This window comes from Amycolatopsis sp. NPDC059027, from assembly GCF_042739735.1.
In the GTDB taxonomy this organism is placed as follows: domain Bacteria; phylum Actinomycetota; class Actinomycetes; order Mycobacteriales; family Pseudonocardiaceae; genus Amycolatopsis.
Window position 1 is genome coordinate 12,942 of the sequence record NZ_JBHYIK010000018.1, and the last position, 54,937, is coordinate 67,878.

Annotated in this window: 57 protein-coding genes (1 of these 57 running past the window's edge); 26 read left to right on the forward strand and 31 right to left on the reverse strand. The window is 69.2% G+C overall.

Annotated elements, in window-relative coordinates; translation table 11 throughout:
- Positions 1-89: 89 nt before the first annotated feature.
- Both ACFWY9_RS14670 and ACFWY9_RS14675 read right to left on the reverse strand, forming a co-directional pair.
- On the reverse strand, positions 90-1,787 hold the full coding sequence (locus ACFWY9_RS14670) for a GMC oxidoreductase (RefSeq protein ID WP_378330957.1): 1,698 nt from the start codon (positions 1,785-1,787) through the stop codon (positions 90-92).
- Positions 1,784-3,274, reverse strand: a complete 1,491-nt coding sequence (locus ACFWY9_RS14675; protein WP_378330958.1) for a flavin-containing monooxygenase — start codon at positions 3,272-3,274, stop codon at positions 1,784-1,786. The genes ACFWY9_RS14670 and ACFWY9_RS14675 overlap by 4 nt, the downstream gene beginning before the upstream one ends.
- A gap of 195 nt (positions 3,275-3,469) precedes the next feature.
- Here ACFWY9_RS14675 and ACFWY9_RS14680 point away from each other — a divergent pair, with 195 nt between their 5' ends.
- Complete coding sequence (locus tag ACFWY9_RS14680) at positions 3,470-4,231, forward strand: hypothetical protein (protein ID WP_378330959.1); 762 nt, start codon at positions 3,470-3,472, stop codon at positions 4,229-4,231.
- A 25-nt stretch (positions 4,232-4,256) separates the two neighbouring features.
- Here ACFWY9_RS14680 and ACFWY9_RS14685 read toward each other — a convergent pair whose 3' ends face one another.
- Positions 4,257-5,369 carry a winged helix DNA-binding domain-containing protein gene (locus ACFWY9_RS14685; RefSeq protein WP_378330960.1) on the reverse strand — a complete coding sequence of 371 codons (1,113 nt, stop codon included), beginning with the start codon at positions 5,367-5,369 and terminating at the stop codon, positions 4,257-4,259.
- Between the two features lie 85 nt (positions 5,370-5,454).
- Here ACFWY9_RS14685 and ACFWY9_RS14690 point away from each other — a divergent pair, with 85 nt between their 5' ends.
- The gene (locus ACFWY9_RS14690) at positions 5,455-6,540 is read left to right on the forward strand and encodes an AraC family transcriptional regulator (RefSeq protein ID WP_378330961.1); all 1,086 of its coding nucleotides are present in this window, start codon (positions 5,455-5,457) and stop codon (positions 6,538-6,540) included.
- Here the strand turns inward: ACFWY9_RS14690 and ACFWY9_RS14695 are convergent.
- On the reverse strand, positions 6,437-7,105 hold the full coding sequence (locus ACFWY9_RS14695; RefSeq protein ID WP_378330962.1) for a TetR/AcrR family transcriptional regulator: 669 nt from the start codon (positions 7,103-7,105) through the stop codon (positions 6,437-6,439). The genes ACFWY9_RS14690 and ACFWY9_RS14695 overlap by 104 nt on opposite strands.
- A gap of 199 nt (positions 7,106-7,304) precedes the next feature.
- Here ACFWY9_RS14695 and ACFWY9_RS14700 point away from each other — a divergent pair, with 199 nt between their 5' ends.
- Positions 7,305-7,598, forward strand: a complete 294-nt coding sequence (locus ACFWY9_RS14700) for a hypothetical protein (RefSeq protein WP_378330963.1) — start codon at positions 7,305-7,307, stop codon at positions 7,596-7,598.
- Positions 7,599-7,600: 2 nt separating this feature from the next.
- Here ACFWY9_RS14700 and ACFWY9_RS14705 read toward each other — a convergent pair whose 3' ends face one another.
- From ACFWY9_RS14705 to ACFWY9_RS14740, 8 genes are all read right to left on the reverse strand, one after another.
- A complete protein-coding gene (locus tag ACFWY9_RS14705; RefSeq protein ID WP_378330964.1) occupies positions 7,601-8,191 on the reverse strand; it encodes a TetR/AcrR family transcriptional regulator in 591 nt (196 codons plus the stop codon).
- Entirely contained in the window at positions 8,188-9,477 is a 1,290-nt protein-coding gene (gene paaK, locus ACFWY9_RS14710; RefSeq protein ID WP_378330965.1) for a phenylacetate--CoA ligase PaaK, read from the reverse strand. Before paaK ends, ACFWY9_RS14705 begins: the two co-directional genes overlap by 4 nt.
- Complete coding sequence (gene paaI, locus ACFWY9_RS14715; RefSeq protein ID WP_378330991.1) at positions 9,477-9,869, reverse strand: hydroxyphenylacetyl-CoA thioesterase PaaI; 393 nt, start codon at positions 9,867-9,869, stop codon at positions 9,477-9,479. Before paaI ends, paaK begins: the two co-directional genes overlap by 1 nt.
- Positions 9,870-10,063: 194 nt before the next feature.
- Entirely contained in the window at positions 10,064-10,351 is a 288-nt protein-coding gene (locus tag ACFWY9_RS14720; RefSeq protein WP_378330966.1) for a hypothetical protein, read from the reverse strand.
- 65 nt (positions 10,352-10,416) lie between these two features.
- A complete protein-coding gene (locus ACFWY9_RS14725) occupies positions 10,417-10,929 on the reverse strand; it encodes a DUF6879 family protein (protein WP_378330967.1) in 513 nt (170 codons plus the stop codon).
- Positions 10,930-10,952: 23 nt separating this feature from the next.
- Positions 10,953-11,807, reverse strand: coding sequence for a helix-turn-helix domain-containing protein (locus ACFWY9_RS14730; protein ID WP_378330992.1), 855 nt, complete (start codon positions 11,805-11,807; stop codon positions 10,953-10,955).
- Positions 11,776-12,288: a DUF6879 family protein gene (locus ACFWY9_RS14735; RefSeq protein ID WP_378330968.1), complete on the reverse strand. Its 513-nt coding sequence runs from the start codon at positions 12,286-12,288 to the stop codon at positions 11,776-11,778. Before ACFWY9_RS14735 ends, ACFWY9_RS14730 begins: the two co-directional genes overlap by 32 nt.
- Positions 12,288-12,488 carry a hypothetical protein gene (locus tag ACFWY9_RS14740; RefSeq protein WP_378330969.1) on the reverse strand — a complete coding sequence of 67 codons (201 nt, stop codon included), beginning with the start codon at positions 12,486-12,488 and terminating at the stop codon, positions 12,288-12,290. The genes ACFWY9_RS14735 and ACFWY9_RS14740 overlap by 1 nt, the downstream gene beginning before the upstream one ends.
- A 239-nt stretch (positions 12,489-12,727) precedes the next feature.
- Here ACFWY9_RS14740 and paaZ point away from each other — a divergent pair, with 239 nt between their 5' ends.
- The 6 genes from paaZ to paaE are packed head-to-tail and all read left to right on the forward strand — an operon-like array spanning position 12,728 to position 18,467.
- Positions 12,728-14,755 (forward strand): phenylacetic acid degradation bifunctional protein PaaZ, encoded by a 2,028-nt coding sequence (paaZ, locus tag ACFWY9_RS14745; RefSeq protein WP_378330970.1) that lies wholly within the window; start codon positions 12,728-12,730, stop codon positions 14,753-14,755.
- A complete protein-coding gene (gene paaA / locus ACFWY9_RS14750; RefSeq protein ID WP_378330971.1) occupies positions 14,752-15,711 on the forward strand; it encodes a 1,2-phenylacetyl-CoA epoxidase subunit PaaA in 960 nt (319 codons plus the stop codon). Before paaZ ends, paaA begins: the two co-directional genes overlap by 4 nt.
- Entirely contained in the window at positions 15,708-15,992 is a 285-nt protein-coding gene (gene paaB, locus ACFWY9_RS14755; protein ID WP_378330972.1) for a 1,2-phenylacetyl-CoA epoxidase subunit PaaB, read from the forward strand. The genes paaA and paaB overlap by 4 nt, the downstream gene beginning before the upstream one ends.
- Before the next feature lie 13 nt (positions 15,993-16,005).
- A complete protein-coding gene (gene paaC, locus ACFWY9_RS14760) occupies positions 16,006-16,902 on the forward strand; it encodes a 1,2-phenylacetyl-CoA epoxidase subunit PaaC (RefSeq protein ID WP_378330973.1) in 897 nt (298 codons plus the stop codon).
- Positions 16,896-17,387, forward strand: a complete 492-nt coding sequence (paaD, locus tag ACFWY9_RS14765) for a 1,2-phenylacetyl-CoA epoxidase subunit PaaD (RefSeq protein ID WP_378330974.1) — start codon at positions 16,896-16,898, stop codon at positions 17,385-17,387. Before paaC ends, paaD begins: the two co-directional genes overlap by 7 nt.
- Positions 17,388-18,467, forward strand: a complete 1,080-nt coding sequence (gene paaE, locus ACFWY9_RS14770) for a 1,2-phenylacetyl-CoA epoxidase subunit PaaE (RefSeq protein ID WP_378330975.1) — start codon at positions 17,388-17,390, stop codon at positions 18,465-18,467.
- Positions 18,468-19,107: 640 nt separating this feature from the next.
- On the opposite strand, the gene ACFWY9_RS14775 is transcribed toward paaE, so the two are convergent.
- Positions 19,108-20,367 carry a DUF222 domain-containing protein gene (locus ACFWY9_RS14775; RefSeq protein ID WP_378330976.1) on the reverse strand — a complete coding sequence of 420 codons (1,260 nt, stop codon included), beginning with the start codon at positions 20,365-20,367 and terminating at the stop codon, positions 19,108-19,110.
- Between the two features lie 286 nt (positions 20,368-20,653).
- Between ACFWY9_RS14775 and ACFWY9_RS14780 the strand changes: the two genes are divergently transcribed.
- A complete protein-coding gene (locus ACFWY9_RS14780; protein ID WP_378330977.1) occupies positions 20,654-21,322 on the forward strand; it encodes a class I SAM-dependent methyltransferase in 669 nt (222 codons plus the stop codon).
- A 50-nt stretch (positions 21,323-21,372) separates the two neighbouring features.
- Here ACFWY9_RS14780 and ACFWY9_RS14785 read toward each other — a convergent pair whose 3' ends face one another.
- From ACFWY9_RS14785 to ccrA, 5 genes are all read right to left on the reverse strand, one after another.
- Positions 21,373-22,770 carry an FAD-binding oxidoreductase gene (locus tag ACFWY9_RS14785; protein ID WP_378330978.1) on the reverse strand — a complete coding sequence of 466 codons (1,398 nt, stop codon included), beginning with the start codon at positions 22,768-22,770 and terminating at the stop codon, positions 21,373-21,375.
- Positions 22,771-22,934: 164 nt separating this feature from the next.
- The gene (locus ACFWY9_RS14790; protein ID WP_378330979.1) at positions 22,935-24,095 is read right to left on the reverse strand and encodes an adenylate/guanylate cyclase domain-containing protein; all 1,161 of its coding nucleotides are present in this window, start codon (positions 24,093-24,095) and stop codon (positions 22,935-22,937) included.
- Positions 24,092-24,541 (reverse strand): universal stress protein, encoded by a 450-nt coding sequence (locus tag ACFWY9_RS14795; RefSeq protein ID WP_378330980.1) that lies wholly within the window; start codon positions 24,539-24,541, stop codon positions 24,092-24,094. Before ACFWY9_RS14795 ends, ACFWY9_RS14790 begins: the two co-directional genes overlap by 4 nt.
- A gap of 102 nt (positions 24,542-24,643) precedes the next feature.
- Positions 24,644-25,828 carry a chromosome segregation protein gene (locus tag ACFWY9_RS14800; RefSeq protein WP_378330981.1) on the reverse strand — a complete coding sequence of 395 codons (1,185 nt, stop codon included), beginning with the start codon at positions 25,826-25,828 and terminating at the stop codon, positions 24,644-24,646.
- Positions 25,829-25,998: 170 nt separating this feature from the next.
- Positions 25,999-27,339, reverse strand: coding sequence for a crotonyl-CoA carboxylase/reductase (ccrA, locus tag ACFWY9_RS14805; protein WP_378330982.1), 1,341 nt, complete (start codon positions 27,337-27,339; stop codon positions 25,999-26,001).
- 202 nt (positions 27,340-27,541) lie between these two features.
- Here ccrA and ACFWY9_RS14810 point away from each other — a divergent pair, with 202 nt between their 5' ends.
- The gene (locus tag ACFWY9_RS14810) at positions 27,542-27,910 is read left to right on the forward strand and encodes an SPW repeat protein (RefSeq protein ID WP_378330983.1); all 369 of its coding nucleotides are present in this window, start codon (positions 27,542-27,544) and stop codon (positions 27,908-27,910) included.
- Positions 27,911-27,929: 19 nt separating this feature from the next.
- Positions 27,930-28,505, forward strand: coding sequence for a TetR/AcrR family transcriptional regulator (locus ACFWY9_RS14815; RefSeq protein ID WP_378330984.1), 576 nt, complete (start codon positions 27,930-27,932; stop codon positions 28,503-28,505).
- Here the strand turns inward: ACFWY9_RS14815 and mce are convergent.
- Complete coding sequence (mce, locus tag ACFWY9_RS14820) at positions 28,502-28,954, reverse strand: methylmalonyl-CoA epimerase (protein ID WP_378330985.1); 453 nt, start codon at positions 28,952-28,954, stop codon at positions 28,502-28,504. The two genes, ACFWY9_RS14815 and mce, sit on opposite strands and share 4 nt — an antisense overlap.
- A 139-nt stretch (positions 28,955-29,093) precedes the next feature.
- Here mce and ACFWY9_RS14825 point away from each other — a divergent pair, with 139 nt between their 5' ends.
- The 3 genes from ACFWY9_RS14825 to ACFWY9_RS14835 all read left to right on the forward strand — a co-directional run bounded on the left by ACFWY9_RS14825 (position 29,094) and on the right by ACFWY9_RS14835 (position 32,076).
- Positions 29,094-30,281: an acetyl-CoA C-acetyltransferase gene (locus ACFWY9_RS14825; RefSeq protein ID WP_378330986.1), complete on the forward strand. Its 1,188-nt coding sequence runs from the start codon at positions 29,094-29,096 to the stop codon at positions 30,279-30,281.
- Positions 30,281-31,258 carry a methylmalonyl Co-A mutase-associated GTPase MeaB gene (meaB, locus tag ACFWY9_RS14830; protein WP_378330987.1) on the forward strand — a complete coding sequence of 326 codons (978 nt, stop codon included), beginning with the start codon at positions 30,281-30,283 and terminating at the stop codon, positions 31,256-31,258. The genes ACFWY9_RS14825 and meaB overlap by 1 nt, the downstream gene beginning before the upstream one ends.
- Positions 31,259-31,383: 125 nt before the next feature.
- Positions 31,384-32,076: a peptidylprolyl isomerase gene (locus tag ACFWY9_RS14835; protein ID WP_378330993.1), complete on the forward strand. Its 693-nt coding sequence runs from the start codon at positions 31,384-31,386 to the stop codon at positions 32,074-32,076.
- 15 nt (positions 32,077-32,091) lie between these two features.
- On the opposite strand, the gene ACFWY9_RS14840 is transcribed toward ACFWY9_RS14835, so the two are convergent.
- Positions 32,092-33,474 (reverse strand): PLP-dependent aminotransferase family protein, encoded by a 1,383-nt coding sequence (locus ACFWY9_RS14840; protein WP_378330988.1) that lies wholly within the window; start codon positions 33,472-33,474, stop codon positions 32,092-32,094.
- Between the two features lie 45 nt (positions 33,475-33,519).
- Here ACFWY9_RS14840 and ACFWY9_RS14845 point away from each other — a divergent pair, with 45 nt between their 5' ends.
- Together ACFWY9_RS14845 and ACFWY9_RS14850 are read left to right on the forward strand one after the other, a co-directional pair.
- On the forward strand, positions 33,520-33,984 hold the full coding sequence (locus ACFWY9_RS14845) for a carboxymuconolactone decarboxylase family protein (protein WP_378330989.1): 465 nt from the start codon (positions 33,520-33,522) through the stop codon (positions 33,982-33,984).
- On the forward strand, positions 33,981-34,724 hold the full coding sequence (locus ACFWY9_RS14850; protein WP_378330990.1) for an isocitrate lyase/phosphoenolpyruvate mutase family protein: 744 nt from the start codon (positions 33,981-33,983) through the stop codon (positions 34,722-34,724). Before ACFWY9_RS14845 ends, ACFWY9_RS14850 begins: the two co-directional genes overlap by 4 nt.
- 135 nt (positions 34,725-34,859) lie before the next feature.
- On the opposite strand, the gene ACFWY9_RS14855 is transcribed toward ACFWY9_RS14850, so the two are convergent.
- The 6 genes from ACFWY9_RS14855 to ACFWY9_RS14880 form a co-directional block, all read right to left on the reverse strand.
- The gene (locus ACFWY9_RS14855) at positions 34,860-36,494 is read right to left on the reverse strand and encodes a cation acetate symporter (RefSeq protein ID WP_378331093.1); all 1,635 of its coding nucleotides are present in this window, start codon (positions 36,492-36,494) and stop codon (positions 34,860-34,862) included.
- Positions 36,491-36,847 (reverse strand): DUF485 domain-containing protein, encoded by a 357-nt coding sequence (locus ACFWY9_RS14860; RefSeq protein ID WP_378331094.1) that lies wholly within the window; start codon positions 36,845-36,847, stop codon positions 36,491-36,493. Before ACFWY9_RS14860 ends, ACFWY9_RS14855 begins: the two co-directional genes overlap by 4 nt.
- A 70-nt stretch (positions 36,848-36,917) precedes the next feature.
- Positions 36,918-38,645, reverse strand: a complete 1,728-nt coding sequence (locus ACFWY9_RS14865) for a cation acetate symporter (RefSeq protein ID WP_378331095.1) — start codon at positions 38,643-38,645, stop codon at positions 36,918-36,920.
- Positions 38,646-38,659: 14 nt separating this feature from the next.
- Entirely contained in the window at positions 38,660-39,010 is a 351-nt protein-coding gene (locus tag ACFWY9_RS14870; RefSeq protein ID WP_378331096.1) for a hypothetical protein, read from the reverse strand.
- Positions 39,007-39,756: a LytR/AlgR family response regulator transcription factor gene (locus tag ACFWY9_RS14875; protein WP_378331097.1), complete on the reverse strand. Its 750-nt coding sequence runs from the start codon at positions 39,754-39,756 to the stop codon at positions 39,007-39,009. The genes ACFWY9_RS14870 and ACFWY9_RS14875 overlap by 4 nt, the downstream gene beginning before the upstream one ends.
- Positions 39,753-40,790 carry a sensor histidine kinase gene (locus ACFWY9_RS14880; protein WP_378339096.1) on the reverse strand — a complete coding sequence of 346 codons (1,038 nt, stop codon included), beginning with the start codon at positions 40,788-40,790 and terminating at the stop codon, positions 39,753-39,755. Before ACFWY9_RS14880 ends, ACFWY9_RS14875 begins: the two co-directional genes overlap by 4 nt.
- 163 nt (positions 40,791-40,953) lie before the next feature.
- Here ACFWY9_RS14880 and ACFWY9_RS14885 point away from each other — a divergent pair, with 163 nt between their 5' ends.
- Positions 40,954-41,439 carry a pyridoxamine 5'-phosphate oxidase family protein gene (locus tag ACFWY9_RS14885; RefSeq protein ID WP_378331098.1) on the forward strand — a complete coding sequence of 162 codons (486 nt, stop codon included), beginning with the start codon at positions 40,954-40,956 and terminating at the stop codon, positions 41,437-41,439.
- 82 nt (positions 41,440-41,521) lie between these two features.
- Here the strand turns inward: ACFWY9_RS14885 and ACFWY9_RS14890 are convergent, their stop codons facing one another.
- From ACFWY9_RS14890 to ACFWY9_RS14910, 5 genes are read right to left on the reverse strand one after another with little or no spacing between them, the layout of a single operon-like run.
- Positions 41,522-42,514, reverse strand: a complete 993-nt coding sequence (locus ACFWY9_RS14890) for an ABC transporter substrate-binding protein (protein WP_378331099.1) — start codon at positions 42,512-42,514, stop codon at positions 41,522-41,524.
- A gap of 31 nt (positions 42,515-42,545) precedes the next feature.
- On the reverse strand, positions 42,546-43,604 hold the full coding sequence (locus ACFWY9_RS14895; protein WP_378339057.1) for an ABC transporter permease: 1,059 nt from the start codon (positions 43,602-43,604) through the stop codon (positions 42,546-42,548).
- The gene (locus tag ACFWY9_RS14900) at positions 43,601-44,365 is read right to left on the reverse strand and encodes an ATP-binding cassette domain-containing protein (protein WP_378339058.1); all 765 of its coding nucleotides are present in this window, start codon (positions 44,363-44,365) and stop codon (positions 43,601-43,603) included. The genes ACFWY9_RS14895 and ACFWY9_RS14900 overlap by 4 nt, the downstream gene beginning before the upstream one ends.
- Positions 44,362-45,420 carry a class I mannose-6-phosphate isomerase gene (locus tag ACFWY9_RS14905; RefSeq protein ID WP_378339059.1) on the reverse strand — a complete coding sequence of 353 codons (1,059 nt, stop codon included), beginning with the start codon at positions 45,418-45,420 and terminating at the stop codon, positions 44,362-44,364. The genes ACFWY9_RS14900 and ACFWY9_RS14905 overlap by 4 nt, the downstream gene beginning before the upstream one ends.
- Positions 45,417-46,403, reverse strand: a complete 987-nt coding sequence (locus ACFWY9_RS14910; protein WP_378331103.1) for a LacI family DNA-binding transcriptional regulator — start codon at positions 46,401-46,403, stop codon at positions 45,417-45,419. The genes ACFWY9_RS14905 and ACFWY9_RS14910 overlap by 4 nt, the downstream gene beginning before the upstream one ends.
- Positions 46,404-46,722: 319 nt before the next feature.
- Here ACFWY9_RS14910 and ACFWY9_RS14915 point away from each other — a divergent pair, with 319 nt between their 5' ends.
- The 8 genes from ACFWY9_RS14915 to ACFWY9_RS14950 all read left to right on the forward strand — a co-directional run.
- Positions 46,723-49,962: a GH92 family glycosyl hydrolase gene (locus tag ACFWY9_RS14915; protein ID WP_378331104.1), complete on the forward strand. Its 3,240-nt coding sequence runs from the start codon at positions 46,723-46,725 to the stop codon at positions 49,960-49,962.
- Between the two features lie 159 nt (positions 49,963-50,121).
- A complete protein-coding gene (locus ACFWY9_RS14920; protein ID WP_378331105.1) occupies positions 50,122-50,550 on the forward strand; it encodes a hypothetical protein in 429 nt (142 codons plus the stop codon).
- A gap of 32 nt (positions 50,551-50,582) precedes the next feature.
- A complete protein-coding gene (locus tag ACFWY9_RS14925) occupies positions 50,583-51,173 on the forward strand; it encodes a phage tail protein (RefSeq protein ID WP_378331106.1) in 591 nt (196 codons plus the stop codon).
- Positions 51,174-51,192: 19 nt separating this feature from the next.
- Entirely contained in the window at positions 51,193-51,501 is a 309-nt protein-coding gene (locus ACFWY9_RS14930; RefSeq protein WP_378331107.1) for a hypothetical protein, read from the forward strand.
- A gap of 17 nt (positions 51,502-51,518) precedes the next feature.
- The gene (locus tag ACFWY9_RS14935; RefSeq protein WP_378331108.1) at positions 51,519-51,869 is read left to right on the forward strand and encodes a hypothetical protein; all 351 of its coding nucleotides are present in this window, start codon (positions 51,519-51,521) and stop codon (positions 51,867-51,869) included.
- Between the two features lie 4 nt (positions 51,870-51,873).
- Positions 51,874-53,514, forward strand: coding sequence for a hypothetical protein (locus ACFWY9_RS14940; protein ID WP_378331109.1), 1,641 nt, complete (start codon positions 51,874-51,876; stop codon positions 53,512-53,514).
- Complete coding sequence (locus ACFWY9_RS14945) at positions 53,496-54,365, forward strand: phage distal tail protein (protein WP_378331110.1); 870 nt, start codon at positions 53,496-53,498, stop codon at positions 54,363-54,365. The genes ACFWY9_RS14940 and ACFWY9_RS14945 overlap by 19 nt, the downstream gene beginning before the upstream one ends.
- Positions 54,366-54,380: 15 nt before the next feature.
- Positions 54,381-54,937, forward strand: partial view of a hypothetical protein gene (locus ACFWY9_RS14950; protein ID WP_378331111.1) — the 5' portion only. It continues 388 nt past the right edge of the window; only the first 557 of its 945 coding nucleotides appear in the window; its start codon is at positions 54,381-54,383; the stop codon falls past the right edge of the window.

A 54,937-nucleotide genomic window follows, 5' to 3' on the forward strand; every position in this document is an offset into this window, starting at 1 on the left:
CCCCAACCCCGCCGGCCCCCCGCCGGGTCAATCGCCTTTCGGGCCACCTTCGGGGCGTCGCCCGCCGTTTGGGTGGCCTTAACGGCAGGTCAGGAAGCGGGGGTGACGGGCAGACGGAGGGCACCGGGGGCGTCGTGCGGGACGACGGGGTTCTTCGGGGCGATCGGGGTGAGCCGCCGGTAGGCGGAGCCGAGCGGTGGGCGTGGGTCGGGCTCGCCTTTGTTGGGCCACAAGGACATCGCGCGCTCGGCCTGCGCCGTGATCGTCAGCGACGGGTTCACGCCGAGGTTCGCCGAGATCGCCGAACCGTCCGCGATGTGCAGCCCCGGATGCCCGAACAGCCGCTGGTACGGATCGACGACACCGCTGCCGGCCGAGTCGCCGATCGCGCAGCCGCCGATGAAATGCCCGGTGACCGGGATGTTCGCCAGCTCCGTCCACGCGCCCTGCGGCAGGCCGTCGATCTTCTCCGCGACCCGTCGCGCGATCTCGTGCCCGGCCGGGATCCACTCCGGGTTCGGCTCGCCCTCGCCCTGTTTCGTGCTCATGTGGCGGCCGAACAGGCCCCGTTTCGTATACGTGGTCACGGAGTTGTTCAGCGTCTGCATCACCAGCAGCCCGACCGTCCGCTCCGACCAGTGCCGCGGGTTGTGCAGCCGGACGACGTCCCGCCATTGTTTCCGGAGCTGACGCAGGCCGAGCACCCAGCGCCGTTTGCCGGTCTCGGCGTCGACGAGCACGGTGGTCAGCAGGCTCATGAAGTTGCTGCCCTTGCCGTAGCGCACCGGCTCGACGTGGGTCACCGCGTCCGGATGGATCGACGACGTGATCGCGACGCCACGGGTGAAGTCGTTGTCCTTGCGAAGCGACTTCGCCGCCAGCACGGCCTCGGAGTTCGTGCGCGCCAGCAAACCCAAACGCTCCGACACCTTCGGCAGCACTCCGGTGTCCCGCAGTCGATGCAGAAGCCGTTGTGTACCAAGGGAAGCGGCCGCGAATACGACCTGCTCGGCGGTGAACGTCCGCTGCTGCTTGCGGACCCACCGGCCGGTGCGTTCGGTGTCGACCGCGTACCCGCCGTCGATCGGCCGCGCGGATATCGCCGTGGTCAGCGGATGCACCTTGGCCCCGGCGCGTTCGGCCAGGTAGAGGTAGTTCTTGACGGTCGTGTTCTTCGCCCCGACGCGGCAGCCGGTCATGCATTCGCCGCACAGCGTGCAGGTGTGCCGCGAGGGCCCGGCGCCGCCGAAGAACGGATCGGGCACCTCACCGGGTTTCGTGCCCGCCTCGCCGAAATACACGCCGACTGGCGTGCGATGGTAGGTGTGGCCGATGCCCATGTCGTCCGCGACCTCGCGCAGCACCCGGTCGGCCGGGGTCGTCGCGGGGTTCTCGACGACGCCGAGCATGCGCTTGGCCTGGTCGTAGTACGGCGCCAGCTCGGACTTCCAGTCGGTGATGTGCGCCCACTGCGGGTCGCGGTAGAAGGCGTCGGGCGGCTCGTAGAGCGTGTTGGCATAGACGAGCGAACCGCCGCCGACGCCGGAGCCGCTCATCACGAACGTGTTCTTGAGCAACGTCAGCCGCTGGATGCCGAAACAGCCGAATCTGGGCGCCCACAAGTACTTCCGGACCCGCCACGAGGTCTTCGCGAACTCGTGGTCGGCGAACCGGCGGCCGGTCTCCAGCACGCCGACGCGGTAGCCCTTCTCGGTCAGCCGCAACGCGGTGACGCTGCCGCCGAACCCCGAGCCGATGACCAGGACGTCGTAATCGAAGGCGTTCATCGGGAGCTCACCATCCGGTAGTCGGCCGCGTCGAAGCGGCGGGTGCGGCGGTCGTACTCGGTGACCAGGCCGGGCCAGTTCGTCGTGACCCGCCCGTCGGCCTGGCGGTACCAGCTCGTGCAGTCCGACCAGACGCTGTGCCCGAGCCGCCGCTGGACTTCCTTGTCGTACTGCTCCTCGACCTCGGGCCGGACGTCCACATAGGACATATCGGGCCGGGCGAGGTGCTCGACGGCCTGGCGGATGTACCGGGCCTGCCGCTCGATCATGTAGATGATGGAACCCGCGCCGAGGTTGGTGTTCGGTCCGTAGACGCAGAAGAGGTTCGGGAACCCGGGCACCGTCATGCCCAGATACGCGCGCGCCCCACCGGCCCACTCGTCCTGCAACGACCGGCCGCCGAGCCCGAGCACCTTGAGCCTGCCCAGGAAATCGGTCGCCGCGAACCCGGTTCCGTAGATGAGAACGTCCGCCTCGTGCTCGACGCCGTCCGCGGTCCGCACCCCGCGCGGGGTGACCTCGGCGATTTTGTCGGTGCTGACTGTTACGTTCGGCTGTGCGAGAGTCGGGAGGTAGTCGTTGGTGAAGAGAATCCGTTTGCAACCCAGGGGATAGGAAGGGGTGATCTTCTTGCGCAGCAAGGGATCCTTGATGTAGCGGCGGCGCAGCTGGGCCGTGCGCAGCTCGAAGATCTTGGCCAGCACGGGATGCCGTGTCATCCCGTAGGTCGCGTACTCGGCGAGCAGGAAGATGCGCAGCCTGCCGAACAGCTGCGTGGGTGGCACGTGCTCGAAAAGCCACTTCTGCCAGCGGCGGTAGGTCGTGTCGTGCTTGGCCATGATGTACGGCGGCGTCCGCTGGAAGATCGTGAGCCTGCCCGCCTGGCGTTGCACCGTGGGCACGAACTGGATCGCGCTCGCGCCGGTCCCGATCACGAGCACGCGCTTGCCGCGCAGATCGCAGTCGTGGTCCCACTGCGCGGAGTGGAAACTCGTGCCCTCGAACGTGTCGCGCCCCGGGATGTCCGGCCACGCGGGCCGGGAAAGCTGCCCGACGGCGGGCACGAACACGTCGGCCTCATACGTCTCGCCGCCGCTCGTTTCGACGCGCCACTTGCCCCGCGCCTCGTCGAACGCCGCGCCGGTGACCTCGGTGCCGTACCGGATATGCGGTCCGAGCCCGTACTTGGCGATGACGCGCTTGAGGTACGCGTGGATGTCGGGCTGCTGCGAGTAACGCTGTGGCCAGTGCGGGTTGGGCTCGTAGGAGAAGGAGTACAGCGGCGACGGGATGTCGCAGGCCGCGCCAGGGTAGGTGTTCTCCCGCCAGACACCGCCGGGCTCACTCGCGCTCTCGAGCACCGTGAAGTTGCCGAACCCCGCGCGCTTGAGCTCGACCGCCGTCCCGACCCCGCCGAACCCGGTGCCCACGATCACCACCGACGGTCCCGCCGCCGTCGTCCTCTTCGACTCCGCCGCACTGCTCATTCCAGGGAAGCTACCCAGCTCACGCCTGGTCCGGTAGGACACGACCGGTCACCCGATCGAGATTTCCGGCCAGCTTTGCGGTACCCCGGCGCGTCGGCCAGATGCGTGTGCGGCGAAGTGGCGCACGAGGTGCGCGAGTACTCTTGGCTTACTTTTAGTCACTTTCTGTAGTTATCGGAAATGCTAGGGTCACCTGTGGCGATGGTGGACTGGGGAACAGTGCCAGCTTGGGTATCCGCCGGATCGTTTCTGCTCGGATACATCGTGTTCGTTCGTGATCGCCGGGAACGACAGCGGCGGCAGGTCGAGAAAGTCGGCTTGTGGGCTGACGATTTCGGCCTCGATCCCCTGGGGGGTAATACCACACCGATGTTCTTGGTCAAGAACGACAGCGGACTGCCCATCCAGATCGTCGAGCTCCGGTATGTCATAGCCGCGACGGTCGAACGGTGGAACCTTGAATCGATGGTGCCGGTGGCGAGGTCATGGAACTACCGGTCCTCGATCTGGGTGTTCAAGAACGTCGGCATCATAGAACCCGGCCTTGGCGAAGCTGTGAAGCTGGCGGGAACTCCCGTCTTGCGCAACGACCTGCTTCTGGAGCTCCTCGCGATCGTGCCACGGAGTAATGACTGGGGTGGATACTCACACACGTTCGATATAAATCGGTGGCGTGTGGACGTGGTTCGTGTCGTGTTCGAAGACAATTCCGGTCGCCGCTGGTATTTCAACACCACCAGCGGCAAGGGGGTGCGGCCTTATCGTCGCCGAAACTTCTACGTGGATTTGCTGTCCGACCCGAATCGAGGAGCCGATCACTGGCACACGCCTCGGTCCCGCTTGGTCGCCCGGCTGGTCTACGCCGCCCGCCGCAAGGTGCCGAAGGATTACGGCGGTGAACTGCGCCAGATGAGACGTGTGGATGAGCAGAAGAATGATCCTGAGGAGTCCGCCTGACAACCTCCCGTCCTACTATCCATTCTCAGGACACGGGGTCGAAGCGGATCTCGTGGGATTCCGCATTCGGTTCGGCCCAGCGCAGCAGCCGGGCGGCCGCGCTCTCCAACGCAGAGGCGTCCCGCTTCGGCAGCCGTTCGAACGGCGTCACGGTCAGCGCCGCGACGCGCCGCGCGGTCTTGATCTCCCAGAAGCCGCGGACGTACCCACCGGTCAGCACGGTGCCCTTGACCAGGCCGTTCTGCGTGATGACGCGTTTCCGGTACTCGTCGCTGATCATCCGCGTCCGTGCCGCGTACGAAAGCAGGGTCTGGTCGAACGGGCCCAGGAGACGTGGCGGAGCGGGCGTGTCGTCGGGCGGCAGCGGTGCGTCGGGCAGGTCGAACAGCTCGCGGCCGTCCGGATCGCGGAACACCCGCAGCCGCGAACGCATGTCGTCGACGACCTCGCCGAGCCGGGTGACGCCCGCCCACGTCTGCGCGTCCGCGACCGTCGCCGGGCCGAACGCCGCCAGGTAGCGCTCGACCAGTCGCGCAGCGGACGGCCGCGCGTCGAGCGGCGCGCCCAGCCAGTCGTCGGCGGTCTGGTACGTCGGCTGCCCGGATTTGCCCCACAGGCCGCGCGGCGGGATCTGCACCAGCGGCAGCAGGCCGCGCGCGATGTGGGTGAGCGACGACGTCGGAACGCCGGGCCAGCGTTCTTCGAGTGCGGCACCGAGTTCGGCGCTCGAATGCGGCCGCGCGGCGAGCAGCTTCCTGGCGAAGGCCGCGACCTCGGCGTGGTCGAGCTCCGCGATACCCCTGGCGTGCTGGGTGTTCGAGAGCAGATCCCGGTCCATGATCACCTGCACCAGCGGTCGCCACGCGAGCGCGTCCGCGGCCGTGACCAGGTGCACCGTGCCGCGCATCAGCACCATCCGGACCACCTCCCGCGAGGTCAGCAGGCCGGAAAGCTCCTCCTGCCGGAAGCCGTGCAGCCGCGCCCACAGCGCGTAGTACGGCGGCGACGGTGCCTGCGCCTGCAACCCGGCGAGATGCTCGACGGCCTCCAGCGCGGACATCTTCGCCCGGCGCAGCAGCAGCTGCCGTTCCAGCGTCGCGCGGTTGAGGGCCCGGTGGCTCAGTGTCTTCCCCAGCATGAGCGCCACCCTAACCGCGATACCGGACAACTCGGGTCCTAGATCGGGATGGCGTCGTGCCGCGGTCTGATCCATAATTCCGGCCATGGCAGAGCTGGCGGCCCCGGCCGTGGCGGACTGGGACTTCCCGCGCGGCACCGCGAGCATCCTGCTGATGACCCGGTTCGCCGAGGACCACGGCGTTCCGCCCGCCCGGCTGCTGGCCGGCACGTCGCTGGACCCGGCCCAGCTGACCGACCACGGTCTCCAGATCGACGCGCGTCAGGAGCTGGCGGTCGTCCGCGCGCTGATCGGCGAACTCGGCGACGCCGACGACCTCGCGCTCGAACTCGCCCGCCGCTACCGCGTCACCACGTTCGGCATCTTCGGCTTCGCCTGTATCAGCAGTCCGACGCTGCGGGACGCGGTGTTGTTCGCCCTGCGGTTCCTCGACCTCAGCTTCACGTTCTGCATCCCGCACGTCAGCGTCGGCGCCGGCGAGATCAGCCTCACCATGGACGATTCCCGCGTCCCCGCCGACGTCGCTCGCTTCCTCGTGCTGCGCGACCACGGCGCGATCCACACGGTGATGCGGGACCTTCTGCCCGAGATCACGTTGAAAGCGCTGGAGTGCCGCCATTCCGGGTCATCCACTGTGGATTCCTATGTGGACACTTTCGGTGTCCGGCCGAGCTTCTCCCGTGAAACGCACCGAGCTGTGCTCGACGCGCGCTACCTGACGTACCCGCTACCGCAGGCCAACGAGCAGACGGTCGCGTTGTGTGCCGCGCAGTGCGAGGCGCTGGTGGCCAGGAAACGCCATCGCTCCGGGATTTCCCAGCTGGTCCGCGAACGGCTGGTGCGGCTCGGCGGTGTCGACGCGGGCATGGACGAGATCGCCCGCCAGCTCACGGTCAGTCCCCGGACGCTGCGCCGGCGGCTCGCCGAGGCGGGCACCGGCTACCGCGTGCTCGTCGACGAGGTCCGGCAGACGCTGGCCGAGGAGATGCTCGACACCGGCGCGCTGTCGGTGGAGGACGTCGCGTTGCGCCTCGGGTACGCCGAGGCGTCCAGTTTCATCTACGCGTTCAAGCGCTGGACGGGGATGACCCCGGCGGCGTACGCGCGCCGGAACGCGCCGCGAGGACCGCTGGGTAGGTCACCTTCAGCAGGCTCAGGATCGTCTCGGTGACGAACGTGCGCAGCGTCGCCCGGTCGAGCGTGCCCCGCACGAGCCATTCCCGCGAGGCCGCCCGCAGCATTTCGCCGCAGGACCGGATCATCGCGCGCAGCTGCTCGCGGCCTTCGGTGACGTCGGACATCAGCGCGGCTTCGAGCACCCGGTCGGCGGCGATCTCGTCGCCCTCCAGGATGATCTGCTCGATCTCGGCGTCGCGCCCGGCAGCGATCACGGTGAGCCAGGCGTCGCGATTGCGCTCGATCACGTCGATCCAGCGATCGACGCCGATCGCGAGCCGCTCCTCCATCGAGGCGTCCGGCAGGGCCTCGGCGACCGGCGCGGGCACGATCATCATCTGCCGCACGACTTCCAGGTACAGCTCGCGCTTGCCGCCGAAGTAGTGGTTGATCAGCGGCCTGGCCACGCCCGCCGCCTCCGCGATGTCCGAAGTGGACACCGAATCGTAGCTGCCCGCGCCGAACAGCCGCCGCGCGACGGCCAGGATCTCGGCCCGGCGTTCGGCGGGCTCCAGCCGTCGTCTCCTGGCGCCGGACGGCGCCTTCGTGCCGGTGGTCATCCTCCCAGCCTCACCCGCCGCCGGTGCCGTGTCAACAAGTTGTTGACCCGTTGTCAAGAGCCTCCGGAAACAATCGCCGCCGAGTGTTCCATAACCGGCCGTGACGTTATCCAACCGGAACAACCCGTGGGTAACTTCCTTGCCCCGCGGCGCGACGAGAAGGCGGGAAGCTGGGGGTGGTTGTCTTGGGTAGGAGCCCATGAGCAGCGCGGCAGGCGGTCCAGCCTCGTCGTCCGGACGCTGGGTGAGCGTTCGTCTGCAGCATCGGCAGGTCTGCTTCGGCGACAGTGCCGACGATGAATCGCGCGAGGACCTTTCCGTGTCCTACGCCGGAATCGTCATCACCAGTTACGAAGCGGGCAGCAAGGTGTCCGAACGCTGGATCCCGATCGGTGCCGACCCCTCCGAAGACGACGACGAGTACCTGATCGAACAGCTCCGCGAGGCGCTGCTGTGGCAGGCGGGACGTCCGCCGAAGGCTGCGGGGGAGTGAGCTCAGGTCCGCAGACCGTGGAAGGCGATCTTGCACACCGCGTCGGCCAGTTCGTCCGCGCTTCCGCCGCGGCGCGGCTTGTACCACTCGATCAGCGAGTTCACCATGCCGTACAACAGCCGCGCGGTGACCGCGGGATCGATGTCCGGCCGCACGTCGCCCTCGGCCTCGGCTTCCTTCACCAGTTCGGTCACCAGCCGGTCGAACTCGCGCCGCCGGGCGAGTGCCGCCCGCTCGGCCTTCGTGTTGCCGCGCACGCGCAGCAGGAGCGTCACGAACGGCAGTTGCTCGGCCAGCACCGCGACGCTGCCGCGCACGAGGTACTCCAGCCGGTCGATGGCCCGTCCGTCCATCGTGTCCAGCTCGGCCGCGACCGCGAACAGCCCGTTCAGCGCGCGGTCCACCGCGAGCCGCAGCAGCTCCTCCTTGCTCGAAACATGGTGGTAGATGGCGGATTTCGTGATGCCGAGCTTGCGGGAGAGGTCCTCCATGCTGGTGCCGTCGTAGCCGCGCTCGTTGAACAGCTTGACCGCCACCTGCAACAGCGATTCGAGGTCGTAGCCCGGCCTGCCGCGCCGCGCGGGCGCCGTCACGGCTTGTCCCGCTCGTCGATGACACGGCGCATCTTGCCCAGCGACCGTTCCAGCGTGTCCGGGTCCACGACGTTCACTTCGACGCTGATCCCGACGCCGTCCTTGATCCCCGCACCGAGTTCGACCGTCGCGCGTGCGCGCAGTTCCGGCGACGCGTCGTGCCGCGCCTCGACCCGCACGGTAAGGTGGTCCAGCCGGCCGCGCGTCGAACGGACCAGCTGGAAGTGCGGGCTGAGCCCGCCGGTCCGCAGCACGATCTCCTCGATCTGGGTCGGGAACACGTTGACGCCACGCAGGATGATCAGATCGTCACTGCGGCCGGTCACCTTCGCCATCCGCCGGAACGCGGGCCGCGCGGTGCCCGGCAGCAGCCGGGTCAGATCGCGCGTGCGGTAGCGGATGATCGGCATGGCCTGCTTGGTGAGCGAGGTGAACAGCAGTTCGCCCTCGGAGCCGCCGGGCAGCACCTCCTCGGTGAACGGGTCGATCACCTCGGGGTAGAAGTGGTCCTCCCAGATGTGCAGGCCGTCCTTGGTTTCCACGCACTCCTGTGCGACACCGGGGCCCATCACCTCCGACAGCCCGTAGATGTCGACGGCGTCGATCGCGAACCGTTCCTCGATTTCCGCGCGCATCTGCTCGGTCCACGGCTCGGCGCCGAAGATCCCGACGCGCAGCGAACTGCTCTTCGGGTCGACGCCCTGGCGCTCGAACTCGTCCAGCAGTGTCAGCAGGTACGACGGGGTGACCATGATGATCTCCGGCTCGAAGTCGGTGATCAGCTGGACCTGGCGCGCCGTCATCCCGCCGGACGCCGGAATCACCGTGCAGCCGAGCTTTTCGGCGCCGTAGTGCGCGCCGAGCCCGCCGGTGAACAGGCCGTATCCGTAGGCGACGTGCACCTTGTCGCCGGGACGCCCGCCGGCGGCGCGGATCGAGCGCGCCACCACGGTCGCCCAGGTGTCGAGGTCGTCCTCGGTGTAGCCGACCACGGTCGGTTTCCCGGTAGTGCCGCTGGAGGCGTGGACGCGCCGGACCTCGGACCGCGGCACGGCGAACATCCCGAACGGGTAGTTCTGCCGCAGGTCTTCCTTGGTGGTGAAGGGGAACTTCGCCAGGTCGGCCAGTTCGCGGCAGTCGTCGGGATGCACCCCGGCCTCGTCGAACTTCTTCGTGTAGCACGGCACGTTGGCGTAGGCATGCCGGAGTGTCCACTGTAGACGATCCAGCTGGAGTGCGGCCAGTTCGTCGGCGGACAGCCGCTCGGCGGCGTCGAGGTCGGTCATCACGCGTCCCGGGACTTTTCGATGGTGCGGCTGCGGCCGCGGAACTCGGCGACCGTCTCCGGCCCGCCGGGGGTCTCCCGGTGCACGGTGACGTCGTAGATACCGTTGCGGCCGTAGCGGGTGCGCTCGGTCGCGGTGGCGACGAGGTGATCGCCCAGCCGTCCGGCGGCGACGAAGGTGATGTCGGCGCCCGCCGCGACGGTGACCGGGCCGTGGCTGTTGCACGCGAGGGCGAACGTGGTGTCGGCCAGCAGGAAGACGTAGCCGCCGTGCGCGATGTCGTGCCCGTTGACCATCGACGCGGTGATCTTCATGCTCGCTACGGCGTGCCCGTCCCCGGCTTCGATCAGCTCGATGCCGAGCGCGCGGGAGGCCTCGTCGGCCTCGAACATGGCGTGTGCGGCGTTCGCTGACACCTCGGTCCCTCCGTTCGAGAATTCCCGACCGAATGGACGGTCACCCATGGTGCCGATCAGTAAAGGCAGAGCCGGGGCCCGGTGTCAAGGTCGGACGCCCCGCGTGCCGGGCCGGTCGTGTCGTCCACCCGCGTACGCGTGTCGTCCGTCCGGGTACGCGTGTCGTCCGCTCAGGTACCCACGTTCGTGGTCGGCGTCGCGCTGAGGGGCCGGGGGAACAGCCTGCTGATGTCGAGCCAGAACTCGGCCCGCGACTGGGCTTCCGCGGCGTCCCGCGCGGTGACCTCCTGCGTGATCCCGTCGCCGCCGCTGAGCAGCCACGGATACTTGCTCCGCGGTGTCGGCCGGAGGATCCAGACGGTGTCGTCAGCCGAGAGCCGGAACGAGCCGTCGGCGAACGGGCTCCACTGCTTCTTCGGCCCCCGTTGCCGAGCGCCGCACTCGCATTTCTCGCCCATGCCGATGACGGTAGGAAACGGCTGCGCGCGGCGGCGAGTTTTGGTCAGGGTCTCACATAAACCGGTTAGGGCAGCCGATATTCACTCCAGGGGACGGCCTCGGCGAGCGCAAGGTCGCGCCACCGCCGGTACCGGTCCAGATCGCGGGGATCGGCCAGTTCCCAGTCCTTGAGCGTGCTGTCCGCGTTGAAGTCGAGCAGTAGCACTGTTTCGTCGTCGAAGAGCCAGAAGTCGTGGTCCGGCAGGTCAAATGCACGGTCGGTGAGATCAAGGATGTGGTAGTCCTCGCCCGCCGCGATGTTTCCGGGAACACCCCAGGAGAGCAGGCAGCGGGTGTAGTCGGAAAGCGGTCGTCGTACCACCTTGGCCCGTTGCATGGTCTTCCCAGCGGCGACGTAGCCCCGAACCGTCTCGTGCCAGTCGGCGTTGAATCCCTCCGGCATCGGCTCGCCTGACAGGAACTGCCGTGTCGAGTCCTCGAATCCGGGAGTGCGGTAGACCTGCAACGTCTCCAGGCGGAACGCCGAGTGCTTGTAGCCGTCGAACAGGGCGTCGACCTCGTCGTCGGTTAGGGGCATCGCGAATTCCTCCGTGTACGGGCTCACAGGAACTCATCGCGCGCGGAGAGCAGAAACGCCCGCGCCCGATCGCCCGTCAGCGCATGACTGTAGAAGAGGTCGAAGTGCTCGAGGTGATACCGGACATCTCGGTAGTCACGAAGAACGACTCTGCCGGAGAAGAGTTCGACGATCACCATCCGATCATCAAGGACGAGGAAGGTGTTCATGGGTGCATCCGGTACCCGCGTGGTCAAGGGAACTACCGCGATCTCGATGTTCTGGCGTTCGGAAACTTCGGCCATGTGTGCACACTGCCGGGCCATGACGTCTCGATCTGCTCTGCGCAACCTCACCGCTTGTTCCGTCATGAGGAAGAAGAACTTGTGTGTCGGCCTGTCGAGCACGTTTTGCCAATCAAGGCGGGCGGCGACGGCCTTCTCCACATCTCGTGCTACCGAGTTCGGTATCGTTGGTGACAGTACGGCGCGTGCGTAGTCAGGGACTTGCAGCAGGCCGCTTGGCATAACTGGCAGGAACGACCGCACCACGCTGGAATTTTCGGTCAGCGCCTTGAGTTCGAGCTGATTCCGCCACAGACCTTTTTCTGCCAGTGCTCGGACGGAGACATGCTCGACATTGGCCCGCCGGGCCAACGCGATAATCTTGTCGGCAGCTTCGCGTGGTACTTCCAGCGCTGTGAGTATTCGCTCCACGTCGGTGACGCTGGGCAGGAGCTTGCCACGTTCGACTCGGCTGATCGTGGACTGCGACATGGCGCACCGAAGGGCCAGCCGCTCCCCTGAGAGGCTGGCCGCTTTACGGAGCTGCCGGAGTATTTCTCCTAGATCGCTGCCGGTGTTGGGATCATTCAGGTCGATACTCGCTCCAGGGCACAGCTTCGGACAGCGCCAGGTCGCGCCAGCGCCGATACTGGTCCAAGTCGGCAGCGTCGGCAAGCGCGCGGTCTCGCAAGGTGCCATCCGGGTTGAAGTTGAGCAGCAGTACCGTCTCGTCGTCGAACAGCCAGAAGTCCTGTTCCGGCAGGTCGACGGTGCGGTCGGTGAGGTCGAGGATCTGATAGTCCTCACCAGCGTTGATGTTGGCGGGAACGCCCCACGAGAGCAAGTAGCGACTGTAGTCGGTCAACGGCCGTCGAACTATTTTGGCGCGCTGCACGCTCCTTCCGGCTTCGACATGATTTTGAATGAGTTCATGCCACGCTTTGCCGTAACCTTCCAGTTGCGGTTTCCCGGCCAGAAATCGCTGGAAAGACGCTTGCTCGCTCGGGATGGTGTAGGTCTGCAACGTCTCCAGACGGAACGCTGATCGCTTGAACTCGCGAAAGAGCGCGGACACCTCTTCGTTCGACAGCGACATCACACCCCCTTGGGCAACTCGGGGATCGCCTGCAGTACGACGCCCAGCGGCAGTTCCACGGCTTGTTCTCCGGTGCCGAGCCGCAATCCGGAGGCGTCGGTCACGAGATCGCCCTGGAAGACGACCGTGCCACTATCGGACAGGTAGACGGCAGGACACTGATCGAGGTTGCAGCCCTCGGTGAGCTTCCGAAGTTTCATGTGCACAGCGTGGCGGAGTCGGACACCCAGAGCAAGCAGTCGTCACCCGTCAGTCACGGTCTCGCATAAATCGATCTCCGGGTGACGCTCGCCCGTTTGGGCTGGTCAACACGGCAGGGCTTGGCGGGCGCCGGAGCGCCAGCTAGGATGGCGAATTACCGAACGTACGGTAAGTAATTCGGGCGCCAGCGCACCTCGCCACCACGCAGCCGCACGACAGACTGAGAGGGTCGGACCCCATGGCATTGCTCCGCAGTTACGTTTCCGGCGAGTGGCACACCGCCACGGACGACGGCGTACCGCTGCACGACGCGGCCACCGGCGAGGAGGTCGCCCGGATCTCCTCGGCCGGCGTCGACTTCGCGGCCGCGCTGGAGTACGGCCGCCGGGTCGGCGGTCCCGCGCTGCGCGAGCTGACGTTCCACCAGCGGGCCGCGCTGCTCAAGGCGCTCGCCTCGCATCTGCGTGAGCACCGTGAGGAGCTGTACGCGCTGTCGGCCAAGACCGGCGCGACGCTCGGTGACTCGAAGTTCGACATCGACGGCGGCTTCGGCACGCTGTTCGCCTACTCCAGCAAGGGCAAGCGCGAAATGCCCAACGCCACGGTGTACGTCGACGGCAACGTCGAGCAGCTGAGCCGGGGTGGCACCTTCGTCGCGCAGCACATCTGCACGCCGCTGCGCGGGGTCGCGATCCAGATCAACGCGTTCAACTTCCCGGTGTGGGGCCCGCTGGAGAAGCTCGCGCCCGCGTTCCTCGCCGGGGTGCCGAGCCTGATCAAGCCCGCCAGCCAGACCGCGTACCTGACCGCGCGCCTGGTCGAGCTGATCATCGAGTCCGGCATCCTGCCCGAGGGGTCGGTGCAGTTCGTCGCCGGGAGCGTCGGCGACCTGCTCGACCACGTGACCGCGCAGGACCTCGTCTCGTTCACCGGGTCCGCCTCCACCGCGCGGAAGCTGCGCGCACACCCGGCGATCGTCCGCAACGCCGTCCGGTTCACCGCCGAGGCCGACTCGCTGAACTGCTCGATCCTCGGTCCGGACGCGAAGCCGGGGACCACGGAGTTCGACCTCTACGTCAAGCAGCTCGTCACCGAGATGACGGTCAAGGCGGGGCAGAAGTGCACCGCGATCCGCCGCGCGTTCGTGCCCGCCGAACTGCTGGACGACGTCGCCGCCGCGGCGAGCGCGCGGTTGGCGAAGACCACCGTCGGGAACCCCGCGTCCGAAGGCGTCCGGATGGGCGCGCTCGCCAGTCTGGAGCAGCGCGAGGAGGTCCGTCGCTCGCTCAAGGCGCTGCTCGACGCGGGCAGCGTGGTCTTCGGTGACCCCGAGACGGTGGACGTGGTGGACGCCGACGCCCAGCGTGGCGCGTTCATCTCCCCGGTGCTGCTCAAGGCCGACCCGGAACGCTCGGAGCCACACGAGGTCGAGGCCTTCGGGCCGGTGTCGACGCTGTTGCCGTACACCTCCGTCGAGCAGGTCGTCGAGCTGGCCGCACGCGGTGGCGGCAGCCTGGCCGGGTCGATCGTGAGCGCGGACAAGGAATTCGTGCGCGACGTCGTGCTCGGCACCGCGCCCTACCACGGACGTCTGCTGGTGCTCGACGCCGAAGACGCCAAGGAGTCCACCGGCCACGGTTCGCCGATGCCGCAACTCGTGCACGGCGGCCCCGGCCGCGCGGGTGGTGGCGAGGAGATGGGTGGCGTCCGCGGCGTGCTGCACCACATGCAGCGCACCGCCGTCCAGGGCTCGCCCGCCGCGCTCAGCGCCGTCACCGGTCGCTGGGTCGCGGGCGCGCCGCGTGAGGAAGGCGTCCACCCGTTCCGGAAGTCCTTGGCGGAGCTGAAGATCGGCGACTCGGTGGTCGCCGGGCCGCGTCCGGTCACCCGCGCCGACATCGACCACTTCGCCGAGTTCACCGGGGACACCTTCTACGCGCACACCGACCCCGAGGCCGCCGCCGCGAACCCGCTGTTCGGCGGCATCGTCGCGCACGGCTATCTCATCGTCTCCTTCGCGGCGGGCCTGTTCGTCTCGCCGGAGCCGGGCCCGGTGCTGGCCAACTACGGCCTGGAGAACCTGCGGTTCCTCACGCCCGTCAAGGCCGGGGACGAGCTGACCGTGACGTTGACCGCGAAGCAGATCACCCCGCGCATCGACCAGGACTACGGCGAGGTCCGTTGGGACGCCGACGTCACCAACGCCGCGGGCGAGTCGGTCGCGAAGTATGACGTGCTGACCCTGGTCTCGAAGGAGCAGCCATGACCGCGACAGTCTCCGGACAAGCACCGTCCGAAAAGGACTTGGAGCAGCTTTTCGAGCACACCATCGAGCGCGACCAGCGCGTCGAGCCGCGTGACTGGGTGCCCGAGGGCTACCGCAAGACGATGATCCGGCAGATCGCGCAGCACGCGCATTCGGAGATCATCGGCATGCAGCCGGAGGGTAACTGGATCACCCGCGCGCCTTCCTTGCGGCGCAAGGCGATCCTGCTGGCGAAGGTGCAGGACGAGGCCGGCCACGGGCTGTACCTGTACTCGGCGGCGGCGACACTGGGCGCGGATCGCGCGGACCTGACGGACAAGCTGATCACCGGGCGGCAGAAGTACTCGTCGATCTTCAACTATCCGACGCTGACCTTCGCCGACGTCGGCGTGATCGGCTGGCTCGTCGACGGCGCGGCGATCTGCAACCAGGTCCCGTTGTGCCGCAGCTCGTACGGGCCGTACGCGCGGGCGATGATCCGCATCTGCAAGGAGGAGTCGTTCCATCAGCGGCAGGGCTACGAGCTGCTGATGACGATGATGCGTGGCACCGAGCAGCAGCGGGAGATGGTGCAGGAGGCGGTGAACCGCTGGTGGTGGCCGTCGCTGATGATGTTCGGCCCGCCCGACGCGGACTCGCCGAACACCGCGCAGTCCATGGCGTGGAAGATCAAGCGGCACACCAACGACGAGCTGCGCCAGCGTTTTGTCGACATGTCGGTGCCGCAGGCGGAGGCGCTGGGTGTCACCTTCCCCGACCCGGACCTGAAGTGGAACGCCGAACGCGAACACTACGACTTCGGCGCCGTCGACTGGGGCGAGTTCAAGAACGTGTTGAAAGGCAACGGTCCCTGCAACGCGCAGCGGATCGCGCACCGGCGTCGCGCGCACGAGGACGGCGAATGGGTGCGTGCGGCGGCCGTCGCCCACGCACGGAAGCAGGAGGCTCGGCGATGAAACACGACTGGCCGCTGTACGAGGTGTTCGTCCGCGGCAAGCGCGGGCTGAACCACGTGCACGTCGGCTCGCTGCACGCGGCCGACGACGAGATGGCGCTGCACCACGCCCGTGACCTCTACACCCGGCGCAACGAGGGCGTGTCGATCTGGGTCGTGCGCGCGGAGCACATCACCGCGTCGAGCCCGGACGAGAAGGACCCGTTCTTCGCGCCCAGCGGGGACAAGGTCTACCGGCATCCGACGTTCTACGACATTCCCGAGAACGTCCCCCACATCTGAGGGATGAGTTGCTGTGTCTTTCGATAACGTCTACGAGGCGATCACCGAAGAGAACGACGCGCGGTGGGCCTTCGGTACTGGGTTCGACGATCCGCTGTCCGGAGTGGACACCACGGTTCCGTCCGGTGTGGACGGTGCGGCGCTGGCGGCGTACTGCCTGATGCTCGGCGACGACGCGCTGATCTTCTCGCACCGGCTGCAGGAGTGGTGCACGAACGCGCCCGAGCTGGAGGACGAGGTCGCGATCGCGAACATCGCGCTCGATCTGCTCGGTCAGGCGCGGCTCCTGCTCGCCCGCGCGGGCAAGGCCGACGGCTCCGGCCGCGGTGAGGACGCGCTGGCGTTTCTTCGAGCCGAGAACGAGTTCCGCAACGTTCGCCTCGCCGAACTCGGCGGCGGCCACTTCGGGCACCTGATCGCGCGGCTGTTCGTGTTCGCCACCTGGCGGCTGGCCCTGTTCCAGCGACTTGAGTCTGATGCCGCCTCCGCGGGAGGAAGTACGTCGGCGGAGTCCAGTGTGGACCCGGTGCTCGCGGCCATCGCGGCCAAGGGCGTCAAGGAACTCACCTATCACCGCGAGTACGCCGCCGGCTGGCTGGTCCGCCTCGGCGACGGCACCGAGCTGTCGCACGAGCGCATGCGGGAAGGGCTCGACGAGGTCTGGCCGTACGTCGGCGAACTGTTCGAGACACACCCCGTCGAACTGGTCGACGCCGCGACGGTGCGTCCGGAGTTCGACGCCGTTCTCGACCAAGCGCTGATCGCCGCGACGCTGTCTCGTCCCGAGGTGGGTCCGCTCGCGGGCGTGTCCGGCCGGATGGGCCGGGACGGCGTGCATACCGAGCAGCTGGGATTCCTGCTGGCCGAGTTGCAGAGCGTGGCCAGGGCGACGCCGGGTGCGACATGGTGAGCGCTCTCGCCGTGGCTTCCACGGTCACCGATCCCGAGCTGCCGATGCTGACACTCGCGGATCTCGGCGTCCTGCGCGACGTGTCCGAAGTGGACGGTCGAGTTACGGTCGCGATCACCCCGACCTACACCGGCTGCCCGGCCATGGACACCATGCGGGACGATCTGGAGCACGCGCTGCGGGACGCGGGGTACGCCGAGATCGAGATCCGGACCGTGCTGGACCCGGCGTGGTCGAGCGACTGGATCACCGAGTCCGGCAGGCGGAAGCTGGCCGACGCCGGGATCGCCCCGCCGGGCGCGGCGCCGCGGCGCCCATCCGGGCCGATCCCGCTCACCCTGGGCGCGCCGGTGTCGCGGGTCGTGTGCCCGCACTGCGGTTCGGCCGACACCGAGGAGCAGTCGCGGTTCAGCGCCACCGCGTGCAAGGCGCTGCGCCGCTGCCGGTCCTGCCTCGAACCGTTCGAACACGTCAAGGAGATCTGAGTGACTGCCACGGTTTCCCGGCGCACCGCCTTCCACACCCTGCTCGTGGCGGGTGTCGAGCGGCTGTGCGCCGACGCGGTCGCCGTCACCTTCGACGTCCCTCCGGAGCTGGCGGCGGAGTTCGACTTCCGGCCCGGTCAGTCGCTCACGCTGCGGCGGACGGTGGACGGCCGCGACGAGCGGCGCTCGTACTCGATCTGTGCCGCGGCGGGGGAGCGGCCGCGAGTGGGCGTGCGCGAGGTGCCGGGCGGGCTCTTCTCGAGCTGGCTGGTGCACGACGTCCGGCCGGGCGACGAGATCGAGGTCGCCGCGCCGGCCGGATCGTTCACGCCCGACCTCGCGGCCGGGGGACACCACGTGCTGATCGCCGCCGGCTCCGGGATCACCCCGGTACTCTCGATCGTGGCTTCGCTGCTGGGCGGCTCGCCGGACGCGACGGTGACGGTGCTGTACGGCAACCGCCGCACCGACACCGTCATGTTCGCCGACGAACTCGCCGATCTGAAGGACCGCTGGCCGTCCCGGCTGGAACTCGTGCACGTCCTGTCCCGGGAACCGCGCGAGGCCGAGTTGTTCACCGGACGGCTGGACGCGGAGAAGCTGTCGGCCCTGTTCTCCGCGCTGCTGCCGGTTTCCGACGTCGCACACTGGTGGCTGTGCGGCCCGTTCGGCATGGTGACCGGTGCCCAGGAACTCCTGGCGTCACTGGGCGTCCCCGGCGACCGCGTACACCAGGAACTGTTCTATGTGGACGATCTTCCGCCGGAGCCGGTGCGGCACCCGGAGCCAGGCGTCGAAGGTGCCGCCAGTGACGTCACCCTGATCCTGGACGGCCGCTCCACCTCCATGAGCCTCTCGCGCGAGACCTCGGTGCTGGACGGCGCGCAACGCTTCCGGCCGGATCTGCCCTTCGCCTGCAAGGGCGGCGTGTGCGGCACCTGCCGCGCCAAGGTGACTTCGGGAAAGGTGGACATGCGGCGAAACTTCGCCCTCGAAAAGTCCGAAGTGGACGCCGGGTTCGTGCTCACCTGCCAGTCGCTCCCGGTCTCGGAGACCGTCACTGTCGATTTCGACGCCTGAGTTCCGAGCCCAGCTCGGCGGCTGCGGGGTGGCCGCTCAGCAAGCGATCCTGACGTCGGTGCCGTCCGCGGAGACTCCATGACCAGTGCTCGGCGGTCGCTCAGCCGACAATCCGGCGGGAGGAGAGGTCGATGACCGTGGCTGGGTAAAGCCATCCTTCCCAGGCAGATCGAGCTGATGTCGCCGCACCAGCCTTGGTTGATGGTTGTGGTGGCACACGCGAAGTCGCGTCCGAAGAGGCCACGGATGGGAGCGGCTGCGGGGACGGTGGTGGTGCGCCATCGTCTGGGCGTGCGGCCGTGCAGGCCCTGGGGTGCACGAGCCGGGCGATCCGATGTGTCCGTGGGGTGACCGGTTGCGGCCAGTTCCGCGTGGGTTCCACCGTCGATCTGGGTCCGCTTGCTCCAGTTGTGCACCGCCGAGTCGGTGAACTCGAACCAACTACGGCCTGCGGTCTCGATCGCTCGCTACGCAGGCACATACCGGCGATCTCAGCCTTGAACTCGGCGCATTCTGGTCAGAGACGTCCGTCAAAGACGGGCCAAGCCCACGGTCATTCGGTTACCCATGCAGGACTCACCGATGCTCCGAGACTCAAGTGGTCGATGTCGGCGCAAGCCGGAGAAAACTTAGAAGTGGCCTAGGTTCGTAGGTGGATGGTGTTGCGTCGGGGTGTGCGGGTGGCGTCAAGCCAGGCGGGCGGTATGAATTCCGGGAGTCCGTCGGTGGTGATGCGGACTTCCCATTCGGAATGGTGGATGAGCTTGTGGTGGACGGAACATACGAGCACGAGATTGTCCACTTTGGTCTCACCATGGTGTGCCCAATACACCACATGATGCGCCGTACAACGGTAAGCGGGCGCATCGCAGCCCGGGAAGGCGCAGCCTCCGTCGCGTCGGATGAGTGCGCGTCGGATGGCGGGGGTGGCCAGCCGTTGCGCCCGGCCCACGTCGAGGGGTTCGCTGTGCGAGCCCAGCACCATCGGAATGATCTTGGCGTCACAGGCCAGCCGCCGCGCCTCGGCAGCGGTGATCTCCCCGAGCAGATCGAGAGTGGCCTGACCGATCCCGGACCGCAGCTCTTCCAAGCTGACTGTCACGACAATGTGCGTGGCTTCCCCGGCCTGCGTCGGCAGATCGGGATGTTCGGCCCACATCCGCACCAGTTCCGAGAACGCGCACCCGCGCCGCTCCCACTGGGTTCGGGTGTCGCGGCCCTCTTCCTCATTGGCCGGGCGAGGCTTCGCGAGCGGATCCAGCATCGCTTGTAAGCGCGCGGAAGTCTCATCGTCGACGCGTGCCTTGATCTGGTGCCCGCCATCACGGTGCGGGGCGATGGAGAACTCGGGCTGGAAGGGTTTCGGTTCCCGGGTTTTGGGCTCTTTCCCGTCGGGGTCGAGCTGGGCGAGCAGTCGTCGTCCGGCGGCGCGGATTTCTCGGGGTCCGGCGGCGCGGGCCAGCTCGGCGAGAATTTTCTCCGCTTGCTCCCGATCCTCCAACGACACGGTCTGGGGAAGCTTGTCCAGCACCCGCAGGATCTCGTCGATCTGCGCGGCCCCGACCGCGCCCTCGGCAGCGGCCTGCGCGGTCGCGGGCGCAGTAGGCGGCTGCTCGCCGGAAGTCAGGTCGCGGGTGCCGTTGAGCGCCAGTGCCCGCGCCGCCCGTGCTTTCGCCTCGGCGTAGGGAATGTTCAACGTCTCCTGCAACAACCGCACGAGACTCCCGTATCCGGTGGTGTCGCGTATGCCGCGGCGTTCGAGTTCGGCCATGACCTCGCCCTGGACAGCGGCTTCGCGGCGCTGCACACACTCGGACTCCAGGAGCCTGTCCAGCAGGCAGCCGACATCCTCGCGCCACCACTCGGTGCGCGTCGCGGAGGTGTTGCTGTCGACTGACATACCTCCACGATACGTTGCCCGATCGAACATGCGTGCTATCGATCGGGTGAACCTGAAGCACGCACTTTTCCTTGCTGTACAAGGAATGTGGTGAAAATTCGATGCGGGACTCCTCATTGGGAGGAGTTTGGGGGCAGGCGATATGAGGTTGCCTTACCGCCTGACGTATCGAATCCGATGCTGCGCAAGGCAGGACTTCTCGGAGCCCATGCGGCGGTGGCAAGGGAGGTTCAGCCCAGGGCGGAATCGGTGGCGGTACAGGTCGAAACCGTGCTCCGCTGGAATGATGCGAGCGGCCTACGACGAGATCGCGGACTGGTACGAAGAGGAATTCCTGAGGGCCGGGCGAGGAAAGGGAGACGATCCGCTCGGCATCGACGCCGCGCTGCGTGACCTCCTCGGGCGGGGCGGCGGACTTTGCCTGGAGATCGGCTGCGGTACCGGCGTCCACGCGGCCAGCGTGCGTGACCTCGGGAGGACTCCCGTGGGGATCGACCTTTCCGGCAGGATGCTGCGTCATGCGCGAAACAGGCTGCCCGTCGCCAAGGCCGACGCCGAACGGCTACCCCTGAAGGACAACAGCGTGCCCGCGGTCATCGCGATGATGGTCCACACCGACATGCCCGGCTATCCCGCGGTGCTGCGCGAGGTGGCCAGGGTGCTGCGGCCGGGCGGGGTGTTCGTGCACGTGGGTGTCCATCCCTGTTTCTGTGGTGGGTTCGCCGATCGCGGCGACCTGGACGCCGTGGTCCTTCGTCCCGGATACCTTGACGGCCATTGGACCAAGGAGTCGTGGACGGATCGGGGAATCCGGGACAAGGTCGGCGCCACGCATCGTCCGCTGCCCGAGCTGCTGCACGCGTTCCTCGCCGCCGGGCTGACGCTCGAACGGTTCGCCGAGGGCGGTACTCCGACCCCGGCGGTGCTGGCGATGAAGGCGTGCAAGGGACGTTAGCGCGGACTGGACGTGGCCTCCCATCTACTCCTTTGTGGACAGACGGGACGTCACTGAGCCGGGCGGATGTTCGCGTTGCGGTGGAACACGTTCTCAGGGTCGTACTCGGCCTTGATCCGGGACAACCGCTCGTACTTCTCCGCACCGTAGGACGCCCGCACCCGGTCGTGGTCCTGTTCGTTCATGAAGTTCACATAGCCCGCGGAGTTGCTCGCGTGTGGCGCCAGCGCCGCCCAGAACGTCCGGGCCCACTCCCGTTCGGCGGCGTGCACGGCGGGATCGGTCGCGAGACCGGCCATGTTGACCACGTAGCCTCCGCGCCTGCTGCCGCCGAACGCGGTCGCCTCCTCCGGAACCGTGGTGTAGGCGCCCTGCATCGGGAGGATCGGCATGATCGACATCGGCGAGGTCCGGCGCGGCAGGTGTTCGGTGATCACGGCGATGACGTCCTCGGAGAGATCGTCCACATAGGCGCCCTTTTCGTAGGCCAGGATCCCCCACGGCGCGGCGCCGTCGATGAGCTTCTGGAGTTCGACGTACGGCATCTCCGTGACCATCTCGAACAACGGCGTCAGGCCTTCCCGGACGTTGTCGGCGATCGACGCGTGCGCGTCCTCGCCGCCGAAGCCGGCGACGATCAGCGCGTAACCCGGCGCGAAGTGGTACTCGTCCGGGACGAACGGCGCCGGGGGCGCGTTGAGACCGGCGATCAGCGCGCCCGAGTCCTCGCCGAGGCCGGAGACGATCCGCCGCGCGAGGCGGAGCGCGGGGACGCCGTCGGCGGCGCCCCAGAAGAACAGCCCGACCCGCACCAGCGGGCCGACCGGATGCGCGCGGAACTCGAATTCGGTCACCACGCCGAAGTTCCCGCCGCCGCCCCGCAGCGCCCAGAACAGATCCGGATGCTCGTCGGCGGCGGCCCGCAGGATCCGGCCGTCCGCGGTCACCACCTGTGCCGAGCTCAGGTTGTCGCAGGACAGTCCGAACGCCCCGGTGAGCCAGCCCATGCCGCCGCCGAGGGTGAGGCCGCTGATGCCGGTGTGGCTCACCGTGCCGCCGGGGACGGCGAGGCCGTGCTGCTGGGTGGCCGCGTCCAGATCGGCCCAGGTGAGCCCGGCGCCACAGCGCACGACCCGGGTGTCCGGATCGACCGTGACCGATTTCAGCGGCGTCAGGTCGACCACGAGTCCGCGGTCGCACACCGCCATGCCGCCGAAGTTGTGCCCGCCGCCGCGCACCGCGACCTCGAGTCCCTGTTCGCGGGCGTACGCGAGCGCGGCGACGACGTCCTCCGGCCCCGCGCAGCGGGCGATCACCGCGGGGCGCCGGTCGATCTCCCCGTTCCAGACCGAGCGGGCCTGGTCGTAGTCCGGATCCCCCTCGGTGAGCACCGTTCCTCGCAGGGCACCGCGCAGGGCGTCCAGGTTTCGCTCGGCGATCGAAGTCATGACGGGTACTCCGCTCTCTCGGCGATCACCCGGCGACCGGCTGTCACCGAACTCCGGTGGCGGGCGTAGTCACCTACGTCGTCTGTCACCGGTGGGCGTTACGTTTCGCGGGCCCGGAGTTTTTCACGCCGCGGAGGGCGATTTTCAGCCTGGATAACGGAGAATCACGGGAGTCTCGGCAGCCGCCGTCGCCTGCCGCGTTTTCGTTGCTCCGCCGGGACTTCCGCGTCCTCCGAAGGCACGTCGTCCTGGGGTTCCTCCGCCGCCTCGTTCGGATCGGTGAGGCCGAGCATTTCGGCCGCGAGTTCCTGCGAGCTCGCGAACATCCCGGTGGGTTCCGTCTTCGCCCGCCGCAACGCCGAGGGGCGCAGCCGGTTGTAGCCCCGGACCGAGACCGGGCGCCGGGTGCGCACGTCGTACGCGGGCTCGTCCTCCAGTTCCGAGGCGAGCTGCTTGTCGATGAGGATCGTTCCCGGCCGGGCCACCGAGGTCAGCCGGGCCGCGAGGTTGACGACCGAGCCGTACACGTCGCCGTAGCGGCTCAGGATCCGGCCCGACGCCATGCCCGCGCGGACCCCGGGCAGATCGTCCGACTGCTCGGCCCGTTCGGTCAGCGCCAGCGCGATCTCGGCGGCGTCGGCCGCGGAGTCGGCGACGAAGAGCACCTCGTCGCCGATCATCTTCACGACGCGCCCGTGCTGTTCCGCGATGACCTCCGTGGTCAGCGACTCGAACGCGTCGAGCACGCGGCCCAGCTCGTCCTCGTCGATCTGCCGGGTCAGCCGCGTGTAGCCCACCATGTCGACGAACCCGACGACCTCGGTGCGTTCCTCCAGGTCCTCGTCCGTGGCCATCGCACGGCCCGCGTAGGCCGCGAGATGGCGGCGCCAGACGTAGTTCTGCACCTGTTCCAGCTCGGGCAGCAGCCGGTCGACCAGCCGCGCGATCTGCCGCTCGCTCCCGGCCATCTCCGGCTGTTCGGTGATCAGCGTCCACAGCATGTGCACCTGCCACTCGGCCAGCCGCGACAGATGCTGGCCGAGCGCGCGGGTCACCGCCACCTCGACGCTCTGGTCGATCAGCCCGGACTGGACGAGCTGGTCCGCCGTGCGGACGGCGTCGATGTCGGCGTCGGTGAAGACGACCTCGTCGTCGCCGACCGAGGCGAAGCCCAGCGCACGCCACAGCCGCAGTGAACGTTCCGGTGGCACACCGGCCTTCTCGGCGACCTCGGCCCGGGCGTACTTGCGTTTCCCGCCGAGGAGGATCCGCTCGAGCCGTTGCTGGAGCTCGGCCCCCGCGACGGGATCGCCGGATTCGGTCACGTGGTGTGGACGATCAGGACGTCCACCCCGGACTTGCGGGCCACCTCCGAGGGCACCGAGCCGAGGATGCGCCCGGCGAGGGTGTTGAGCCCGCGGTTCCCGACGACCAGCAGGTCGGCCGAGCGCTCCGACACGATCTTGCGCAGCGCCTCGACCGGCTCGCCCTTGACCGCGACGGTGTCGATGTCCTTCGCGCCCGCCTTCGCCGCGCGGTCCCTGGCCGACTGCAGCGTGTCCTCGGCCGGGGCCGAGCCGACGACCTGGTACGCCTCGTCGCCGAGGACGTCCTGCGCCTTCTCGACGTCCTGCTTGCTGGCCGGGAAGTAGGCGCACGTGATGACCAGCTTCGCGCCCGAGTCGCCGGCGACCGAAGCCGCCCTGTCGACCGCCGCGAACGACGAGTCCGAGCCGTCCGTCCCTACCACCACGGTCCGATATGCAGCCATGCGCCAACCTCCACCGAAGCTCGCCTCTTCCCGCGTGAGCAGCGACGACGCCCGGTCCAGTGGACCCGCGCGGGCCGTCGGCCGCTCTTGTCGGGAGGTAGGTTACTCGCCAGTCGGTTTCTGCGCTCCGGATGGCCGGGGTGAAGGCTGCGGCTTGGGCACGTTCGCGGTGCTGAGCTGGACCGTCTTCTCCGAATCGCCGCTCTGCGACGCCTTCACGGTCGGCTTGGCGGCCTTCGGCTGCGCCTTGACGGACGTGCCGGCGGCGGGCGCCATGAGCTCGGCGGGGATCTCCGGTTCGTCGCCGAGGACCGTGCTCGCCTCGGCCAGCACGGTGCGGGCCGCGCGAACCTGCTCGGCCAGCCCGGCGCGGACCGTCCGCAGCGATTCGACGCGCTCGTTGGCCTGGGAGATCCGCCGGTTCGACTCCTCGGTGGCGACGCGGACGCGTCGGCGTGCCTCGTCGGCTGCCTCGGCGAGCCGGGCGTTGGCCTCGGTGATCGAGTCCTGCTTGCGCTTGTTGGCGTCGGCCACCGACTCGCGCTGGCGGCGTTCGATGTCCGCCTTCGCGGCGGTCTCCTCTTCGAGCACCTTCGCGCGGATCGCGGCCGCGTCCTCGGTCGCCTCGCGGACGCGGCGTGCGGCCTCGGCCTTGCTCGCCGCCTCCTGCTCGGCCAGCGCGCGCATGGCCTCGGTGCGGCGCGTGGCCATCGCGATCTCGAAGTCCTCTTCGACCTGCGTGCGCCGCGCCTCGGACTCGGCGTCGAGCCGGTCGCGCTCGGCCTTGGCCTTGTCGGTGATGTCCTTCGCCTCGGCCCGCGCGTCCTCGAGGACCTTGCGGTGCTCGGCTTCCATCTCCTTGCGCCGCAGGTCGAGCTCGGTGAGCAGCTGTTCGTAGCGGGCACGCATGGCGCTCGCGTCGGTCTCGGCCTTGGCGCGGATGTGCCCGGCCTCGGCCTCGGCCCGCGCCTTGGTGTCGGCGGACTCGTCCTGCGCCAGCCGCAGCATCCGCTGCAGGCGCTCGGAAAGGCCCTCCACGCTCGTCGGCGGCTGTGCCAGCCGGTCGACCTGGCCGCGGAGGTCCGCGATCTCGCCGCGGGCGATCTCCAGCTGCCTGGCCAGATCGCCCGCCTGTGCGATGGCGGCGTCCCGATCCGCGGTGAGCATCTTCAGGTCGCCGTCCAGCCGCTCCAGGTGCTCGTCGACCTGTGCCCGGCTGTACCCGCGCTTCGCCACGTCGAAGCCGGCTCCCAGCGGCACCAGCTCCCGTTCCTCGCCAAGGCTCATCCTTCTACCGTAGTCGCAAGTGAGTCACGGACGGGTGAGCACCCGGTCCGCGCCGGGTGTCCTGCGGTGAGCGCACGCCCTGGTGCGACGCGTGGCGGCGTTCGAGGCGTGACAAAGCTCATCACGATGTCACGGCATGGCCCGGTGGGCGGCACGCCGGCGGCGGACGGCTACGCGCCGCGGAAGGCGTTGATGCCGTCCAGGTGCTTGGCGCGGAGTTCGGGATCCCGGACGCCGAGGCCCTCTTCGGGCGCCAGTGCGAGGACGCCGACCTTGCCCTGGTGCGCGTTGCGGTGCACGTCCAGCGCGGCCTGCCCGGTCTCTTCGAGCCGGTAGGTCTTGGACAGCGTCGGGTGGATGAGTCCCTTCGAGATCAGCCGGTTCGCCTCCCACGACTCGCGGTAGTTCGCGAAGTGGGAGCCGATGATCCGCTTGAGGTTCATCCACAGGTACCGGTTGTCGTACTGGTGCAGGTACCCCGACGTCGAGGCGCAGGTGACGATGGTGCCGCCCTTGCGCGCGGCGTAGACCGAGGCGCCGAAGGTCTCGCGGCCCGGGTGCTCGAACACGATGTCCGGGTCCTCGCCACCGGTCAGCTCGCGGATCTTCGCGCCGAAGCGCTGCCATTCCTTCGGGTCCTGCTCGTGCTCGTTCTTCCAGAACCGGTAGCCCTCGGCGCTGCGGTCGATGATCAGCTCGGCACCGAGCTTGCGGCAGATCGCGGCCTTCTCCGGGCTGGAGACCACGCACACCGGGATCGCGCCGCCGTTGAGCGCGTACTGCGTCGCGTACGAGCCGAGCCCGCCCGAGGCGCCCCAGATCAGCACGACGTCGCCCTGCTTCATGTCCGCGCCGTTGCGCGAGACGAGCTGCCGGTACGCGGTCGAGTTCACCAGCCCGGGGGAGGCGGCTTCCTCCCACGTCAGGTGCGCGGGCTTCGGCATCAGCTGGTTGGCCTTGACGAGCGCGATCTCGGCGAGACCGCCGAAGTTGGTCTCGAAGCCCCAGATCCGCTGCTCGGTGTCGAGCATCGTGTCGTTGTGCCCGTCCGGGCCTTCCAGTTCGACGTTGAGGCAGTGCGCGACGACCTCGTCGCCCGGCTTCCAGTTGTGCACGCCGGCGCCGGTGCGCAGCACGACGCCGGACAGGTCGGAGCCGACGACGTGGTACGGCAGGTCGTGGCGCTTGGCCAGCGGCGAGAGCTTGCCGTAGCGCTGCAGGAACTTGAACGTCGGGATCGGCTCGAAGATCGAGGTCCAGACGGTGTTGTAGTTGATCGCGCTGGCGAACACCGCGACCAGCGCCTCGCCGGGGCCGAGTTCGGGGACCGGGACCTCGTCGACGTGCAGCGACTTGCGCGGGTCCTTCTCCTTGCTGGGCAGTCCCTCGAACATGCCGACCTCGTCCGCGTGGACGGTCACCCCCCGATAGCTCTCGGGCATCGGCAGCGAACCCACCGCGGTGGTGTCGCCGGTGAGGATGGCCTGCTGGATTTCGCCGAGCTCAGTCATCGAACCTCCACGGGGCGGCGTTGGGCGCATCAAATTACTCGTCAGTAACTCGTGGGGGCAACTGTACGAGAGTAAGCGCACAGGCGCCCGGCGACCTCCGGCACAGCCTGCTCAGACGTCTTGACCGGCTGGCCAACCAAGAGGAATATCGGAGGTGCGGAACCACCGGAAAAACAGGAGTTCTCCACTGGAGGTGAGCACGATGAACGAAGTGTCGACGCGCCCTTGGACCCGCCCTCATGACTGGGCGGAGGTGGTCATCGGGGTCGTCGCCGCGCTTTCACCCCTTTGGCTGAGCACGAGCACCGGCGCGATGTGGACGATGATCGTTCTCGGTGCCCTGATCGCTCTCGACGGCCTCGCGTCGCTTGCCATGCCTGGCATGGTTTACGGCGAAGGCATCCAGATCGTGCTGGGCGTGTTGATGTTCCTCGCGCCCTGGGTGATCGGGTACACCGAGTTCAACGGGGCGTCCTGGACCTCGTGGGTCGCCGGTGTGCTGGTCGTGATCGCGGGCGCGGTCGCGATGCCGGTCGCACAGGCGGCGCACCGGATGGCCGGGTCACACTGAGCACTACGAAGGAGTAGTCATGAAGGACGACTCGGCGAAGGAGCGCATCCTGCGCGCGGCGGAAGCCCTCTTCGCCGAGTCGGGCTTCGACGCCACCCCGACCTCCCGCATCGCGGAGCGTGCCGGGGTGCCGAAGGGGCTCGTGCACTACTACTTCAAGCGCAAGGCCGACCTGCTCACCGCACTGGTCGCACGGCTGCCCGAGGAACGCATCGAGCCCGCCAACGTCGTCATCCCCGGGGACGTGGCGGGCAGCCTCGGCAGGCTGGTGCGGGAGCTGGACCGCCGGTTCACCGGCTCACGCGTGCTCTCGCACCTGTTGTGGCGCGAGGCCGACACCCACCACGCCGTGCGCGACGCGCTGCTGGAGCGGTTCCAGATTTTGGTGCGCCAGGTGCGCGCGGTGATCGTCACCGCCACCGGGGGCAGCCTGCCGATCGCCGACGTCGACAGCGCGTCCGGCCTGCTCGCCAGGGCCGTCACCCACCGCCACGCCACCGCGCGGCACGCCGACGTGCTGCCGTCCGATATGGACGCCGAGCTGAAGTTCATCGCGAACGCGCTGACTTCGCGCAACGGCGGCGCCCCGGCCTAGTGCGCGGAATCGGCGGCGGGCTCGACGAGTTCGACGAGCACGCCACCGGCGTCCTTCGGGTGCACGAAGTTGACGCGGCTGTTCGACGTCCCGCGCTTCGCCTCGGGGTAGAGCAGCCGTAGTCCCTGTGCCCGTAGCGCTTCGGCGGCAGCGTCCACATCGGACACCCGGTAGGCGAGCTGCTGCAGCCCCGGCCCGCTCTTGGCGAGGAACTTCCCGATCGCCGAGTCCTCCCGCAGCGGCGCCAGCAACTGGATCTGCGTTTCGGTGCCCGCGGTGCCGGGCGCGCGCAGCATCGCCTCGCGGACACCCTGCTCCTCGTTCACCTCCTCGTGCGCGACCTCCAGGCCGAAGTGCTCGGCGTGGAAGGCGATCGCGGCGTCGAGATCCGGCACCGCGATCCCCACGTGGTCGATGGCGGTGACAAAAGGCTTCAGGGCGTCAGTCATGCACAAGAGGATAGGGCTGGTAGGAGGGTGACAACGTTCGCGAACAGGCGTGCCCCGGCTCACACTGGCTGCATCAAGAAGCCGAACCCACGGGTATGGTCTTTTCGACCGCCCTCGCGCCGAAGCTTGGAGGACTGCCGTGTCCGGTTCCGTGATCCTGGGCGCCGCCCGTACGCCCATCGGGCGATTGCTCGGTTCCTTGAAGGACTTCTCGGGCGCGCAGCTGGGCGGGGTCGCGATCAAGGCCGCGCTGGAGCGCGCCGGTGTCGCCCCCGAAGCCGTGCAGTACACGATCATGGGCCAGGTGCTCACCGCGGGCGCGGGCCAGATCCCCGCGCGGCAGGCCGCCGTGGCCGCGGGCATCCCGATGGACGTGCCCGCGCTGACCGTCAACAAGGTGTGCCTGTCCGGCCTCGACGCGATCGCGCTGGCCGACCAGCTCATCCGGGCCGGGGAGTTCGACATCGTGGTCGCGGGTGGCCAGGAGTCGATGACCCAGGCGCCGCACCTGCTGGCGAAGTCCCGCTCCGGCTTCAAGTACGGCGACACCACGCTCGTCGACCACATGGCCCACGACGGCCTGTTCTGCGCCTTCGACCAGGTCGCCATGGGCGCCTCGACGGAGAAGTACAACAGCCGTTACGGCATCACCCGCGAGGCGCAGGACGCGTTCTCCGCGCGTTCGCACCAGCGCGCCGCCGCAGCGGCCGAGGCGGGCTACTTCGCCGACGAGATCGCGCCGGTGTCGATCCCGCAGCGTAAGGGCGACCCGATCCTGTTCTCCACCGACGAGGGTGTCCGAGCCGACACCACCGCCGAGGGCCTCGCCAAGCTGCGCCCGGCGTTCGCCTCCGACGGCACCATCACCGCGGGTTCGGCTTCGCAGATCTCCGACGGTGCCGCCGCCGTGGTCGTGGCGAGCAAGGCCAAGGCCGAGGAGCTGGGCCTGACTCCGCTGGCCGAGATCGGCGCGCACGGCGTCGTCGCCGGTCCGGACGCGAGCCTGCACGAGCAGCCGTCGAACGCGATCCTCGCCGCGCTGGCCAAGGAAAAACTGGCCGCCGACGCGCTCGACCTGATCGAGATCAACGAGGCCTTCGCCGCGGTCGGCCTGGTCTCCACCGAGAAGCTGGGTGTCGACGCGGACAAGGTCAACGTCAACGGCGGCGCGATCGCACTCGGGCACCCGATCGGTGCCTCGGGCGCGCGGCTGGCCGTGCACCTGATCCACGAGCTGGCACGCCGCGGCGGCGGGCTCGGCGCGGCCGCGCTGTGCGGTGGCGGCGGTCAGGGTGACGCGTTGCTGCTGCGGGTGCCGAAGGCCTAGTGGCTCTCGCTTTCGATCTCGACGAGCTGGTCGGCCGGGCCCGTGACGGGCAGCATCGCGCCGTCGCCCGGCTGATCTCGCTCGTCGCAGACACTGACACTGCCGCTAACCCGCGGGTCGCGGACGTCGCGCGGGCTTTGACGCCGTTCACCGGGAACGCGCGGATCGTCGGGCTCACCGGCCCGCCCGGTGTCGGCAAGTCGACATCGACGTCCGCGCTGCTCACGGCGTTGCGGGCGGCGGGAAAGCGCGTCGGCGTACTGGCGATCGACCCGTCATCGCCGTTCTCCGGCGGCGCTTTGCTCGGCGACCGGATCCGGATGACCGAGCACGCCACCGACCCCGGGGTGTTCATCCGCTCGATGGCCACCCGCGGGCATCTCGGCGGGCTGTCCTGGGCGACGCCGCAGGCGGTCCGGGTACTGGACGCGGCGGGGTTCGACGTCGTGCTGATCGAGACCGTCGGGGTTGGACAGTCCGAAGTGGACGTCGTGAAGCTCGCCGACACGACGGTGGTGCTGCTGGCGCCCGGGATGGGCGACGGGATCCAGGCGGCCAAGGCGGGCGTGCTGGAGATCGCGGACGTGTTCGTGGTCAACAAGGCCGACCGCGAGGGCGCCGACGCGACCGTGCACGATCTGAAGCAGATGATTTCCTTGGCACGCCGGGAAGTCCGCGGCCCGAGCTGGCGGCAGCCGATCGTGCCGACGGTGGCCTCGACCGGTCAGGGCGTCGACGACGTCGTCCACGCGCTGGACGCGCACCACGAATGGCTGGTGACGCACGGGGAGTTGCCGAGGCGCCGGGCGGCGCGGGCCAGGGAGGAGGTCGAGGCCATCGCGGTGCGGCGGCTGCGTGCCGAACTCGCCGATCTGCGCCACGGAGACCGGCTGGCCGGTCTCGCCGATCGCGTGGTCGCCCGCGAGCTGGACCCCTTCGCGGCGGCGGACGAGTTGGTCGAGGAGTTGCGGCGCTGACCCGACTTCCGGCGCTGTCCGTCGTGTTGTGACCCGCCCTATACTGCGTCCCTTCTTCTGTGACTGGGAGGCAGAGCGTGCAGAGGCTCACCAAGATCGTCGTGACAGTGCTGGGTTCCGGGCTGATGCTCGCGCTGGGCGCCCCGGTGGCGTCCGCGGCGGCGCCCCCGAAGGTCACGCATGGCCCGTGCCAGTACACCGAGACGCCGGACGATCCGGCCGTGCGCCCGGTCCCGCTGCCACCCGACCCCCGGCACACGCCGACCTGGGGGAAGCCTCGCGTCCGGCTCTCGACCAATCAGGGCACGATCGGGCTGACGCTGGACCGTGCGAAGGCACCGTGCACCGTGCAGAGCTTCCTGCACCTGACCACGCACCGGTTCTACGACCAGACGACGTGCCACCGGCTCACCGCGTACCCGACGTTGAAGGTGCTGCAGTGCGGTGACCCGAGCGGCACCGGCGAGGGCGGGCCGGGCTACAAGTACAAGGACGAACTGCCGACCGATCTGCCGCCCGCGCCCAGCGATCCGACCGGCGCGCGCAAGGTCTACGCGCGAGGCGTCCTCGCGATGGCCAACGCCGGACCGGCCACCAACGGCAGCCAGTTCTTCGTCGTCTACGGCGATTCCGCGCTGCGGCCGAACTACACGATCTTCGGCACGGTCGACGCTTCGGGGTTGGCCACGCTGGACAAGGTGGCCGCGGGCGGCATACAGCCGGACCCGAAGGCGCCTCCTGGCGGCCCGGCGCCCGTCGACGGGAAACCCGTGCTCACCACCGACATCCACCGCGCCCGCGTCACCTGCTGGTTCTGAGCCTCACCTTCAAGCTCAGGGCGTAACTTCCCACAGCGCTTCGACGAGCGCCTGCGTCGCGCCGCTGAACGCGTGCTTCGCCGCTGCGCCGTACCCGACGATCAACCCGCCAGGACGTCCGGGATCCATCCAGTAGCTCCCCAGCCCTTCGACGCCGATGGCGCGACGGCGGCAGGAGGCGAGGACCTCCATCTCGGTCGGGCCGTCCTCGGGCAGCATCAGCACCAGATGCAGCCCGGCCGAAATCCCGCGCGGGGTAACGGTTTCCGGCAGCGCGGCGAGCAGTTTGTCGCGCCGGGTCCGGTATTCGGTGCGGCGACGGCGGACCTGCCGGTCGTAACCGCCGGAGTCGATCAGCTCCGCCAGCGCCAGCTGGTGCAGGACCGGCGGCCGCGTGCCGCTGTCGAGCATGGCCGCGCGCACGGGTTCGACGAGCGAACGCGGCAGCACGAGCCAGGCCAGCCGCAACGCCGGGGCGAGTGTCTTGCTCGCGGTGCCCGCGTATACCACGCGTTCCGGCGAGAGTGCTTGCAACGCCCCGACCTGCTGGTTGTCGAAGCGGAATTCGCCGTCGTAGTCGTCTTCGAGGATGAACGCGCCGGATTCGCTCGCCCAGCGCGTCAACGCCGCCCGTCGGTGCGGCGCGAGCGTGACGCCCATCGGGTACTGGTGGGCCGCGGTCACCACCACGGCCGGACTGTCCACAGCGGACACGTCGATCCCGTGCTCGTCGACCTCCACCCCGACGACGCGGGGGCCGTTGGCCGCGGCGATGTCCCGGAAGAGGTACAGCGACGGGTTCTCGAACGCCATCTCGTCCGCGCCGCGTTGGTGCAGCACCTTCGCCAGCACCGCGAGCGCGTGCGAGTAGCCGTTGCACACCGCGATCCGTGCCGGATCGGCGAGCACGCCCCGGCTGCGCGCGAGGTAGCCGGCCAGGGTTTCGCGCAGCCGCGGCGCGCCGAGTTCGTTCGAGTACCCCAGCTCCGCCGCGGGCATTTCGTGCAACGCCCGCCGCGTCGCGGCCAGCCACTCCGCGCGGGGGAACGTCGTCAGATCGGGCCTGCCGGGCCGGAGATCCCAGCGTGGCGCGGGATCCCACGGCGCGGGCCGGGGAGCGGACTGCGGCAGCGCGCCCGCGGTCGCGACCCGCGTCGGCGCGCCCTGTGCCGTGCGCAGGTAGCCCTCGGCGGCGAGGTCGGCGTAGACGCGGGTGACGGTGCCGCGCGCGACGCCGAGGTCCTGCGCGAGCGCGCGTGTCGACGGGACCGCCGCGCCCGGCTGCCACCGGCCCTCGCGGATCGCCGTGCGGATCGCCCCGGCCAGCCCGGTGCGGCCCGTCTCGCGGCGCCATCCGAGGTGGACGTCTATTCCCGAACTGGACCACGAAACTGCCATGAGACTGGACCATACTCGTGGGCCAGTTGGGGCTAGCGTGAAGGCATGAGCAAGCGAATCGCACTGACGAAACAAGCCCCCGAGCTGTACCAGGCCATGTCGAACCTGCAGCAGGAGGTGGAGAAGGCGGCGGCCAACGCGGGGCTGGACCAGAAGCTCCTCGAACTGGTCAAGATGCGGGCCTCCCAGATCAACGGCTGCGCGTTCTGCCTCGACATGCACAGCAACGACGCCGTCCAGCTCGGCGAGTCGCCGCGGCGGCTGTTCGTGCTCGAAGGCTGGCGCGAAACCGATCTCTTCACCGAGCAGGAGCGCGCGGCGCTGGCGCTGACCGAGGCGATGACGACGATCTCGCAGACCAAGGAGGTCCCCGACGACGTCTACGCGGAGGCGACCCGGGTGTTCACCGAGGAGCAGTACCGCGTGGTGGCGTGGGAGATCATCGCGATCAACAGCTGGAACCGGGCCCAGGTCACCAGCCACGCGCCGCTGCCGAAGCGGGCCGCGTGACCGCGCGGACGCTGCGGGAGCTGCACGTTCCCGGTACGCCGCTGGTGCTCCCGAACGCCTGGGACGTGGACACCGCCAGGCTTGTCGAACAGGCCGGTTTCCCTGTGGTGGCAACGAGTTCCGTCGCGGTCGCGGCGGCACTCGGCTACCCGGACGGCGAGGCGGCCCCGGCGGAGGAGATGTTCGCCGCGGCCGCCAGGATCGCCCGCGCGGTGTCGGTTCCGGTCACCGTGGACGCTGAATCCGGGTACGGCCTTGCCGCGCCGGAACTGGCCGAGCGGCTGCTGGCCACCGGCGCGGTCGGCCTCAACTTCGAGGACACCGACCACTCGGCCGGGTCGCCGCGCCCGCTCGACGTCCAGGCCAAGCGTGTCGCGGACCTGCGCGCGGCGGCGGGGGACGCGCTGGTGATCAACGCGCGGGTCGACGTCTTCCTCGGCGCCGAGGACGAGAGCGCGGTGCTGGACGACGCGATCGCGCGGGGCAAGGCGTACCTGGCGGCCGGGGCGGACTGCGTCTACCCGATCCTGGTGCGCTCGCCCGATGTGCTGGGTGAGTTCGTCCGCGCGGTCACGCCCGGCGCGGTCAACGCGGCGGCCGTACCCGGTGGCCCGGATCTCGCCGCGCTCGCGAAACTGGGGGTAGCGCGGATTTCCCTGGGCGCCGGACTCTGGAAGCACACCCAGGCCCACATCCGGTCCGTCCTCACCGCCCTCTCCGCCGGAACGCTCCCTTACTGACCCGGGGAAGAAATGCCGTTAAGGCCACCTTACAGGCGTCAGACGCCCGTAAGGTGGCCTTAACGGCATGCTGGGACTTGGCCGGGGGCTGCGAGGAGGCGGGGTGGCGCGGCACCCCCTCGCGGCCCCCGGGGTTCAGTGGGCGACGGCCTTTTCGGCGCCTGCCCCGGTCAGCGAGCGGACCTCCATCTCGGCGTACTTCTTCTCGTCGTGTTCCTTCGACAGCACGGTGCCGAGCCAGCCGAGGAAGAACGCGATCGGGATCGACACCAGGCCCGGGTTGTCCAGCGGGAACCAGTGGAAGTCGACACCCTGGATCATCGACGCGCTCTTGCCCGTCTTCGGGTCGATCGGCTTCCCGGACACCGCCGGGGAGAAGACGATGAGCACGATCGTGACGATCAGGCCGCCGTAGATCGACCACAGCGCGCCCTGGGTGTTGAAGCGTTTCCAGAACAGCGAGTAGAGGATCGTCGGCAGGTTCGCCGACGCCGCGACCGCGAAGGCCAGCGCCACCAGGAACGCGACGTTCTGGCCGTTCGCCAGGATGCCGCCGACGATCGCCACCGCGCCGATCACCAGCGCGGTGATCCGGGCCACGCGCACCTCCGAACCCGGCGTCGCCTTGCCCTTCTTGACAACGCTGGCGTAGACGTCGTGGGCGAACGAGGCCGACGCGGTGATCGTCAGGCCCGCCACCACCGCCAGGATCGTCGCGAACGCGATCGCCGCGATCAGGCCCAGCAGCACCGGACCGCCGAGTTCGAGCGCGAGCAGCGGCGCCGCCGAGTTGACCCCGCCGGGCGCGGCCTTGATCTTGTCCGGGCCGACCAGCGCGCCCGCGCCGTAGCCGAGCACCAGCGTGAACAGGTAGAAGACGCCGATCAGCACGATCGCCCACACCACGGAACGCCGGGCCTCACGCGCGGTAGGCACCGTGTAGAAGCGCATCAGCACGTGCGGCAGGCCCGCGGTGCCCAGCACCAGCGCGATGCCGAGCGAGAAGAAGTCCAATTTGGACGTTCCCGTCGCGCCGTACTGCTTGCCCGGCCCGAGCAGCGCCTGCCCGGCCTTGCCGCCCTTGTCGACGGCGGCCTGCAGCAGGCTGGAGAAGTTGAAGCCGTACTTGCCGAGTACCCACAGCGTCATCGCCAGCGCGCCGATGATGAGCAGCGCGGCCTTGATGATCTGCACCCACGTGGTGCCCTTCATCCCGCCGATCAGCACGTACGCGATCATGATGACGCCGACCACGACGATCACCAGCGTCTGGCCGGTCTTGCCCTCGATGCCGAGCAGCAGCGCGACGAGACCGCCGGCGCCCGCCATCTGGGCGAGCAGGTAGAAGAACGACACGGCGAGCGTCGAGATCGCCGCCGCGGCCCGCACCGGACGCTGCCGCATCCGGAAGGCCAGAACGTCGCCCATGGTGAATTTCCCGGTGTTGCGCAACAACTCCGCGACGAGCAGCAGCGCGACCAGCCACGCGACCAGGAAGCCGATCGAATACAGGAATCCGTCGTAACCGTAGACCGCGATGGCGCCCGCGATACCGAGGAACGACGCCGCCGAGAGGTAGTCGCCGGAAATCGCGATACCGTTCTGCGGCCCGGTGAACGCGCGGCCGGCGGCGTAGTAGTCCGACGCCGTTTTGGTGTTACGGCTGGCGCGGAACACGATCACGAGCGTGATCAGCACGAACAGCGCGAAAATGCTGATGTTCAGGAGCGGGCTGCTGCCTTCGACGCTTGCGGCGAGCGTGGCGCTCATGCCTTCTCCTCCTCTTTTTCCAGGTCCGTGCGGATCTTTTCGGCCACCGGGTCGAGCTTCTTGTTGGCGTAGCGCACATACAGCCACGTGATCAGGAAGGTCGACACGAACTGCAGCAGCCCGAAGACGAGGCCGACGGTGATGTTGCCGAACAGCTTGGTGCTCATGAACCCGTGCGCGTAGTCGGCGAGCAGGACATAGAGCAGGTACCAGGCGAGGAACAACGCCGCCATCGGGAAGACGAAGCGGCGCAGGCGGCCGCGCAACTCCCGGAACTCCGCGCTTTCATGGGCCTTTTCCCAGACCGTGGCGTCCGGTGGCCCGCCGGTCACGTCGGTGTCTGTGGTGCTCATCGGCGTCTCCTCGCGGCACTGCGAATGTGGTGCGCGCCACGGTAGGGATCACCAGGTGAGGACGGAACCGTCAGCGGTTCAAACGCAAGCTCCGACGACGAACGGTTGACGAACGGCGCGTCGCCGGGGACGAACGGCGCTCGTGCAGATGCAATCGCAGCATCGCCGTCGTCGACCAGGAGGGCGGCCTGCCCCGCGAAGAGACCAGCATCATTACGCCGAATGCCGACGGTACCGACCAGAGTGCCGGTTGGGCCACCACGATCGCCACCCAGCCGTGCAGTTTGGGTCCGGCGAGGGTGAACAGGAACGAACCCGACGAGGCCAGCAGCCCGGCGAGCACCCCGGCGATCCCGCCCGCCGCGGTCAGCCGCGGCCACCAGATGCCGAGCACCAGCAGCGGGCAGAACGTCGACGCCGCCACGGTGAAGCCCCAGGTGACCAGCTCGCCCGCGCCGAAGCGCGCCGAGGGCAGCGCGAGCAGCACCATCACGCCCGCGACGACGACCACCGTCACCCGCAGCCGCCGCAGGCCGCCGGGCATGAGGTCGTAGGCGAGCGCCCCGGACATCACCAGCAGCAGGCCCAGCGACGTCGCGAGGAACGCCGCGAACGCGCCCGCGGTGAGCAGCGCGGTGAACAACTGCCCGGCCCATCCACTGTCCACTTGGGACGGGAGGGCGACGACGACGGTGTCGGTACCGCCGGACAGGTACAGCTGGGGCACCAGCACCCGGCCGAGCACGCCGTAGATCCCGGGGAACAGGTAGAAAACGCCGAGCAGCGCCACGGTGATCGCCGCGGTCCGGCGGGCGGCGCGGCCGTCCGGGCTGGTGTGGAAGCGCATCAGGACGTGCGGCAGGCCCATCGTGCCCAGCATGATCGCGATCAGGATCGACCAGGTGCTCAGCAGCGGGTAGCCCTGGTCGCCGAGGTCCAGCAGCGGCCGCTGCCAGTCACGGCCGCCCAGCGGCGCGACGCCCGGCACCGACGGCACGGGCGCTCCCGCGGCGAACGTCAGTTTGTCCTTGCTGCTCAAGGAAAGTTCGCCGGGCTGCAGGACGCGGGTGCCGCCGTCCTGCGTGCGCAGCGTTGTCGGCTCGGTGATCCGCAGCGTCGTGTCGATCTCGAACGAGACCGGGGTGTCGTGCTCGAACCGGGTGAATTCCACCGGATGCAGTGCCGCGTCCCGGTTCACCGCGCCCGCCTGCAGCACCAGCCAGATCGCCGGGACCAGGAACAGCAGCAGCTTCAGCACGAACTGGAACGCCTGCACGTACGTCGCCGCGCGCATCCCGCCGAGCGCGAGCGTCACGCTCACCGCCGTCCCGGCGATCACGACGCCGACCCAGTACGGCGTGCCGCCGACGGCCTTGAGCACCAGGCCGGCGGTGCGGAACTGGGGGAGGACGTAGATCGTGCCGATCACCAGGATGACCACGGCGGACAGCTTGCGCAGCGCGGGCGAGGCCAGCCGCGCCTCGGCGAAGTCCGGCACGGTGAGCGCGCCCGACCGCCGCATCGGCGCCGCGACCAGCACGAGCATCGCGATGTAGCCCGCGGTGAACCCGACCGGGTACCACAGCGCGCCGACCCCGTCCTTCACCACGAGTCCGGCGACGCCGAGGAAGGATGCCGCCGACAGGTACTCGCCGGACACCGCCGCCGAGTTCACCAGCGGCGAGACCCGGCGTGAGGCGACGAGGAAGTCCGACGTCGTCCGCATCGCCGCGACGCCCCGGATCCCGATCAGCAGCGTCACCGCCACCACCGGCGCGACGGCTAACGCGACCCCCACTCAGGTCTCCCCGGTCACGAGTCGTCCTCGAGGCGTTCGGCGCGGCGCAGCTGCCAGCGGGCGAGCAGGGCCATCGCCGGGTACGGCAGCACCGCGATCATCAGCCACGACAGCGGGATTCCCCACAACCGCACCGAATCCAGCCCGGGGAACACCGCGAACACCGCGGGCAGCCCGAGCAACAACGCGAAGATGAGCACCAGCGCCGGAATCCCGCGACGTCGCTGTGCCCGGTACAGCTCGCTCGCGCGCTGCGCGTCCGCCGCGCGCAGCCGGGGCTGCCGCCAGCGGCCCCGCGCCTGCCGCCGCGCGTGCGCGAGCCGGGTCTGCGGGCTGGTGACGGCGACCCGCCGGACGCGGCTCATCGCCGAGACCCGAGCTGACCGCGTTGCGCGGCTTCGAGCAGCCTGTCCCGCAGGTCGCGGGCGTGCCTGCGGCTGACAGGGACGTCCCCGGCCTCGGTGTGCGCGAGCAGGCCGCCGGTGGTGTCGCTGCGCAGCTCCAGCACCGCGTCGACGGCCAGCAGGAACCCGCGGTGCACCCGGCTGAACCCGGTGCCCTCCCAGTACTCCTCCAGCCGCGAGATCGGCATCCGCACCACGTGCACTCCGGCCTTCGTGTGCAGCCGGACGTAGTCGCCGTGTGCCTCTGCGAACAGGACGTCGTCGCGCCGCACGTACCGGGTCCGGCCGCCGGAGTCGACCGGCAGCGCGGCCATCGCGTCGGGAGCGGGACGCGAAGGCGCCGCCATGCGCGTCACCTTCGCCAGCGCGGCCGACAGCCGTTCGGCGCGGACCGGCTTGAGCAGGTAGTCGACCGCGCCGATGCCATACGCGGTGACCGCGTGCCCGTCGTGCGCGGTGACGAACACGATCACCGGCGGTTCGGACAGCTTCGCCAGCAACGAGGCCAGTTCCAGCCCGTCGAGGCCGGGCATGGAGATGTCGAGGAACACCGCGTCGAAGTGGTCCGCCTGAAGGAGTTTCAACGCCTTCAGCGCGTCTCCGGCACCGACGACCTCGCCGACTTCGGGCGCCTCGCGCAGCATCCGGCACAGCTCGTCGAGCGCGGGCGCCAGGTCGTCCACGGCGAGTACCCGCAGCCCGGTCACGGAAGCACCCCCGGCTGAAAGCGGGGTACACGCACGATCACCCGGGTGCCCGCGCCGATGGCGGTCTCCACGGTCAGCCCGTACCAGGCGCCGTAGACGTCGCGCAGCCGTCTGTCCACATTGGCCAGTCCGACGCCGCCGTCGGAGCCCTTGCCCGCCAGGATCTCCGCGGCCCGCTCCGGCGCCATCCCGACGCCGTCGTCCTCGACCGTGATCACGCAGTGGTTCCCTTCCGCCTGCCCGTCCACCTGGACGAGCCCGGTGCCCGAGCGCGGCTCGATCCCGTGCCGGATCGCGTTCTCCACCAACGGTTCCAGCACCAGGTACGGCACCGCGACGGCGAGCACCTCCGGCGCCACCCTGACCTGGACGCGCAGCCGCTCGCCGAGTACCGCCCGCTGCAGCGCCAGGTACGTCTCGACCGCGCGGAACTCCTCGGCGACGACGGTGTATTCGCCGTGCCGGGCGAGGCTGTAGCGCGTGTAGTCGGCGAAGTCGAGCATGAGGTCGCGGGCGCGGTCCGGGTCCGAACGCACCAGTGAGGCGATCACGGTCAGCGCGTTGTAGACGAAATGCGGTGACATCTCCGCGCGCAGCGCCCGCAGCTCGGCCTCCGCCGCCTGCTCCGCGGACGCCTCCAGCCTGCCCCGCTCCAGCGCCTGGACCACCAGGTCGGCGGCCTCGCGAGCCACGCTCGCCGGTACGTCGCCGACGACCAGCAGCGCGCCGGCGGGCTCGTCGTGGACGTGCAGCGGCAGGACGCGCAGCTCCGCGTCGGCCCCGGGCTGCTCGCTGCGCAGTGTCTCTTCGAGCAGCTTCGCGACGACGTCGTCCGAGCCGGGACGACCCGACCAGAGCAGCGAGCCGGAGAGGTCGGCCAGCCCGAGGCCCGGCACGCCGAACAGCCGTCGCAGGCCGTGGGCGGCCCTGCGGGCGTGGGCCCCGGCGAGGCCGTCCATCAGGTCGTGGGTGATCCGGCGCGATGCGGCGAGCACGGGCAGGGGATCGGCGGCCGAGGCCGCGCGTTTCGCCAGCACGGACGTCGGACCTCCCCTCGGTGCCGCTTCGGGACAGTTCGGGACAGCTCGGGACAGTGAGGAAGGAGAGTCTAACCGGGAGTGATGTCGAGAACGCCGATCCGGTTCCGTCATCCCCGCGAAAGTGCCACGATCGGCACCCGCACCCGAGGAGACCACCATGAAGCACGAAGACGTCGCGGCGGTACTGGCCAAGCCGATTTCCGAGGAGCTGCTGGGCTCGTCGATCCCGGCCCGGCTGGCCTACGTCGGACTGGACGGTGACCCGCGGGTCATTCCGATCGCGTTCCACTGGGACGGCGCGCGGATCATCGTGTGCACGCTGCCGAAGAGCGCGAAGGTGCGGGCGCTGGTGAGCAACCCCCGAGTCTCGCTCACCATCGACACCCAGAGTTGCCACCCGCCGCGTGTGCTGCTGATCCGCGGCGCGGCGAGCACCGAGCTGGTGGACGGGGTGCCGGAGGAATACGTGGCGGCCAGCCGCAAGCTGGTCCCGCCGGAGCAGTTCGAGGAGTGGTCGAACGGGGTGCACGCCCTCTACGACCAGATGGTCCGGATCACGATCACCCCGGACTGGGCGAAGCTCCTGGACTTCGAGACCACCATCCCGCAGTCCGTCGAAGACGTCATCCGCGCCCGCCAGTAGCCCGGCCCGGATGCCGTCAAGGCCACCTTACGGGCATCAGACGCCCGTAAGGTGGCCTTAACGGCATTTCAGCGACGCGGGATCAGCACTGCTGCTTGTAGAAGTACTGCGCGTTGGCGTCCATGTCCGCCTTGGTGATCGAGTGCAGGCCCGGCGTGAGGTTGCGGGTCACCGGCTTGCCTTCCAGCGCGTTCACCGCCTGCTGCACGCCCTGCTGGCCGATGGCCGCCGGGTCCTGCGCGATGAGCGCCTGGTACTCGCCCTTCTTCAGACCGTCCACTTCGGACGGGCTGGCGTCGAAGCCGACCAGGTTGACGGCCCCGACCTTGCCCGCGTTGCGCAGCCCGGTCGCCGCGCCCTCGCCGGTGTTCAGGTTGGTGGCGAAGATGCCCACCAGGTCGGGGGTGGACGACAGCGCCGCCGACACCTTCGACGCGGCCTGGTCCGGCTCGTTCTGGGTGAACTGCACCCCGGCCGACTTCAGGTTCGGGTGGTTCTTCAGCTCGTCCTCGAAGCCCTTGGCGCGGGCGTTCGTGGTCGAGGTCCCGGCGATGGTGTCGAGCACCAGCACCGAACCCTTCTTGTCGCCGAGCAGCTTCGCCAGCGTCTGCGCCGCCAGCTTGCCGCCCTCGACGCTGTCGGAGGAGACCGAGGACTCCGCCACGCTGGTGTCCTTCAGCGCGGTGTCCACCTCGACGATCTTCGAGCCGCGGCTCTTGACCTGCTGGATCGGCGCCAGCATCGCCTGCGCGTCGGTCGGCGCGATGAGCAGCCCGGCGGGCGGGTTCGAGCCCAGCGCGTTGACGATCTGGGTCTGCATGGCCGCGTCGAACTTCTGCGGCGCCTGCGTGGTCAGCTCGTAGCCGAGTTTCTTCGCCTCGGCCTGGGCACCGCACTGCATCGAGATGTAGAACGGCTCGGCCTGCACGCCGGGAACCAGCATGAGCTTCTTGTTGTTGGCGGGCTTGGAGTCACCGGAGCCGCTCTGGCCGACCTGGCCACCGCCGCACGCGGTCAGCAGGGCGGCGGCGGAGGCGAGCGCGCCGGCGGCGACGAGGGACTTTCTCAACTTCATCGTGGAGCACCTCTTTGTGCAGTAGGGAAAATTACCGGGAGTTGCGGCGACGCCGGCGCCGCTGGTCGAACCACACCGCCGCGATCAGCACCGCGCCGACCGCGATCATCTGCCAGAAGTCCTGGACGTGCGTGATGTTGAAGCCCTTCTTCAGCACGGCCGGGATGAACACGCCGATCACGGTGCCGAGGATCGACCCGACGCCGCCGAAGAGGCTCGTCCCGCCCATCACCGTCGCCGCGATGGCGTTCAGGTTGTCGGTGGTGTGCGCGGAGATCGTCGTCGACGCGTAGTACGCCAGCGAGAGGAAACCCGCGATCCCGGCGAGGAAGCCGGTCAGGGTGTACACCTTGAGCAGATGCGCGGTGACGCCGATGCCCGCCCGGCGCGCGCCCTCGGCGTTGGAGCCGACGGCGAAGGTGTAGCGCCCGAACTTCGTGGTGTGCAGCAGCCACGCGCCGATGAGCGTGATGACCACGGCCACCAGCACCAGGTTCGGCACGCCGCCGAAAGACGTCCCGTAGCCGAGGGTCTTGTTCAGCTCGGTCGGCACGCTGCGCACGTCGGACCCGTTGTTCAGCAGGTACGCCGCGCCGAGCGCCGCGCCCATGGTGCCGAGCGTGACGATCAGCGGCGGGATGTTCGCCACCGCGATGAGGAACCCGTTGATCAGGCCCCACACCGTGCCCGCCACGACCGCGGCGAGCAGGCCGACCAGGATGACGCCCCAGCCCGCGTGGCTCGCGTCGCCGCCGGAAAGCGCTTCCATCGTCTTCCCGGCCACCATGCCCGCGAAGATCAGCACCGAGCCGACCGACAGGTCGATGCCCGAGGTGATGATCACGAACGTCATGCCGACCGAGAGCACCAGCAGCACCGAGGTCTCGATGAGCAGCGTCTGGAAGGTGAACAGCGTGGCGAACTCGGCGGGCGCGATCGCGGTGAACACCACGATCAGCGCGAGCAGCACCAGCGCGATCCAGAACGTGTTGGCCCCGACCAGTCGCTTGCCCAGCGGCAGTTTGCCGAAGCCCGCGTCCGGCGTGGTCTGGATGTCCGGGTCCTTCTGAGCGGGGGTTGTCACGGTCATGCCGCCTCTTCCTGTACCAAGGCGCCGGTCATCGCGGCGACCAGGTCTTCCAGCTTCGTGTCGGCCCCGGTGAAGCGCGCGACGCGCTTGCCGAGCCGCAGCACCTCGATCCGGTCCGACACCGACAGCACCTCGGGCATGTTGTGGCTGATCAGCACGACCGCGATGCCCTTGTCCCGCACCTTCTTGACCACGTCGAGCACGCGTTCCCGCTGCACGACGCCGAGTGCGGCGGTCGGCTCGTCCATGAACACGACCTTCGAGGCCCACACCACCGAGCGCGCCACGGCGACGCTCTGCCGCTGGCCACCGGACAGCGAACCGATCGGCACGTCGGTGCTCTGCAACGTCACGCCGAGCCGCTTGAACTCCTCGACCGCCTGACGGCGCATCTCCGCCTTGTCCAGCATCCCGAGCTTGCCGAGGATGCCCTTGCGGTGGATCTCCCTGCCCAGGAACAGGTTCGCGGCCGGGTCGAGCTCCGGCGCGACCGCGAGGTCCTGGTACACCGTCTCGATGCCCATGCGCCGCGCGGTGGTCGGCGAGTCGAGGTGGATCTCGGCGCCGTCGAGCAGGATCTTGCCCGACGTCGGCTGTTCCGCCCCGGACAGGCATTTGACCAAAGTGGACTTCCCGGCGCCGTTGTCGCCGATCAGTGCGGTGACCTCGCCCGCGCGGGCCTGGAACGAGGCCCCGCGCAGTGCCTCGACCGAGCCGTAGGACTTTGTCAGATTCTGTGCGTCCAGCAGGATTTCGCTCACGCCTGTGACCTCCTCTCCGGAACCGGCGGACGGCAGCGGATGAGCGACAGGTCACCCTCCACAGTCGACTGCCCGGCGTCGTGCGGGACGACGTACGTCTCGCCCTTGTTCAGCGTGTATTCGCCGCCGTGCTCGGTGCGCAGCACGCCGGTGCCTTCCATGACCACCAGCACCGCGAACGACGGGTCCAGTGACAACGTTGTCGACAGCTCAGTCGCGTTAGGACGGAGCCGGTCGGCGCGGAAGAAGGCGTCCGAGCCGTCGGCCAGCAGGTCCACAGTGGACGAGCTGTCCGAGCCGGTGTGCTTGACGATGCTCGTGAGCCGTTCGTCGTCCCAGCCGGTGGTGTCCAGCGTTTCGATGGCGGTGTCGAAGCCGAGGCCGAGGTGGCCCTTCTCCGGGTTCGCCAGGAAGTCCCGCCATTCCAGTGTCAGCGAGAAGTCGGTCGGCTGCTGCAACTCGACCACGAACACGCCTTCGCCGATCGCGTGCGGCAGCCCGGCCGGGATGTAGACCGTGTCGCCCGCGGTGACCGGGATGCTGTTCAACGCGCCGAGCATGCTGGGCGCGTCCTGCTCGCGGGTCCACTCGGCGACGGTCTGCTTGCTCACCGTCTCCTTGAAGCCCGGGTACACGCGCGGGTCGTCGCCGTAGGTGCCGACCACGATCCACGCCTCGGTCTTGCCGAAGTGCGAGTCGAAGTGCCGCCGCGCGAACGCGTCGGTCGGGTGGAAGTGCACCGGCAGCCGCTGCCCGGCGTCGAGCAGCTTGACCAGCAGGCCGGTCGAATCACCCATCGCCTCGACGTGCTTGGCACCGAGCCAGGCGACCGGGTTCTCGCGGACCGCGTCCCGCAGCCAGACGCCGCTGGGCAGCTTCGTCAGGCCGTGGGTCTCCTGCCCGAACATCGTGGTGGCGGAGGCGACCCAGTCCTCCGGGCCGAACTTGGTGTCCGAAGTAGACGCTCCGCGTAAAGCCGCGATGGCGTCGCCGCCGCGGTAGAACTGCGGTGGCTGATTGGCCGGGAGACCGACGGGTTCGAGGTGGGCGCTCACTTCGGCGCCACCTCCCCGGAGCCACGGGCGACTAGATGCACGGGCAGGACTACCTTTCTGGGGGCGGTGGGATCTCCTTGGACACGGGCGAACAGCAGTTCGGCCGCCGCGTGCCCGAGCGCGCCGACGTCGTGCGCGATGACGGTGACCGGCGGGTCGAGAAGATCCGCCAGCTCGAAGTCGTCGAAGCTGACCATCGCCGGGCGGTGTTCGGCGTGGGCGAGCGCGCGCAGCAGGTGCACGGCGACGCGGTTGTTCCCGGCGATGACAGCGGTGGCCGCCGAAGGCCCGGTCAGCAGTGCGCGGACAGCCTCGCCGATGCGTTCCGGCGTCGGTGTGCCCATCGCGACGAGGCTCTCGTCGTAGGGGATCCCGTTGCGCACACAGCCTTCCCGGAAGCCGCGCAGGCGCTCGGCCGCGGTGAAGATGTCCGGGCTGTCGGCGAGGAAGGCGATCCGGCGGTGGCCGTGTTTCGCGAGGTGCGTGACGGCTTCGACGGTGCCACCGAGGTTGTCGACGAGCACGGTGTCGGCCACGATGTCGCCTGCCGGGCGGTCGAGGAACACCACGGGGGTGCCCGCGCGCATCTCCGGCACGAGGTAGCCGTGCTGCATCCCGGCGGGCACGATCAAGATCCCGTCGACCCGGCGCGCGCAGAACTCCAGCGCCAGTTCCCGCTCCCGATCGGAGTTCTCCTCCGACGAGCCGGTGAGCACCTGGCGGCCGAAGGAGGTCGCGATGCGCTCGACAGCCCGGTTCAGCTCGGAGTAGAACGGGTTGCCGACGTCCTCGACGATCAGGCCGATGGTGCCGGTGGTCGACCCGCGGCGCAGGTTGCGCGCGCCGAGGTTGCGCCGGAAACCGAGCTGCTCGATCGCGGCCATGACGCGTTCGGCGGTGTCCGGGTGGACGGCCGGTTCGTCGTTGACGACCCGCGAGACGGTCTTGATGCTGACGCCCGCGAGCCGGGCCACATCGCTCATCGTGGCTCGTCTGCTGGTGGTGCGGTGGCCGGATTCCGGGCCACCGGGCGACAACGTTGTCATAGTGGCAGGATTCGACATCACGACGGCGGTCCGTGTCAATACCCGAATCGATAAAGTAGACATTTTTCCGGGTCGAAACGTTACGACGGACGGATGATCAGCGTGTCTTGAAACAGACAGGCTGCGCCGTGAGCCTTGACGTTCTCGTGAGCACTTCCCCATCGTTGCCCGCATCGACGGTGTGCGCGACAAGGTTGTCACCCCCCACGCTCTCGGTTCTCAAGACGACACGGTCGCGCCTGGAGTAGGAGAGGCGATGGCGATGGCGCGAGCGCGCTTCAGAGCCGGGCTGGTGTTGCTGACGACGGCCGTGACGGCCGCGGTGGCACCCGCGATCCCCGCCGCGGCGGCGAACACTGCGGCTGCTGTCCAAGACCCCGCCAAGTGGGTCAACACGTTCGTCGGGACCCGCCCCGGCGGCCAGGACCACGGCACCGGCGGCGGCGCCGGGAACACCTTCCCCGGCGCGGTGTCGCCGTTCGGGATGGTGCAGTGGAGCCCGGACACCGTGAAAGCCCAGCACGGCGGCTATTTCTATGACGACAACGCGTTGAAGGGCTTCAGCCTGACGCACCTCTCGGGCGCGGGCTGCTCGACGTACGAGGACATCCCGTTCATCCCGTTCGTCGGCGAGGTCACCACCTCGCCCGCGACCGACCCCGGCCGTTACACCTCGAAGTTCTCCCATGCCAACGAACACACCAGCCCCGGCCGTTACGACGTCACCCTCGACAGCGGTGCGAAGGTCGAGCTGAGCACCACCCAGCGCACCGGCTCGGGCCGGTTCACCTACCCGGCGGGTGCCTCCTCGACCCTGCTGCTCAACACCTCCGGCTCGGTCATGGGCACCGACGACGCCTCGATCACCATCGGCAAGGACACCATCAGCGGCTGGGCCACCAGCGGCCGCTTCTGCGGGGCCAAGGACAGCTACCGGGTGTACTTCTCGGCGAAGTTCGACACCCCGTTCGCCTCGATCGGGACGTGGAAGAACGGCGCGGTGACGCCGGGCAAGGCCGCCGAGACCGGGGGAGCGCAGCCGAAGGTGGCGCGGCCCAACGGTGACAAGGCGACACTCGCGCGCGCGGCGTCGATCGCGCCGCAGGACACGACCGTGAGTGGTCCGGGCAGCGGCGGGTACGTCACCTTCGACAACCTCGCGGGCGCGCAGGTGAACGTCCAAGTAGGACTGTCCTTTGTGTCCGTCGATGGCGCCAAGGCGAACCTGAAGGCGGAGAACACCAAGCGGTCCTTCGACGACGTCGCCAAGTCGGCGCGCAAGGCATGGAACGACCAGCTCGGCAAGATCGCCGTCGAAGGCGGTTCGGACGCCGACACCTCGACGTTCTACACCTCGCTGTACCACTCGCTGATCCAGCCGAACGTCTTCTCCGATGTGGACGGTAGCTATCCCGGTTTCGACGGCCGGATCCACAAGGCCGAACGCGGCCACGCGATGTACACGAACTTCTCCGGCTGGGACATCTACCGTTCGGAGATCCCGCTGCTGGCGACGATCGCGCCGAAGGAGACCTCGGATATCGTCCGCTCGATGATGGCCTACGCCGAGCAGGGCGGCTCGTGGGACCGCTGGACGGTCGCGAACGACTACACCGGCGTGATGAACGGCGACCCCTACCACATCATCGTGTCCAGCGCGTACGCCTTCGGTGCCCGTGACTTCGACGCGAAGAAAGCGTTGCTGCTCATGATCAAGGGCGCGACGCAGCCGACGCAGGGCTACACCGAACGGCCGGGTCTCGAGGACTACCAGAAGCTCGGCTACGTGCCCGGCGCGGGTGCCGACACCCTCGAATACACCAGCGCCGACTTCTCGATCGCGCAGCTCGCGCGGCGGCTCGGCGACAGCGCGACGTACCAGACGTTCATGAAGCGCGCGCAGAACTGGCAGAACCTCTACAACCCGGGCAGCGGACACCTCCAGCCGCGCGGTGCGGACGGCTCGTTCTCCGGGAACTACAACCCGTCCAGCTCGCAGGGCTGGGTCGAGGGCAACGGCGCGCAGTACGACTGGATGGTGCCCTACGACCTCGGCGGGCTGGTGACCGCGTTCGGCGGGAACAAGGCCGTGGAGTCCCGTTTGGACACCTTCTTCACCAAGCTGAACGCGGGAACCCATGAGCCGTATGCCTTCCTGGGCAACGAACCGAACTCGAACGCGCCGTGGGTGTACTCCTACGCGGGGGCTCCCGCCAAGACGCAGTCCATCGTGCGCCGCGCGATGACCGACCTGTACAACCCGAAGCCGGAAGGCTTGGTCGGCAACGACGACCTCGGCCAGATGTCCTCGTGGTACGTCTGGGCCGCGCTCGGCATCTACCCGGAGATCCCGGGCCGCGCCGAGACGCTGCTGAACACCCCGCTGTTCCCCAAGGCGACGCTGACCACCGGCGCGGGCAAGAAGATCACCGTCAGCGGGCAGGGTTCGGGCACGTACGTCGCGGGCCTGAAGGTCAACGGCACCGACGTCGGCAAGGCCTGGCTGCCCGAGGCGCTGATCTCGACCGGTGGCAAGCTCGACTTCGCGCTCTCGGCGACGCCGACCGCGTGGGGGAGTGCCACCGCGGACGCGCCGCCGTCCTTCCGTGACCAGGAGAAGCCCAGTCTGTCGTTTGTGGACCCGGCACGCGTGGTGACTCCGGCGGGCACGACGGCCAAGGCGTCGGTGGGTGTGCAGGATCTTTCCGGCACCGCGCGGAAGTGGACCTGGACAGCGTCCTCTGTGGACGGTGTCACGGTGTCGCCGGCGTCCGGCAGTGTTGACGTCCCCGCGGCGGGCAAGGCGCGCGCGGACATCACGGTGAGCGTCCCGGCGGGTACGTCCGACGGCGCTCGCCGGATCCCGGTGACGTTCTCCTCGCCGGGCCTGGCGAACACCCAGGCGACGCTCACGGTGCTCGTCGCGCAGCCGGGCAGCTGGCTCGCGACGGTGAACAACGCCGGGATCTCGCCGGACGCCAAGCCCGAGGCGGCGAACTTCGACGGCGGAGGCTGGAGCTACTCGGCCGACGCGCTGGCCGCCGCTGGGGCGAAGCCGGGCGCCGCGATCACGGTCGACGGGCTCAAGTTCACCTGGCCGTCGGCCGCGGTCGGCGACCCGGACAACATCGCCGCGTCCGGGCAGACCCTGAACGTCTCGGGCTCGGGCCGGTTGTCGCTGCTGGGCGCGGCGGCGAACGGGAACGCGTCGGGGACGCTGACGATCACCTACACCGATGGCAGCAAGGGAAGTGCGAACATCGGCTTTTCGGATTGGACGCTCGGCGGCGGCGCGAACCAGCCCGCGTACGGCAACCGCGTCGTGCTGTCCACGCCGTACCGCAACACGGCGGGCAGTACCCCGCAACAGATCCGCACGATGGTGTTCGCCACCGCGCCGATCACGCTGGACGCCGGAAAGACCGTCGCCAGCGTTACCTTCCCGGCCACGACGTCCGGCGGCGAACTGCACGTGTTCGCCGTCGCCGTCGGCTGACACAGTTTCCATCTGACACATTCAAGGGCGTCCTCGCCGGTTTTTCACGACCGGTGAGGACGCCCTCGGCGTAGGGCCCCATCGCCCGTTTGGCCGGTTGCGTGTGCCGTTCGCGGGGTTACCTTGGTCACATCCGGGGGCCACGGGGAGGTGGGGGGCTTGACCGTCATGACCGCGGCGGACGCGCGACCACTGAACTTCCCGAACGTCGAGAGTGTCGTGGCGGGATTCCTCCAGGGACGCCAGGAACTGTCCGGCGTGCCGATCGGCTCGGTGCTGCCACCGGGATTCAACGGCACTCAGCGGGCGGTCGTGCTCACCCGGCTCGGTGGCGTCTTCGTCGACGACGACCAGCTCGACAACGCCGAAGTCCGCATCGATTCCTACGGCCCGGACAAGATCGCCGCGCACGCGCTCGCGTGCGTGGTGCGCGGCGTGCTGCCGTTGCTGACCCGGGCGGCTCTCGGGGCGAGCGATCTCGCCGAAATCCAGGGCCCGTGCTTTTCGGTCGACCGAAGGCACTCAGACGCGAACCGGTACCTGATGAAGTACCGGTTCGTCCTCGAGGTGTACCCAAGACCGGCCTGACCATGGGCCGGGCGGCGCAGCAGGAGGCTGCCATGCCAGGACTGAACGCCAACGAGATCCGCGTCGCGGGGACCGGCTCGATCTTCGTGGCACCGGCGCACACGCCGGCACCGGCCGATTTCACCAAGAGCTGGGACGCGCCGTGGGTCAACCTCGGCTACACCTCCGCCGACGGGGTCAAGTTCGTCAAGAAGGACAAGCTCGATCCGGTCGACACCTGGCAGAGCGTCGCCTCGATCCGGTACGTCTTCAGCGACCGGGACCTCTCGGTGAAGTTCTCGCTGCTGCAGCTCAACGCCGACACGCTGCCGTTCTTCTTCGCCTCACCCAGTCCGGCCACACCGAACGTCTACGAGATCGCCGCCGCGCCCCGGGTCGACGAACGCGCGCTGGGCATCGAATTCAGCGACGGCCCGACGGTCCGGCACCGCTTCTACATCCCGCGCGGGGTCGTCACCGAAACCGAGGAAACCGCGGTGACCAGGACGGCGGCGATCAAGCTCGGCGTCACCTTCACCGCGCTCACCCCGATCAACGCGCGGTTCGAGCCACTGGCGCAGTGGTCCATGAACCAGACGGCGCCGACCGCCGCGACGGCGGAAACCGAAGAACAGCACGCCTGAACGGCCGGAGGGGACATCGATGGCGAAGTACAACGTCAACGCGGCGAGAGCCCAGCGGCTCGAAGCGCTGGGCGAGCACTGGGAGTTCGAACTCGACGGCGTCACCTTCGCACTGCCGACCGAACTGCCGCGCGACGCGGTGACCCGGCTGGCCACGCTCGACGCGTCCGATTTGGACGGTCTGCTGCAGGTGCTGCTCGGCGACGAGCAGTTCAAACGACTCGACGAGCACGCGCTGAGCGTGCAGGACATCCAGGCGCTGCTGGAGGCGTACGGCCGCGACACCGGTATGGCGCTGGGGGAATCCTCGGCCTCGACGCGCTCCTGAGCGAGCACGGCGAGGCCGTGGAAGCCGACCTCCTCCGGTTCTACCGGGTGGACCTGCTCGACTACTACCGCGGCAGGCTCTCACCCCGGCGGCTGCGGGTGCTGATCAAGCACCTGCCCCGCGAATCCGCGCTGGTGCGCGCGGTGCACGGGGAGACGGCCGACTGGGGCCTCACCGAGCACCTGCTGGCCGGCGCCATCGACGAACTGGCCGTGGGCAACTGGCTGTTCGTCTCGGCGAACTCCGACGAGCACGCCGACCCGCCGGAGCGGCCGCGTCCGGTGCCGCGCCCCGGCGTCGAGACCGAGCCGGAACCGGCCGCGACCCCGGACCAGATCGCCGCTTTCTTCGGTGTGCCAAGGAGGTGACCCCGTGACCCAGCCGACGTCCGCCATCACCGCCGAGGCCAAGGCCCAGGTGACGGCGCTGATCACCGGGATCCGCGAGTCGATCACGAACGCGGTGTCGGAAGCCGCGACCAAGCTCACCGAGGGATTCACCGAGCACGTCAACAAAGAGCTCGGCGAGATGACCGCGAAGTTCAAGGAGACCCATCCCGCGGTCACCGCGGCGGTCACCGACGTCGTCGGGTACGCCGACGCGATCAACACGGCCGCGACCGCGGTGCAGAACACCGTCGGGCAGGTCAAGGACGCGGCCACCGCGATGAAGGAACTTCCCGGCGCCATCAAGGATTTCCGCACCGGGCTCAAGGAAAGCGTCACCGAGGTCAAGGCGCTGGGCAACGATCTGCGGCAAATGGTGCGGGACGCGCCTGGCGCGATCCGCAATCTCGCCACGTCCATCCGGGGGAACCTGACCCAGGGCTTCAACGCCGCGCGGCAGGGTGCTTCCAACGCCGGGGCGGCGATCGGCCGGTTCGCGTCCAGCGCGCGCAGCATGGCCTCGGCGGCCGCCGCCGGGGTGCGGAACCTGGCGCTCCTGGCCGCGGGCTACGCCAGAGCGGCGGCGCAGGCGGTGATCGCGGGAGCGCGGACCGTGGCGATGGCCGTTGCCCAGCGCGTCGTCGCGGTCGCGACCCGCTTGTGGGCCCTCGCGCAGGCGCTGCTCAACATCGTCATGCGGCTCAACCCGATCGGGCTGATCATCACCGGGATCATGCTGCTGGTCGGCGCGGTCATCCTGGCGTACAACAGGAGCACCACGTTCCGGAACATCGTCAACGCCGTGTTCACCGCGGTGAAGAACGTCGTGGTCGCCGCGGTGAACGTGATCCGCAACATCGTCGCGGTGGTGTGGCCCTACATCGCGAAGGTGATCGAGATCGCGGTGACCGCGATCCGGCTCTACGTCACCACGTACTTCACCATCGTGCGCGCGATCGTCCTCGCCGTCTGGACCGCGGTGCGCGCCATCATCGTCGGCGCGGTCAACGCCGTCGTCGCGACCATCCGCGGGATCGGCCAGGTGGTCGGGATCGTCCGGAACGCGTTCGGCCAGGCCCTGTCCGCGGTCGGTTCGGCGATCTCCGGCGTGGTCGGGTTCGTGCGCGCGCTGCCGGGACGGGTGATCGGCGCGCTCGGCAACATCGGCCGGACCCTTTACAGCGCGGGGAAGTCGCTCATCGAGGGCTTCATCAACGGCATCAGGGACATGGCGGGCAACATCGTGTCGGCGATCAAGAACTTCATCGTGGACAAGATCCCCGGGCCGATCAAGAGCGTGCTCAAGATCTTCTCGCCCTCGCGGGTGATGGCCGACATCGGGCGCGACATCGGCGCGGGACTCACCGTGGGCATCGAGGACACCGGCGATCAGGTGGCGGGCGCGATGACCCGGCTGGTGCCGGTGCCCGGCTCGGCGACGATCCGCCCGGCGGTGGCGAATCTGACCACGACGCTGGCCGCCACCGTGGCGGGCCCGCTCGCCCGTGCCGCCCCGGCCGGGGCGGCGGCACCGGTGACGGTCAACGTGCATCCGCGCGCGGGCCAGTCGGAGTACGAGATCGGCCGGGTGGCGGCACGGGAGGTGGCATGGGCGGCGAAACGGTGACCGGCGGCGTGCTCGCCCTGCCGCTGTACACAGTGGACGGCTGGACCGGCAACACCGTGGACGGCGACGGCGTCGAATGGTGGGTGACCAAAGAGGACGGCTGGTCCAGCGGCCCCGGCGTCCGCCTCGAACTGGCCGACCGGCCGCAGCGGGACGGCAGTTTCGACGCGCCGTCGTTCCGCGCGGCACGCGTGATCACCTTGGAGGGCACCGCCGTCGCCCCCGACCCGGACGCCCGCGAACGGGCAAAGGACCGGCTCGCCGCGTTGCTCGCCGACGGTTCGGTGCTGGCCGAGCTGACCGTCCAGGAGCGGACGGTCTCGCGCCGCGCGCTGGTCCGGCTGTCCGCCGGGACGAAGGTCGTCGACACGACGCCGGTCAGCTTCGACTGGTCGGTGCAGCTCACCGCGCCGGACCCGCTGCGGTACGGCGCGGACGTGCACGAGCTGTCGTGCGGGCTGCCGCGTCCCGGGCCGGGGATCACCTTCCCGTTGAAATTCCCGCTCGTCTTCGGCCGGTCGGAGGGCGGCACGCTGGCGATCGCGAACGCGGGCAGCGCGACCGCGTGGCCACTGTGGACGATCACGGGACCCTGTACACAACCGGTGATCCGCAACGATTCCACCGGTCAGTGGCTGGCCTTCTCGCTGAGCCTGTTCGAGGGGGACGCCCTCGTGGTGGACGTCGCCGCCCGGTCGGTCTTCCTCGGCGGGGTGTCGCGCAGGTCCGCGCTGCAGCCGAGGTCGAGCTGGTTCGGGCTGCCGCCGGGGAACACCACCATCGGTTTCGACGCGTTCGACGACACCGCGGCCGGGGCGCTCGGCGTCCGCTGGCGCGACGCCTGGTTGTAGGAAAGGGGAACGGGCATGGCAGAACGGCACGCGGGCTGGGTGGACGGCGTCGACTCGGCCGAGGCACGGCTGATCACCGGCGCGCTCACCCAGGCGCAGGGCACCGGTGACGTGCTCGATCCGCTGCGGGTCCGCTCCGGGCTCCGCGACGGCGGCGGCAACCCGGGAAAGGTGGCCCTTGGCACGAACAAGGTCACCGTCAACCCGTTCCAGGCGGTGCTCGGCGATCCCGCCAAACCCGGGGACGGCCCGTACGTGGTGACCCTCGACGCGGCCAAGGACCTGCCGTTCGGCGCGGCGCACGTCTCGCTGTCGCGCTACGACCTGGTGGTCGCCGAGATCGTCGGTGGTGGTTTCGCGGTGAACATCTACGCGGGCGAGAACTCCGCGAGCCCGGTGCGCCCGGTGCCCGGCGGCTCGCCGTCGCTGGTGCTCGCCGAGGTCCTCGTCCCGCCTGCGGGCACCGCGCCGACGCTGACCGACCGCCGTCAGTTCACCGCGGCGATGAGCGGGATCCTGCCGGTGCGGGGTGACCTCGACCTCCCGCCGGCGGCGCAGGCGCACGGCAGCCA

Bases quoted from the DNA above. Each gene is read 5' to 3' on its own strand.
- ACFWY9_RS14670 (WP_378330957.1), bottom strand. From the start codon at position 1,787: ATGAACGCCTTCGATTACGACGTCCTGGTCATCGGCTCGGGGTTCGGC.
- ACFWY9_RS14675 (WP_378330958.1), bottom strand. From the start codon at position 3,274: ATGAGCAGTGCGGCGGAGTCGAAGAGGACGACGGCGGCGGGACCGTCG.
- ACFWY9_RS14685 (WP_378330960.1), bottom strand. From the start codon at position 5,369: ATGCTGGGGAAGACACTGAGCCACCGGGCCCTCAACCGCGCGACGCTG.
- ACFWY9_RS14690 (WP_378330961.1), top strand. From the start codon at position 5,455: ATGGCAGAGCTGGCGGCCCCGGCCGTGGCGGACTGGGACTTCCCGCGC.
- ACFWY9_RS14695 (WP_378330962.1), bottom strand. From the start codon at position 7,105: ATGACCACCGGCACGAAGGCGCCGTCCGGCGCCAGGAGACGACGGCTG.
- ACFWY9_RS14700 (WP_378330963.1), top strand. From the start codon at position 7,305: ATGAGCAGCGCGGCAGGCGGTCCAGCCTCGTCGTCCGGACGCTGGGTG.
- paaK (WP_378330965.1), bottom strand. From the start codon at position 9,477: ATGACCGACCTCGACGCCGCCGAGCGGCTGTCCGCCGACGAACTGGCC.
- paaI (WP_378330991.1), bottom strand. From the start codon at position 9,869: ATGTTCGAGGCCGACGAGGCCTCCCGCGCGCTCGGCATCGAGCTGATC.
- ACFWY9_RS14720 (WP_378330966.1), bottom strand. From the start codon at position 10,351: ATGGGCGAGAAATGCGAGTGCGGCGCTCGGCAACGGGGGCCGAAGAAG.
- ACFWY9_RS14725 (WP_378330967.1), bottom strand. From the start codon at position 10,929: ATGCCCCTAACCGACGACGAGGTCGACGCCCTGTTCGACGGCTACAAG.
- ACFWY9_RS14735 (WP_378330968.1), bottom strand. From the start codon at position 12,288: ATGTCGCTGTCGAACGAAGAGGTGTCCGCGCTCTTTCGCGAGTTCAAG.
- ACFWY9_RS14740 (WP_378330969.1), bottom strand. From the start codon at position 12,488: ATGAAACTTCGGAAGCTCACCGAGGGCTGCAACCTCGATCAGTGTCCT.
- paaZ (WP_378330970.1), top strand. From the start codon at position 12,728: ATGGCATTGCTCCGCAGTTACGTTTCCGGCGAGTGGCACACCGCCACG.
- paaA (WP_378330971.1), top strand. From the start codon at position 14,752: ATGACCGCGACAGTCTCCGGACAAGCACCGTCCGAAAAGGACTTGGAG.
- paaB (WP_378330972.1), top strand. From the start codon at position 15,708: ATGAAACACGACTGGCCGCTGTACGAGGTGTTCGTCCGCGGCAAGCGC.
- paaD (WP_378330974.1), top strand. From the start codon at position 16,896: ATGGTGAGCGCTCTCGCCGTGGCTTCCACGGTCACCGATCCCGAGCTG.
- ACFWY9_RS14775 (WP_378330976.1), bottom strand. From the start codon at position 20,367: ATGTCAGTCGACAGCAACACCTCCGCGACGCGCACCGAGTGGTGGCGC.
- ACFWY9_RS14780 (WP_378330977.1), top strand. From the start codon at position 20,654: ATGCGAGCGGCCTACGACGAGATCGCGGACTGGTACGAAGAGGAATTC.
- ACFWY9_RS14785 (WP_378330978.1), bottom strand. From the start codon at position 22,770: ATGACTTCGATCGCCGAGCGAAACCTGGACGCCCTGCGCGGTGCCCTG.
- ACFWY9_RS14795 (WP_378330980.1), bottom strand. From the start codon at position 24,541: ATGGCTGCATATCGGACCGTGGTGGTAGGGACGGACGGCTCGGACTCG.
- ACFWY9_RS14800 (WP_378330981.1), bottom strand. From the start codon at position 25,828: ATGAGCCTTGGCGAGGAACGGGAGCTGGTGCCGCTGGGAGCCGGCTTC.
- ccrA (WP_378330982.1), bottom strand. From the start codon at position 27,339: ATGACTGAGCTCGGCGAAATCCAGCAGGCCATCCTCACCGGCGACACC.
- ACFWY9_RS14810 (WP_378330983.1), top strand. From the start codon at position 27,542: ATGAACGAAGTGTCGACGCGCCCTTGGACCCGCCCTCATGACTGGGCG.
- ACFWY9_RS14815 (WP_378330984.1), top strand. From the start codon at position 27,930: ATGAAGGACGACTCGGCGAAGGAGCGCATCCTGCGCGCGGCGGAAGCC.
- mce (WP_378330985.1), bottom strand. From the start codon at position 28,954: ATGACTGACGCCCTGAAGCCTTTTGTCACCGCCATCGACCACGTGGGG.
- ACFWY9_RS14835 (WP_378330993.1), top strand. From the start codon at position 31,384: ATGCTCGCGCTGGGCGCCCCGGTGGCGTCCGCGGCGGCGCCCCCGAAG.
- ACFWY9_RS14840 (WP_378330988.1), bottom strand. From the start codon at position 33,474: ATGGCAGTTTCGTGGTCCAGTTCGGGAATAGACGTCCACCTCGGATGG.
- ACFWY9_RS14845 (WP_378330989.1), top strand. From the start codon at position 33,520: ATGAGCAAGCGAATCGCACTGACGAAACAAGCCCCCGAGCTGTACCAG.
- ACFWY9_RS14855 (WP_378331093.1), bottom strand. From the start codon at position 36,494: ATGAGCGCCACGCTCGCCGCAAGCGTCGAAGGCAGCAGCCCGCTCCTG.
- ACFWY9_RS14860 (WP_378331094.1), bottom strand. From the start codon at position 36,847: ATGAGCACCACAGACACCGACGTGACCGGCGGGCCACCGGACGCCACG.
- ACFWY9_RS14870 (WP_378331096.1), bottom strand. From the start codon at position 39,010: ATGAGCCGCGTCCGGCGGGTCGCCGTCACCAGCCCGCAGACCCGGCTC.
- ACFWY9_RS14885 (WP_378331098.1), top strand. From the start codon at position 40,954: ATGAAGCACGAAGACGTCGCGGCGGTACTGGCCAAGCCGATTTCCGAG.
- ACFWY9_RS14890 (WP_378331099.1), bottom strand. From the start codon at position 42,514: ATGAAGTTGAGAAAGTCCCTCGTCGCCGCCGGCGCGCTCGCCTCCGCC.
- ACFWY9_RS14895 (WP_378339057.1), bottom strand. From the start codon at position 43,604: ATGACCGTGACAACCCCCGCTCAGAAGGACCCGGACATCCAGACCACG.
- ACFWY9_RS14910 (WP_378331103.1), bottom strand. From the start codon at position 46,403: ATGAGCGATGTGGCCCGGCTCGCGGGCGTCAGCATCAAGACCGTCTCG.
- ACFWY9_RS14915 (WP_378331104.1), top strand. From the start codon at position 46,723: ATGGCGATGGCGCGAGCGCGCTTCAGAGCCGGGCTGGTGTTGCTGACG.
- ACFWY9_RS14925 (WP_378331106.1), top strand. From the start codon at position 50,583: ATGCCAGGACTGAACGCCAACGAGATCCGCGTCGCGGGGACCGGCTCG.
- ACFWY9_RS14930 (WP_378331107.1), top strand. From the start codon at position 51,193: ATGGCGAAGTACAACGTCAACGCGGCGAGAGCCCAGCGGCTCGAAGCG.
- ACFWY9_RS14945 (WP_378331110.1), top strand. From the start codon at position 53,496: ATGGGCGGCGAAACGGTGACCGGCGGCGTGCTCGCCCTGCCGCTGTAC.